The following is a 57,671-nucleotide window of genomic DNA, read 5'->3' on the forward strand; positions in this document are numbered from 1 at the left end:
ACGGGTTTTACCGGTGGTAATACCCGGCTGGAATCCGAAGTTTGAGCTTGGGTATGATAGGCAAAAAGGATAGCGAAGAAGGTCAGTAGCTTTTTCATGGCTTTGTCGATTATACCGCCAAAGCTCAGACCCGTTTCTGGAACGAATCTGGAATAAATTCTAGAATTGAATACTGATCATAAATTCTTCATGATCTGAAGAAATTTTGGGCTGATAGCCGTACGCATCACAGATGGATTTGACGATGGATAAACCCAACCCCAACGATTGTCGATGCGTGCTTTGCTTGGTAAAGCGGTTAAATAAATCTTCTGTTTTACCTGCAATGGCCCTGGCAGAATTCCGAATTTCCAGTTTATTAGGACTCAACTGAACTTTAATAAAACCACTTTCCGGCGTATGCAAATAGGCATTACGAATAAGATTTCGAACCAGAATTTCAATCAGATATTCGTTAGCCTGAACAATGATTGATTCCTCATCCGTTACCTGAATATCCAGTTGTTTATCTTCCGCCAGAAATTCATATTCATTAATCAGACGAATCACCATGGGGTTAACTTCTACGGATTCCTGCTCTCCAAACTGCTGATTATTAATCTTCGTTATCAATAACAAAGCCTTATTTAAAGCTGACAAACGTTCGAGTTGTTCCGTTAATAACCCAATTGTTAAGGCATCTTCTTCTTTTAAATCCGGGTTTTGGATTAACTGTTCCGTTTGATTCAGAGCTATCGCCAGAGGCGTCTGAATCTCATGAGAAGCATTCTCAACAAACTGTTTCTGTTGCTGGTAAGATTTCCGGTTTACCTCAGCCAGTGTGCTTACGGTTTGCGTTAATTCCTGAAATTCATAGATTGAGCTTTGGGGTAATAGTAGATGATCCTGATGATCCACGCGAAAGTTTTTCAGTTGCTCAAGCGTCTGGTAAAACGATCGCCAAAGCCTTTTTTGCAGGAGAAGATTCACTATGAACGCTAACAGAACCAGTCCTAAACAAACCCAGGCTGTGCTACGGGTAATCACCTCACCCATGTCCTCCAAGTCCAGCAATGACGTTTCAATCTGTAATTGGTAATACTTCCCCTGATGCTCAAATTTGGTTACGAGCTGCCGATGGGGCTCAATTTCGGTCTCAACCAGTTCATAGACTTCAATATCTTCGTAATGCTCTTTTAGCTTTTTGTATTCTGAAGGACTAATCGGATTAATGCGAAAATCAGCTTTCAAAGTTGAATTTTCAGGGTAACCCGAAGCAGGTAAGCTTGCCAGAATTTCCAGCTTTCGGTTCTGTAGCTCTTCATCAATTTCATCCCGTACTTCTTCGCTTACCTGATCGTAAATATATAGCCCACTAATAACCAAAGCCATTAGCAAAACAAGGGTACTAATCAGATTACTACGGGTTAATAGTCGCATATTAAATCTCTGTAGTGACGCGATTGATCGCGTTCGGGTAGCTATTGGAACTCGTTTACAGGTAATCGTAGGGGATCAGACGCGATCCATTGCGTCTCTATGTTTTTACTGGGGCGAAAATTTATAACCAATCCCATATACCGTTTGAATATTTAACTCATAACCCATCTGACTAAAACGCTTACGCAGATTTTTGATTTGTGAATAAATAAAATCATACGAATCGGCCTGGTCGATGTTATCGCCCCAAACGTGTTCGGCTAGTGCTGATTTTTTAATAACCCGGTTCTGGTTCGTCACGAAGAAGAGTAATAGGTCGAATTCCTTACGATTGAGAATCACTTCTTTTCCCTCATAAAAAACGGTTCGGGCAGTAGTATCAATCGTTAAACTGCCGACCTGCATTTCATCCGACCCTTCAAATTTTAAACGACGTAACACCGAACGCAAACGAGCATTCAACTCCGATAGATGAAAGGGTTTAGGCAAGTAATCGTCTGCTCCCAAATCCAGTCCCTTTAGTTTATCATCGAGTGAATCTTTAGCCGAAATGACGATGGCTCCCGTGGTTTTGTGTAACTTCTTTAGCTCTTCGAGTAAGTCCAACCCACTACCGCCGGGAAGCATAATATCAATCAAAACGCAATCATAGGCGTAGACACCGATTTTCTCTTCGGCTTCCTCATAGGTCGTGGCAAGCTCACAGACGTGACCTTCGTTGATTAAAAAACTGGAAATCGTCTGATACAGTCCGGGCTCGTCTTCGATCAATAATAGTTTCATTGGATTGGAATTAAAGCTTAAAATTGGGTTCAAATTCTGGAAACAATCTGAAATTAATTTAGACGCCTGCTTTCAGACAAGTAAATCGCCGCTGCCTGAGTAACTGGCACGGACTTATACAGTTTTTATGTACACCTTTGCCCGGAAAACATTAATCCATTCCGTCATCTGAACCTATGAAATCTATTATTCGGAAATTTCTGAAGATGGTCGACGTGTTCGGATTTTTCGAACGTGATCCTTTCGGAAACCTCTTTTTCACCAAACGTCTGCTCATCGCCAGCCTGGGTTCCCTAACCTGGAGTCGGCTGATGTGGGTAAATAAAACCAAAATTCAAGGAACAGAATACCTCGAAAAATTACCTGAAAACGGCGTTCTGTTTTTGTCCAACCATCAAACCTACTTTGCCGATGCAACCTGCCTCTATCACATCTTTTGCAGTGTAAAATGGGGCTTTCGAAACTGGATTGGCCTCCCCATTTACCTACTCGCTCCACGGGCCCGGATGTATTACGTGGCGGCATCAGAAACGATGAAAGACAGCGGCCTGATCCCAAAGATCTTTGCTCAGGCCGGGGCTATTACCATTAACCGTTCCTGGCGGGCCAAAGGACAGGATGTCAAACGAGAGGTAGATCATTCGGCCACTGACAAAATCGGCTTAGCTCTTTCGGATGGCTGGGTTATTAGCTTTCCCCAGGGTACCACCAGCCCTTACGCCCCAATCCGAAAAGGTACGGGTCATTTGATTAAAGATCACAATCCCATCGTGGTTCCGGTGGTGATTAATGGTTTCCGCCGGGCATTCGATAAAAAGGGATTATTGCTCAAAAAACGGGGCACTCAGCTTTCGGTTACTTTTAAAGAACCTATTCGTTTTGATTCGAACCTAAGTGTGGAAGAAATTGTCAGTAAGGTAGAGGAGTTTCTGGAACAGGACTATCCCGAAGGTAAACAGTGGTACGTGAAAAAACAGGCCGAAAAGGCGTCGTCATAGGGTCATTAGAGTAACGTTTGAGTTGGTTAGAAGGGTTTGAAGTTTGATTTTGTTTGAGGCGTTTGAAAGTAGAAAAAGAATTTAACGAATGTTGAACCCTTTTCTAACTAAATCAAACCCAATAAAACGTTACTGCTTTCTGGGATTTTTTCGGCCTGATTCCGGGCTTTCCTTCTAATTTTGAAGAATCCTGTATTGACCTTCCCGTTATGTCATCTATCCAATACGAATACAAACCAGACAATCACCTTCGCTCTGATCCCAACAAGTACAAACTGGAGGATTTGCGATCGGAAGAAATGATTTTGAGTCTGGGGCCTCAGCACCCTTCTACTCACGGGGTACTGCGTCTTGAAGTCATCAGTGATGGCGAAGTAATCGTCGATGTGGTTCCTCACCTGGGTTACCTACATCGCTGCTTTGAAAAACACGCGGAAAACCTGCCCTTTAACCAGACCATTCCCTTTGTGGATCGGATGGATTACCTGGCGGCAATGAATTCCGAACACGTCTACGTGATGGGTATCGAAAAAATGCTGGGCATTGAAAACGATATTCCGAAGCGGGTGGAATACATCCGGGTTTTGGTGGCGGAAATGAACCGTCTGGCTTCGCATTTTGTCGCCATCGGTACGTATGCTCTGGATATTGGGGCCTATACGCCTTTTCTCTGGCTCATGCGGGACCGCGAACACATTCAGCGAATGCTGGAATGGACGACGGGTGCCCGCATGCTTTACAACTACATTTGGATTGGAGGCTTGTTTTATGACTTACCCGTGGGTTTTGAAGATCGCTGCCGCGAGTTTATTACCTACGTGAAGCCTAAACTGATTGAGCTACAGCAACTGGTAATTGAAAACGAAATCTTCGTTCGCCGGACGGCTAAGGTAGGGGTATTGCCTCTGCCGTTAGCGATTGATTATGGTTGTACCGGGCCCGTTCTTCGCGGTTCGGGCTTACGCTGGGATTTACGGAAAGTGGATAACTATTCAGTATATCCAGAATTGGACTTCAATATTCCCATTGGTGAGGGAAAAATGGGTACCGTCGGTGATTGCTGGGATCGGAATTACGTTCGGGTGCTGGAATGCTGGGAATCCGTTAAAATCATTGACCAATGTCTGGAACAGCTAACGGGCAAGTATACTCGTACCAAAGACTTTGATCCTCAAGCGGTTGTTCCAAAGAAGATTCGTCCGAAAGCTATGGATTTCTACGCTCGCGGCGAAGGAGCCAAAGGTGAACTAGGTTTTTATATTCGTACGGACGGAAAATCGGACGTTCCCATTCGTATGAAGTCACGCGGGCCTTCGTATCATAATCTTTCGGTTATTTCAGAAATCAGTCGCGGAGCTTTAATGGCTGATTTAATAGCCATCATTGGTTCGCTGGATTTGGTAATGGGCGAGGTAGATCGGTAGCGTTCTGTGTTTAGGGTTTAGAGTTTTGTGTTATTATTGTTCTTCATTTACCGTGGCTGGTGTAAACACCAGCCACAATTATTTATAGTTCTTGACGATTCCTGCCCTGGTAGGGAATTTTCAGTTATTGCTGGTGGATTCTCCTTTGAAGTTTATAACTTAGTTGGGTTAGCGTTTTGAGTCAAGGCATATACTTAACTCAAAAGAACAGCCTTCGGGGAGTTATAGCATACAAACCAAGCCTAAACCGCAGCGGCGGCCGCTCAAAACCCAAAATATCTCATGTTTCAACTCGACCCCGACCGTAATTACCCTAAAAAAACTGAATCGCATTCCCTTATTCGTTTTCAGGACTGCGACCCAATGCAGCATCTGAATAATGCCAAGTATCTGGATTATTACTTCAACGCCCGCGAAGACCAGCTTTTTTCGATTTACGGTTTCACGATAGATTACCCTTTCCGCAAGTATCAATCTGCCTGGGTAGTGTACAACCATCAGATTGGTTACGTCCGCCCCGCCCGCGTTAGTGAATGGGTGACCATCATTGCCAGTATCATTTATTACGATGATGATACGATGGTAACGGAATACGTGATGACGAATGAGAATAAGACGGAATTGAAAAATGTATTATGGTCCACGATGAAATACGTTTCTGTTCTGAATGGCAAACGCATGACGCATCAGGAGGACATTGCCCATTTTTTGAAAATAGCCACCGTAGAAGGTGTGGATTATCCTAACGTTTCCTTCAACGAACGGATTAAACAGATCAAAACTGCCTTAGCCGAAGGGCGGTATTAACCCATCTTTGTAGAGACGCGACTTTATCGCGTCTGGGGATGAATCGATGTTTCGAGGATATTTTAAAATCCAGAAAATAGTAAGAATAACCGAACGTCCCTTGGAGATACAGTCATTTTTTAGTCCAAGTTTCCAACGCGGATGGGTGAGAGTAGCGTCTGCGACGCTGAAATGTTACCAAGACTTTTCATCCGCCGTGGTTGGTGTCCTCACCAACCACGGCGGGGAGAACTCGTCTGGGGCTTCCATTTCAAAACGTCTTCTCCATTTTACAGAGTTCTTCCCTTTTCAAATTCCTACCTGCGGATCATAGGAAACACAGGATGCCTCGGTTAACACCCGGATTATCATCCGGGGCTATTCATGTTGAACCCCGATGGGGTTATGCCTCCCATTTCAAAAAGTCTTGCCTACCTTTATTGGTTTTCACTTTCCAACTGCCAACTGCCAACTGCCAACTGCCAACTGCCAACTGCCAACTGCCAACTGCCAACTGCCAACTGAAAACTGCCAACTGAAAACTGAAAACTGAAAACTTTATTACCCATTTATTACGAAAAGAGGCTATTTATTAAATAATTATTACCCTTATTCAGAGCCCGAATAAGCAGAGTTCCGTCATCTATTTTTGTTTAATTCTTAACTATAAACGAATATGATACGGAACAAATGGACGCTGGCCTTAGGCGTCCTTGCTATGGCTTTAAACGCCTGTATTAAAGACCACAACCCTCAGCCCGTTCTTTCCGAAAATGCCGCTGCCTTCCGTGAGGTTTCTACCACAACCCTAGGTGGTGAGGCCGCCGCTGAGATTTCGGCTTATGATCCCGCTACGAAGCGTTTGTTTACAGTTAACAACGCTTCCAAAGCTCTTGTAGACGTTCTCGACTTCTCTTCCTTCCCCGCTAAGAAAATTCAATCTATCGATATTTCTACTCTGGGCGGCGTAGCCAATAGCGTAGCCATTTCGGATGGTAAACTGGCCGTTGCTCTGGAAGCAACCAACAAGCAGGCCAATGGTAAGGTGATTGTTATCAATACCAGCACGCTGACTGAACTCAAACAAATTACGGTAGGTGCCCTACCCGACATGGTAACCTTCAGCCCCGATGGGAAATACATCGTTACGGCTAACGAAGGAGAACCAAACGCAGCTTATACGAACGATCCTGAAGGTTCTGTTTCGATCATTGACGTTACGAATAATTACAGCGTAAAGACCGTTAACTTCACAGCTTTCGCCAGCCTTCAGTCACAGTTAGTGGCTGGTGGCTTCCGTACATTTGGCCCCAATGCGGGCGATTTTTCTAAAGATATTGAGCCTGAATACGTAGCCATTTCAGAAGATTCTAAAAAGGCCTGGGTTACGCTTCAGGAAAACAATGCTATTGCTGAGGTTGATCTGATTTCGGGTACAATTCTAAAAATCAATCCCCTGGGAACGAAGGATTATAGCGTAGCGATGAACGCCATTGATGCGTCCAATGCAGATGGCAAAATCGAGCTAAAAACCTGGCCGGTAAAATCTTATTACATGCCCGATGCCATTTCTTACTTCAAAATCGGTGGAACGGGTTACCTGATTACTGCCAATGAAGGCGACGCTCGCGATTACACGGCTTTCAAGGAAGAAGCTCGCGTCAGCACGCTGAAACTTGATCCCTCAAAATTCCCGAATGCGACTGAATTACAGAAAAATGAAAACCTGGGCCGTTTGAATGTTACCACGACTGCGGGAAAAAACAGTGCAGGTCTGTACGAAGAACTGTACGGCTTTGGGGGGCGTGGTTTCAGTATTTTCAACGCTTCAACGGGTCAGCAGGTCTTCGAGATTGGTAAAGCTCTGGAAGAAGAAGTAATCAAAGCAGGTAAATACGACGATTCTCGTTCAGACGATAAAGGTGTTGAACCTGAAGGCGTTACAATAGGTATCGTAAATGGGAAGACGATTGCTTTCGTTGGTCTGGAACGTGCGGATGCCATCGCGGTGTACGACGTAACCAATCCTACAGCTCCGAAATTCCTGCAACTCATTGCCACGGGTGATGCTCCCGAAGGTGTTTTATTCATTTCAGCAGATAAGAGCCCGAATGGCCGTAGCATGCTGGTTGTAAGCAGCGAAGGCGACGGAACCGTTAAGATTTATCAGCCTGATTTATTATAGGTTTATTGTTCCTTCTGGTTTATTTAACGTCCCGAAAGCATCTTATTTTCGGGACGTTTTTTTCATTAGAACCTTCTTGCCTCAACAAAATGCGTCTCTCAGCATTAGTCTCTCTCACTAATGAATCTTTTTGAAATTAGGCTTTAAAATACCTTTCTAATTTACCTTCTACTTTAGCTTTTTATATCTATCCATACTCTTTTAAAAGGCTATTAAGTGATTTTTACTACTTGTAAAACATACATTCCCATTATATTATTTTACTTTATTAAAAGAATATTATAGATCTATAATAGTACAAATCATAGACAATATCGACTTATACACGACATATATAATCAAAAATCAAGAACAAATTATCAGTAAATAATTTAGTTTTAAAAACATAATTTATTATTTGTATAATTATTAGGCAATAAATGATATGCAAACCTATTATTTATATAAATAATACTATTAAATATTATATATAACAAAAATTAAAACACTCAATATTAACCAATGATATTTTTTATTTATATATAAATATTTAAATAAAAGTCAACCCCCATTTATGGGTATTTATATATTTATACGAGACTTATACCTTGCATTATAAACAGCTTAATAACAGCACATTACACTATAATTAATTTAGTATAAAAGCACTATTAATTCCAGCAGTAGCATGGCATAAAACTTAATATTTTGAAAGCTAATTATCATTCATATAAAACAACAATAGTTAACGTATCTATGCAGATACAGTAACATATTTGTCATCTTAATAGTGTTTTTTAATTATCAAACACAGATAATATTTAATAAAAATCTACTCATTTAATAAATCAATAAGTATACATAAAACCCTCGCCATTACTTACGTAATTATATATTTTCATTTATCATTTTTAATAAAAATCAAAAATTCACTATATGATTTAACCGCCAGCATTTATTTTAATTTATTTCTAACTATCACCCCATTAAACCTAATCATTGTCCATGAGAAAAATTTTATTTCCTGTTATGCTAATTACAGCATTTCAAAGCTGGGGGCAGACCGTAGACCAACCGGAGCCCGAACGTCCTTTGCCTAAATATACCAATGGCTTCGCTGTGGGCTTAAAGGTAGGAACTAGCGGTGTGGGATTGGATATTTATCGATCCATCAATCGACGCTTTGATGCACGGCTGGGAGTAAGTGCATTCAATTATAATGCTCGTTTTGTATCAGGTTCTGCTACGGATGATATCCAGATTGGATTGAATGGTAAAATCAAATTAAATACGATCAACGCATTACTTGACTACTATCCATTTAAACGAGTGGGGTTACGCCTTACCGGGGGATTAATGGTAAACTTAAATCAAGTAAACTTCGATGGTGCTCCCACCAGAGATGTCAAATTTAAAGACTTATCGTTTACAGCAGAGGAAGTTGGCTCGCTGTCTGGTAAAGCTGAATTCAACAAAGTTGCTCCTTACATAGGCTTTGGATTTGGGCAACCCTTTTTAAGAAAACGCCTGAAGTTCAATGCTGATATAGGCTTCTTTTATCAACAATCACCCATGATTTCGCTGGTTGCTACTAAAATGCTCCAGCCTTCTGAAAATCAGGGTCCTGTCATTGAAAAAAACTTACAGCCTCTGAAGTACTATCCTGTGCTGGTCTTTGGTCTTTCGTACCGTTTAAATAAATAACCCCTTATTAAATAACTACCGCCTAGTTATGAATTTCAAATCTATTTTTCTACAGAATCGTCTTTTACGGGGAAGCTTGGGCATCCTGTTCATCGGAGGTATTGCGATAGCCTGTCAGGATTTAAAAGACATGATGAGTCTTGATCCATTAAAAGACGTAAAATTCACCATCAACGCAGATCCCTTCGTGGCTCCAGTGATGATTAAGTTCGTCAATGCGAATGTGGATGCCGTCAACCAGCCTACCTCGTTCAATGTAAGTATTGAAGGCCCTAACTCCAGCGTAGTATTTATGAGTGATGGCTCCCAAAATTATAAAGTGACGGACGGATTATTACCCCTGGGGATGCGTTCGAAAGTGAAGCCCACCGCCGATGCACCGCTGAAATTTACAATCTCAGCAACTGTTCCGGGATTTAGCCCCGTATCGTACAACGTCACGTTAACCGATGACAATGCAAGTACCATTCAGATTCCATTGGTGGAGTTTGCCAATCCAGCCGAGGGTACCTCTGCCGCAGTTGTTAAAACCAATCTTGATGCCAATGGATCAACGTCATCAACCGTAACCATTACGGCCCCGCAAACCGCAACGAAACCCGACGTAGCAACCATTAGCATTACACCGGGAACCCAAATGCAGGACGCTGCAGGTAAGGCTGTTCCTTCTGGTCAGGTTCAGATGAATATCGTTCATTATACGCCCTCTTCTCAGGAATCGGTCGTTGCTTTTCCTGGGGGCTTTATCGCAGACAACGTAGTTGATGCCAATGGAAAACCAGCTGACCCAGTAACCTTCGTCACGGCTGGTTTTGTAGCCGTTGATATGTTTGCGGGAAGTACCGAAGTTAAAAAATTCTCCAAACCCGTAGACGTTAAAATTGGGTTAGATGAAAGTCTGGTGAATCCAACGACTGGTGAATCCATAAAAGCGGGAGAAGTTGTACCTGTATGGAGCTTGAATGAAGAAACGGGTGAATGGAAAGAAGAAGGTACAGCTACGGTTACTGCTGGCTCAGATGGGAAATTAACCGCTCAGTTTAAAGCAGCTCACTTGTCTTTCTGGAATTTAGATTGGGGATTTAATGGTATTAGAGACTGCCTTCGTAAAAAACTAACTATAAATTTTAAATCAAATACGATTAAGACCCGAGGAAACACTTACGAAGTACAGCTTCAAACCGAATACGGGGCCTATTTAACTGGTTCGCATAGTCAAGAGATATACGATGGCCTTAGTTTTACCCTCCCGCGATCTCCAGCCTATAACAAAGTAAAAATTGTAGTGTACGATATGTGGGGATCTAAGCAGATTGCACAAACGAATGTATTTAATCCTTGCTCAACTGATAACATAACCGTAAATGTAAACCCTCCGGCTCCACCAGCTTTCGTAAACTTGGCTTTCAATTTTTCTGTGTATAGTTCAAGTAGTAAAATATTAACCAAACCTTCAGGATGGGTTTCTATGAATAAAACTACGGGTAACTGGTGGGAACCCGGAACTAATGTGTACATGTACGTTAACGTCGGCAATGGGAATAGTCAGGTAATTAAGAATGGAACCTATAATGTTGGTGCATACTATGATAAAAAGTGGCAGGAAACGCTCATTACCTTCGATCCTAGTAAATTGCCGATGACCATTAATGATAAAGATGTCAAAGGAAATGTAACGTATGATGCAGGCTCAAATACCATTACTGTAGATATGGTCTCCTACGTGAAGTAGTGGAACAAAGAATACATCTTTTAAAAATTTCAACCTATCTTTTCATTAACCCTGTGACTCTATAAAATGAGTCGCAGGGTTAAAATGCCTCCAGGAAGTTAGCTACTACTTGGGGGCATTTTTTATCAAGCGTAGATTACTTCACTTACTACCATAAGCATCAAATCCAATTTAAAACCTTATCAGCCCGATTGACTAAAGCTGTATGACTCTGTCATTCGTTTCTCCGTAAACTTCTTTATTTTCGCAAGAGATAGCTGGCCTAACCTTTCGCTGGTTCTCTCTTTACTATATGCGTGGCATTTATTCCATTTTGCTTTTAATCGTCTCCAACGTCTTCATGACGCTGGCCTGGTACGGTCACCTTCAGGTCAAACAATGGCCTGCGTTAGCCAAACTTTCACTCTTTGGCGTTATTTTTCTAAGCTGGGGCTTGGCTCTGTTTGAGTACGTTTTTCAGGTTCCGGCCAATCGCATCGGCTCCGAAGAAACGGGTGGCCCCTTCACCCTTTTTCAGCTAAAAATCATTCAGGAAGTCGTTTCGCTAACGGTATTTACACTCATGGCCGTGTACCTTTTTAAAACGGATAAACTGGCCTGGAATCACCTTGTAGGCTTTATCTTTCTGGTTATTGCCGTGTTTTTTATCTTCAAAAAATGGTAAACGTCAGACTGTCTCTGAATGGGCTGCTGCTTGCCCTCTTTTTACTGGCGTTAATGTCCTGTTCCCATCAGGCCGTCTCGCCCATTCAGGGAAGCTGGCGGCTAATTTCCTATTGCCAGCCTAAGACTGACTCAACCTGCACGCCCATGGCCGTCCCGAACGATAAAATCGTTCTGCTTAATCTCAATCAAAAGGGAGAATTCAATGAAGAATACAAGAATACCCTTCCTATTCATTATGCCTTTCTGGGTTGCGGAAATGGTACGTTCACGCTGGAAGATTCCTATTTGTTAATCAAAGCTCCCTGCATGTCTTCGCTGAGTGGCAAGTTATTTAAGACAACTTTTCTGGATAATAACCGACTGATTTTAAATCCAGTAACTGATAACCGAACGTTACAAACGGGTGAGTTTATGCTGGAACGGCAGTAAAACAAAAAAGCTCAAACCTAACAGGTGAGAGCTTTTCAACAAAACAGTATTCTTAACCTATTTCTATTTCCAGGCATTCTTCAGGAAACGTAAGAAGTTTCCGTGCATTACCTTCTTAATATCTTCTTCGCTATACCCCCGCTTAGCCAGTAAGCCCGGAATGTTTTGCAAATCGGCAATCGTTTCCAGATCATACGGACACTGCTCCCGACCGAAAGCTCCGTCCAGATCCGTTCCAATGCCAATGTGGTCGGCATTGCCAGCAATCTGACAGATATGATCGAGGTGGTCAATTAATACGTCCAGATTACAGTTCATGCCTTCGGGCGTAGACACGCCACGGACCCAGTTAGGCACCATCATCCAGGCATCCAAAGCACCGCCAATAACCGCTCCGCGACTGATAAGTTCACGAATCTGATCATCGCTGAACTGACGATTATGGTTCACCAGCGTCCGGCACAGGTTATGACTTGCCCAAACCGGCCCGTTGAAGTGATCCATTGCTTCCCAGAAACTGTCGTCACACAGGTGGGTTGCATCCAGAATAATGTTGAGACGCTCCATTTCTTTGAGTAAGTCCTGTCCGGCTTTGCCCATGAAGCCCGTGGCATCGGTTCCCTGAGCGTAACGTCCCGGCCCGTAATGAGCAGGACCAATGGCACGAAGGCCGTAGTTATAGGCTCGCTCCACATGGTCAATGGTAACAATGGAGTCAGCTCCTTCCAGACTCAGGATATACCCTACCGGCTTTTGGTCGTTGGGAGTTCCATCGTTCCAGAGAGCCAGGTGCTTTTCCAGCCCAGCCCAGTCGGTAATCTGCGTCATTTCACCCTCCTCTTCCATGGCTTTATACCACGAAACCTGGCCCTGCGTCTGGGCCCAGGCCTGCTGGGGCGAATGCCAGCCCGGCAGATGGTTATCGGGAGCTACGTAACGACCAATCTGCGTGGCTACGACGATTCCAATGTTTCCCTTCCGAAGTTCGGGTAAGGAAACCGTTGCTTTCGCCCGGTCAGGCTTATCGGTTAAGCCTTTTTCTCTGGCGTTGAGCTGCTCGACGGGTAACCGCAAATCGCGGTTCCACTCCATCGCATTCATACTCAAATCCAGGTGAGCATCAAAAATGAACATTTGAGTTTTGAGTTTTGAGTTTAGGGTTTTGAGTTTAGCACTTGTTATAGGAACAACTTAAAACCACAATGGCAGCTCTTCTTTTTAACTCAAAACTAAAAATTCCCAACCCTAAACCTCTTATACTAATTCAAACAAAGCCTCGATCTCGACGGGGATGTTGTCGGGGAGGGAGCCGAAACCTACGGCGGAGCGAACGCCGATGCCGTTTTCTTCACCCCAAACCTGAGCAAATAACTCACTGCAACCGTTGATGATATAAGGATGACGCTCGAATTCGGAAACGCAGTTGACCATCCCCAATACCTTGATTACCCGCTTGACACGGTCAAGGCTACCAACGTGCGTTTTGATGGTGGATAGAATGGTTAATCCTACCTGACGAGCGGCCATTTTACCCGCTTCAGCATCAATTTCACGACCAATCCGGCCAATGATCAGACTCTTGTCGTCCTGCACGGGTCCGTGACCAGAAACGTAAAGGTATTTACCGTCAATCAGGTAAGGCTTATAAACCCCTAACGGCGTAGGGGCGGGAGGTAACGAAAGTCCTAATTTAGCAAAGGCAGCTTCAGGGCTAAGTAATTCAACAGTTGTTGCGGCTGTGCTCATGAGATTAAAATTTAGTTATTAGTTTTTGATGTTTTGAGTTTAGGGTTGTGAGTTTGGGGTTATTAAAAACGAACTCAAAACTCACAACCCTAAACTCAAAACGGCATTTGCTATATGATTTGATTCAAAAGTAATACCCCCAATAAACCTACAATGGCGACGAGGGTTTCCATCATGGACCAGGAACGAATGGTGTCTTTGACGGATAAATTAAAGTATTCTTTGAACATCCAGAACCCCGGATCATTCACGTGCGAAAACATTAAACTTCCCGCTCCGATGGACAATACCATCAGGTTAGGATTAATCGCCTGCTGAGTCATCAACGGAGCGATAATGCCCGCTGCGGTTAGTCCGGCGACCGTAGCTGAACCAATACAGACTCGAATGATGGCTGCAATAAGCCAGCCTAAAAATAACGGTGGCATTTCCAAACTTTGGAGCTGATTGGCAATTTCGGTGCTCAGTCCGCTGTCAGTTAATACCTGCTTTAAGGCTCCCGCTCCACCACTGATTAGGACAATCATGGCGATGTCCTTAACGGCAGTTTCGTAGGTTTTCATGACTCCGGTCATGCTTTTTCCCCGACTGATTCCAAGCGTAAAAGTGGCTACGATTACAGAAATCAACATCACAATCGTCGGGTCTCCGATGAAGCCTAAGACGCCTTCGAAGGGGTTACCCGGATAAAAATGTGACAACGTGGTCAGGGTTAATAAGCCGACGGGGAGTAACGCTGTAAAAAAGCTGCTAAAGCCGCTGGGTAACTCTTCTTCAGGAATAAAACTGGCCTGAAAAGTTACTAATGGCTCTGAATGAATGCCTTTCAGGGTTAAAGCATAAACCGGACCAGCGAGGATAATCGTGGGTACAGCAATGATTAATCCGTATACTAAGGTCAGTCCCATATCCCCGTGAAACTGGCCAACTAAGGCCGCTGGCGAAGGGTGTGGCGGTAAAAACCCATGAGCCACTGACAGAGACGCCAACATAGGCAACCCAATGGCCACGGCGGGTAAACGGTATTGGTACACTACCGAAAAAATCAGTGGCACCATCAACACGAAGCCAACGCCGTAAAACAGAGGAATCCCGATGATAAACCCCGTACAGACTAGTCCCCAGTGAATATATTTTTCGCCGAACAACCCCATCATCACTGAGGCAATTTTCTGAGCGGCTCCGCTTTCGGCCACCAGTTTTCCCAGCATGGCTCCGAGGGCAATGATTAATACCAGCGAACCCAGGGTATCACCAACTCCTTTCTGTATGGATTGTCCGATTTTTATCAGAGGAATACCTAATAACCAGCCCGCTAAAACCGAAACTAGCAGAAAGGCTAAAAAGGGATTGACTTTGGCCCAGACAATAAGTAACACTAGTAAAACAATACAGGCAGCAACACTAAGCATTCGATCCGTTTTCTGTTTGCGGTTTTCTGTTTTCAGTGAAAACGTAACCTTTGGTTTTTAAGCGACCTCTTTATTATTTAAACGTTGTTCCTACTGGCAACGAATAGATGCTAACAGCACAATCAAGGTTATTGATGCCGCTGCCAGCTTTTTCGCTGGCAGCACTACTCCATTCCTACCAACCAAGCTAAAGTCCCAGCTTTTGCTGCCAGCGAAAAAGCTGGCAGCGGTGATTTCAAGCTTCCATCGTAGCCCGGCCAGCTTTTTTGCTGGCAGCACTACTCTATTCCTAACAACTAAGCCAAAGTCCCGGCTTTTGCTGCCAGCGAAAAGCTGGCAGCGGTGATTTCAAGCTTCCATCGTGGCCCGACCAGCTTTTTCGCTGGCAGCGGTAATCGGCACCTAAAACCCGCCAGTGAAATTTTCACTATTCCAGCCGCAGGGTACTAATTTTCTGAGTATTGCCTTCAATCCGCATGTTGTCCTGATAGACCACCGCCCGGTATTCAATTTCGTTATAAGACTGAATATTACCTTTCACTAATTCCAGCGTCATTTTGCCGGTATTGGTTACGGGATAAATATCCGTTGACTTCCATTTTTCATTGAATTCTTCGTTCAGCGAACTTTGTACGGGACGATACTCGAAGCCAATGCGATACTCTTTTCCTGAACCCATTCTTACGACATCTGCCGTCAATTTCAGGTTACCGTTTTTCAGCTTTTCAGCACTTACCGTACGGAACTGCATGGGCGTCAGAGCCGCTTCTACGTTTTTGAGTTTTACTACGATGGGATTAGGCCATTTGTGATTGTTATAAATCCGCTGAGCCCGAACAACTGAGATTTTCAACCCTTCCGGCGTTTGCTCGAAGCGAGCCCGACCATCCACGTTAGGTTTATATTCCACGACATTACCCGTTTGTCCTAATACTGAAACTTCCGTATTCGCCGTTGCTTTTACCGAACGAATCAGGAATTCCCGACGCTCGCCGCGAGGCCAATCGGGCATGTTCGTTAAGTACGCATAAACGGTATTTTCGTCTTTCTTCTTCGTAAACCAAATGTCATTTTCCGTGCGAACAATCCAGGGGCGAACGTTATGCACCGCTTCCTGATTAATGAAATGCCAGGCTCCAATTTCCATCAAACGACCTTCCTGACCTTCGTTCAGATTGCCCCATTGAGTAGGTCCTACATTGAGTAGATAAGCCCCCCCCTTGGCCCGTGATTCGATCAGAATGTTCAGTAACTCCGTGCCTGATTTATAGTGTTCATTGGTAGGCTTGTAATTCCAGGCTGTTCCCATCGTCATGTTGCTTTCCCAGGCCGTCACTAACGTCTCTCCAGGTAAATACTGCTCAGGTGTAGGTAAGGCTCCGCGAGTAATCAGACAGTTCGGCTGGTATTTCCAGACCGTTTCTTTAACCTCTTCTTTCAACACATCACTGTCAATAAAGAACAAATCTACCGGACCATATTTGGTCATTAATTCCTTCGTCTGTTCCACTACGAATTTCTTGTACTCAGCCTGAAAGGGCTTCGCCTTCTCCCAGTGGTCATCGCGGGTAATGTCTTTCATGCCATTCTTGTAGGCAAAAACAAAATCTTCGGGCGAATAATAAAAACCAACGGCTAGCCCCCACTTCCGACAAGCGTCCACGTATTGCTTTACGATGTCCTTTTTGTAAGGCGTATTCATCACGTTGAAATCCGTGGTTTTGGTGTCCCACATGCAGAATCCGGCGTGGTGTTTGGTCGTGAACATGATGTACTTCATGCCCGCATTTTTTGCCAGCATCACGATCCTTTCAGCATCCCAGTCTTTGGGATTGAAGGTTTGAGGCAGTTCCTTGATGTAACGCTCCACATAATCCGGTGAAGCTCCCACGAGCGAGTGGCTGATGACGACGCCAAGCTGTGTATCCACGTTCCAGTGAATAAACATCCCAAAGCCTACATCTTTCAGCCACTCCTCACGTTCGGGCTTGTTATGGTTGGCACCAAAATTCTCAGTTTCCTGAGCGTAACCAGCCAGGGCAAATAAAAACAGGAAGAGGAAGCAGGATAATCGACGCATTATTAGTTTAGGGTTTAGGGTTTAGAGTTTTGTGTTGGGGATTTGTCAAGGTTACTATTCCGTTTTCTGAATAACTCAAAACTGCACTGGCAGTAACCCTAAACCCAAAACTCTAAACTCAATTCACAATCAGTTCATCCATCAAAAGCCAGGCCTTATTATCGGCTCCATATTCGCCTGCGGGGACAATTCCTTTATTCTCCGCTTTGATTTTAATGAATCGGGCTCTGGTGGGCTGAAACTGTCCTTTGATTTCGTTGATTCCGTTTATTGGGAAGTCTTTGTACTGATACACTTCCCGGTAATTTTTTCCGTCTTCTGAAACCAGCATGTGCAGGGCCGTGGGTTCCCAAAACCGCTGCCAGTGGTATTTTAAAACGTTGATGCGGATTTCGGAAACCGTTTCCGTTTTCTGTAAATCCAGCGTCCACTCAGCATTCTCACCCAAGAATCCTAACCACTCGCCAGTGTTGTAACGAGCCGTTCCCTGAACACCATTGACCGCTACGAGTGAACTGGAGGTAATGAAGTTACCCTTCGGAGCCGTCGCCAGCAAAAGGGGCTTACCTGTGGATTTGGAAATGGTGAATGATTTTTCGAACACCCGGCCCTGCTGAACTTTACCCTGAAAAACCGCCGCTCTGATCGTCTGCGTTTTCGGGATGGGTAATGCTGAAGTATAGATCGAACTCGTCGCTTGTGGCTCACTTCCGTCGGTGGTATACCGAATGGTTGCCTGGGGTAAAGTGGTCTTTAACCGAAGCTGAATTTTCCCCGGTGCCGTCACTAAAACGGTGTCCGTAATTTCGTCGAAAACCTTCGCATAGTTTACCTTCAGTCGTTTAAGTAAAGATTCATTTTTCCGTAAGCGTCTTAAAAAATCGGTATACGTTCGTCCCGTTTTCGGTGACCAGGCTATTTCGGCCACGGCCAGTGCCCGTGGAAAAATCATGTATTCGGCTTTGGCATCTGTCGATAAGTATTCACTCCAGACATTTCCCTGAACGCCCAGTAAATACGAGGCCTCTTCCTGAGTTAATGAATCAGGAACGGGTTCGTAACTATAGACCTTACTTAACGGCGTATACCAGGCAGCGGCTACTTGTTCCTGAGGATATAAAGATTGGTAGAAATCGAAGTAGACAAACATTTCGGGTGTCATAATGGCCTTATGCTTCTGACGCATGGCCTCGATACCTCCTTCGGTTCCCCGCCAGCTCATTACGGTCGCTCCGGGCGACAAGCCCCCTTCCAGAATTTCGTCCCACCCAATGATTTCACGGTTTTTCGTCAACAGGTATTTCTCCATTCGTTGTATGAAATAACTCTGCAACTCGTGCTCATCTTTCAGCCCTTCGTGCTTCATCCGGGCCTGGCATTTCGGACAGCTTTTCCAGCGGGTCTTCGGACATTCGTCACCACCGATGTGGATGTACTTTGAAGGAAATAACTCGACAACTTCGTCCAGAACATGTTGTAAAAAAGTGAACGTGCTGTCGTTTCCTGCACAATACACGTCATCGAAAATCCCCCAGAAGGTAGCAGCCTGATAAGGCCCGCCCGTGCAACCCAGAGCCGGAAAAGCCGACAACGCCGCCAATGCGTGACCGGGCATTTCGATTTCGGGAATGATGGTAATGTGGCGTTGGGCCGCATAACGAACGACCTCGCGGACTTCATCCTGCGTGTAATAGCCGCCGTATTTTTTGCCGTCGAAACGGTGAGGAAGTTCGCGTTTATGACCGATCAGCGTCTGACTGCGGAAGGCCGCCGTTTCCTGCAATTGTGGGTAACGCTTGATCTCGATTCGCCAGCCCTGATCGTCCGTCAGGTGCCAGTGAAAGGTGTTGAACTTATACTGAGCCAGCAGGTCAATATACTTTTTAATAAAAGGCACCCGGAACCAGTGGCGGCTGACATCCAAGTGCATACCCCGGTACGAAAACCGGGGATAATCCTTAATACTACAGGCAGGTAATCGCAGGTCAGAAGACTGACTAATCAACTGAACGAGCGATTGTACGCCATAGAACAGTCCGGCCTGATCGTGCCCGATCAATTCAATGCTTTTGGGTTGAATTCGCAGGTGATAACCTTCCGGCTGGGACACCTTCAGCGAATCAATTTTCAGGGAAATAGAGGCATTTGTAGAGGACACAGGCAAGGTAAATCCGGTCAACGAGTGGATTTGCTCCTGGGTCAGTTTCAGTAAAGCAGCCGGCACACCGGAATCGGACGAAAGTTTCGCTAAGGCCGTAAGCGTGAATTCGCCCGAGTTCCGGTGATAGGCTACCGGTTGAGGAATGAGCCCGCTTTGAGCGAACCCATTTCCAAAACCAATGAAGAAAAGTACTATGGTTACTAGGTATTTCATTCCTGAACTATTCAAATGAGTGAGGCCTCAAGGTAATACGCTGCCTACATTCACTCACTCATTCTATCATTCACTCCTTCAAAATTATTACTGCTTATCTAACCAGATTCGAGTCATAAACTCATTGGTTCCCTGAGCTGCCACTACTTTATAATAGTTTTCAGCGTTCAGGTTTTCTTCCGTTGCGGGGTATAACATTCGTCTGAAAATTTGTCCTCCGGTGATATTACCCGCGTAGTTATTCGGCACCAGAGCGGGGTAACCTGTACGTCTCCAGTTGAGGAATACTTCCTGAGAGTTAGGAAATACGGATACCCAGAACTGCGTATGAATTTGTTCCATCTGAGCCGCCACAGTGCCCGTTTTCAGAGCTTGTGCCGTTACATAAGCATTAATGTTTGCATCAGAGATAACGCCATCGCTACCATACAACGACCACTGACGTAACGCTGCCCGAGTTCCTAAAGCATACAGGTTTGCTGCCGTTTCAGTAGTATACCAACCCCGAAGTGCTGCCTCTGCCAGATAGAAATTTACCTCTGCATTGGTTAATACCAACATAGGAGCACTTAACTTCAGAAGCGTATTCTGGTTAGGCTCTGAGTAGGTCACGAAATCGCTAGGTTTTGTGTTGGCAATGTTGTGAGCCATACCTTTCTGAATGGAGGGGTCATTACTGGCTTTTCCATTCACGTATACCACGGAAATTACGGGTAGACGCGGATCATTCGTTGCTTTCAGGTAATCAATAAAAACCTTATCGTACTTGCCCCCTTCAGGGTTACTATTACCATTAGCCAGGATATAATCACTGTTCAACATCCAGTAGGCCAACGGATTTTGATTAATGATCTGTCCAGAAGCCAGATACGAGATTTTAGCCAGATCCGCATCATCACGAATAACGCCACCTGCAATCGCCTTCTTCACCCAGGTCTCAGCCAGCGTACTATTGGCTTTAGTCATTCGCATACCCATGCGTAACATCAGAGAGTACGCAAACTTTTTCCACTTCGTCAGGTCTCCACCATAAATCATATCGGCGGCACCAAACGTCGTCTTCGTCGCATCAAACATGCCTACTGCTGTTTCTAACTGAGCCAGAAGATCGGTGTAGATGCTTTGTTGTGAATCGTAAACGGGCTTGTAATTACTCGATACGTAACCAAGAGCAGCCTCTTTATAAGGAATATCACCGTATAAGTCGGTAACTTTTGAGAAACAGTACACCTGCCAGATTTTAGCAATAGCCAGTTTATTAACCAGAGCTGGATCTTTCTCAAAAGCTCGTATGATTTCGCCCATTTCATTGAGCTCTTTCGTATAGGCACTACTAAATACCGCATAGGGGGCCGTTCCCTGATTAAAAATGTATTTAGAGCCCCAACCTGCCACGTCATTGTAGCTGGTCGTGTATTGCATGGTGCCTTGTAAACCCGTGATCATGTTTCCTACGGCATCATACTGAGCTTTCGTAAATACATAATCTCCGTTGATCGTACTGGAAGCATCCGGGTTGGTATTCAAGGCCTCAAAGCCTTTGTCGCAGCTTTGCAATGCGGTCAATACCAGTAAACAGGCATATATTTTATAGAATCTTTTTTTCATCGTAGTCGGTAATTAGAATTTCAAGAGAAGATTCAAACCATAACTTCTGGTTCTGGGCAAGCCAATCGATTCAAAACCTTGGTTCGAACTGTTCGTAAAGCTTTGCTCAGGGTCAAAATTGTCCGTGTTTTTATACAGCGTCAGAATATTCCGTGAAACAAATGAGATACTAGCTGACTGAAGTTTCAGGAGTTTGAAGTTTTTTACCGGAATGTTGTAGCTCACCATGGCCTGACGAAGCTTAACAAAGCTGGCATCATGCAGGAAGAGTTCCGTGTAATTTTTATCATTGTCATAATAAGGACGCAGATTTTCCTTAGCAATCGTCTTCGTAAAGGCATCTCCACTTGCCGTCACACCCGTTACCGTCAAGCCATTTTCACGACCGTCAAGGGTTCTTTTCAGTTTACCCATTCGGTTCGCATATACCTCTAATACAGAGAAGATTTTGTTACCGAACTTACCATCAAGGAGGAAGTTAAACGAGAAGTTTTTGTAATGAAATTCGTTAGTTAATCCCATCGTTAACGGAGGTACCCCTTTGCCTAATTCATGCAGATTTGATTTTAAAGCATAACCCGTCGTTGGATCGTAGATAATGTTACCATTCGCATCCCGCTGACGAGTCGTACCCACGATTGTTCCGTACGAACGGCCTTCAATCGAGTTAATATAAGCCCAGTTTCCTACCGAGGTAGCCATTTGTAAAGACGTAATACCATCCGCCAGTTTGATTACTTTACTGTCGTTATAGGCTACGTTATAGCTGATGTCCCAACCGAAATTTTTCCGACGAATAGGGCTATACGTTACTAAGGCTTCAATACCCTTGTTACTCATCTTACCTACGTTCATGTACACCGAATTATAGCCAGATGTTTCGCTAATGCTCGTCTGAACGATGTCGTTGGTAGTAGCACGGTTATAATACGTCAGGTCTAACCCTACCCGGCGGTTCAGGAATTGTAAGTCAACCCCCACTTCATAAGTGGTAGAAGTCAAAGGTTTCAGCCCTGCATTGGTAATAGCCGTACTGGTTACGTTCTGCAAGGGTTGTCCTGAACTAGGTACCATTGAATACGTCAGATTAATGGCATAAGGATCAGGCGTAGCCCCTCCTACCTGAGCCCAGGAAGCCCGAATCTTGGCAAAATCAATGGCTCGGGGTAATGCTATGGCCTGCGACAGAACGAAGCTACCACCAATGGATGGGTAAAAAATGGAGTTGTTTTTAGGACTCAAAGTAGAGAACCAATCCTGACGACCCGTCATGGTTAAGAACGCAATGCCTTTGTAATCTAAATCTAATGATCCAAATACCGAGTTCGTACGTACTCTCTCATTCCGCGGAGTCGTAGTGATCGTTCTTAAATTCGTAGAGCTATAGAAGTAAGGAAGTACGTAGTTACTACCCGCAATATTGATTTGGTTGTAGTTATAATCACGACGGTTTGCTCCAACGAGAGCCGACAGACCAATCGTAGAAGCAATCTTGGTATTATAGTTTGCCGTTACCATTGCATTGGTTTCGCTTACGTCGGTCTTCAGTTCGTTATACTCGCCGTTAGGAACGTATAAAGTGCCAGTCGGAAGGATGTATTTATACTGATAGTTGAAGAAGTCGCGGCTAACCGTTCCCTTCACATACAGGTTATCCAGGATGTTGTAAGTCAAACCAAACTGACCGATAAAACGGTTCTTCGTATCGTTCTGCTTGTATTTATTGATAACGAAGTAGCTATTGGAAGCAATGGAAGCATCATTCCAGGCAATTTCATTATTGTTTGCATCATACCCTGGAGCCAGCCAGCGAATGTCTGAGGTATTACCAATCATATAAGGAGTCCAGTTGGGATTTCCCAAAGCATCCCCCGCTCCCGTTTTGTTGTTGTTAGCTTCGATGGTGTATTGAGCCAAGGCCTCTACCGCAATTTTAGGTCCAAATCGTCCATTCAGGTTCAGGTTACCCGTTTTACGATTATACGTCTGCGTTGGCAATATTCCTTTAGCGTCCAGGTCAGATACGGAGAATCGATAGTTAACATTCTCATTTCCACCATTGACGGCTAATGTATTAGTAAAAGTCTTACCCGTCTGATAGAAGTTTTTCAGGTTATTCCGCTGGGCAACGTAAGGATGAGTTAAGCCATCAGCGGCTACGAAATCAGAACCATCAATTTTAGCACCCCAGGAACGACGACCCCAGGCAATGCCCTGAGCCTGCGTAGTTGGTTTTGCTGCTCCGTCTCCTTGTCCGTATTCGTACTGCCAATCAGGCACAACGGCGATGCTTTCTGTGGTGAACGTTGAATTGAAGTCGACACCAATGCCTTTTTGAGCACGCCCTTTCTTGGTGGTAATCAAGATAACCCCGTTAGCAGCCCGTGAGCCGTATAAAGCAGCCGCAGTACCACCTTTCAAAACACTCATGCTTTCAATATCGTCGGGGTTAATTCCGCCAATCCCATCGCCGCGGTCCACGTTACCCTGCCCACCGTTGGCTGTCGCACTACCCCCAGGAGTAGTGTTATCAATCGGCATCCCGTTAATTACATAAAGGGGCTGGTTCACTCCCGTTAATGAACCATTCCCGCGAATAATGATACGGCTCGACCCGCCAGGTCCTGTCGAAAGACCTGTAGCATTCACCCCGGCAATTTTACCAGAAAGGGCATTGGCTACGTTGTTTTCACGAGCCTGGGTAAACTCAGAGCCTTTCACTTCCGTTACCGAATAAGCCAGAGCTTTTTTATCCCGCTGGATACCTAAGGCCGTTACGACTACTTCGTTCAGGCTTTTGGTATCTTCTTTCATGGCCACTTCCAGATTCGTCCGTCCGCCAACGGCTACTTCTTGTGACAGAAATCCTACATAAGAGAATACTAATGTTGCATTTTCAGCCGCCATCAGGGTAAACTGTCCCTGAGCGTCAGTAACAGTTCCTTTGGTAGAACCTTTCTCGACAACCGTAACGCCGGGTAACGGAGCTCCGTCACCAGCATTGGTTACTTTTCCAGTGATAGTCTGGGCTATCGCAGGAATTCCGATGAGCCAGAAGAAAGCAAAGAGCCTTCCGAAACGGCCAGGAAAACAGGAGGGTAGAATTTTCATAGAAGTACAGGATAAGGATTTTCCAAATGGACTTGCCAGGTTAATCCGCATAACTTGCAAGCTATTTGCATTTTTTGCGAAATATAGGCACTTATTTATCGACTTTGCAAATAAAATTTTACAAAATGACCATTATCATGCATTATCAACCATAAAATATTACTTTTACAGCATTATTAATTGCAAAACATGCATTTTTAGATATATTACAATACTATTAATGTTTTTTAAGATTCAGGAATTTCACTAGTAGCCAGCAAACGGTAGCCACTCCCTGCTGATTTTTTTTACCTTTGTTTATTCAACAGTAATCCACTTAACGAATGTCAGTCGTTTTCTTAAAAGAAGACCGTAAGGATCTGATTATAAACCAAGTGAACCTTCATACCCGTATCACCCTTACGGATTTAGCCAATACCCTTAATGTTTCGGAGGATACCATTCGCCGGGATATTAATGACCTGGCCGACGAGGGAAAATTGATTAAAATACGGGGTGGAGCGATGTCTAAGGCTTATCACTACTCTTCGCAACCCGTGGAGAGTTACGCCCATGACAGCAAAAAACTCATTGCAGAAAAAGCAGTTTCCTTATTAAAAGACGGAATGCTGGTTTTGATGGGCGGTGGTACGACCATTCGGGAGTTTATCAAGATGATCCCGAATGAGCTGAAAGCTACTTTCCTAACGGTCAATCCATTAACAGCCGTAGAATTACTGGATAAGCCAAATCTGGAAATTATAATGATTGGCGGCCCCATTTCCCGCTACAGCCAGATGGCCGTGGGCGGCGACGTATATCAACGATTGTCAGAGATTCGCGTAGACCTGTGTATCATGGGAACCAACGCATTAGACGCTAAAGAAGGGCTAACCGATTCAAACTGGGAAACAGTACAGGCCAAGAAAGCCATGATTCGTGCCTCCGAAAAGATTGCAATTCTTGCAATATCTGAAAAAATGAACAGTGTTATGTCCATGAAAGTGGCAGATCTGCGGGAAATCGATTACCTGGTTACCGAACTTTCGCCTGAATCCAGTCTTTTGGCTCCTTACCAAACGGGCAAGACGCTGGTGATTTAGTTGTTAGTGATTAGTTGTTCGTTTTAGAGATAAAATGACACAGCATCACGTATTTTCTAACAACCAGTAACAAATGACTAACAACTCTCATTACCATTTGCTTTATAACAAAAGTGGCCTGTGAAACCAATCACAGACCACAGTAAAGTTCCTAACAACCCTCAACCCACCACTAACCACGCTATCTACTCCGCCAGTTGATAAATACAGGGCAGGTTCCGGCCAAGACCGTCGTAATCCAGTCCGTAGCCCAGCACAAACTTATTTTCAATCGCAAAGCCTACATACTTCAACGTTACCGGAATGCGGGTCGCTTCGGGCTTGTGAAGCATTGTCGCAATTTCAATGGAACGGGGCTTTCTCGCCGTTACCTGACCCAGTAACTCAGCCATGGTATGACCCGTATCTACGATGTCTTCGATAATAACTACATCACGACCGCTGATTTCTTCGCTTAAACCCAGGATCTGCTTCACTTTTCCCGTCGTGCCTGTACCTTCGTAAGAATTAAGGCGAATGAACGTAATTTCGCAATCGATCCTGATGTTTTTCATCAATTCGGCCACAAACAGAAACGAGCCATTCAGCACGGCAATCAATAAGGGACACCGCCCCGCATAATCGCGATCAATCTGCTCGGCTAGCTTCGCAATTCGTGCTTCCAGCGTTTCCTGATCAATAAAAATGTCAAAATGTTTATCGTGAATCTGTATCACTTGAGTTGGGATTAGGGAAGTACGTTTCAGGTTTGCTTTCGTTTGAAAGTTTGAGTACATAAAGACCGCCTTTCCACGGGGCAAACAAGAATTACTTCAGGGAGAAACCAATAAAACCGTACGCTTTCCTTTACCTGAAGGCTCGCTGATCTTCAAAGGAAAAGTCAATTTTTCATTCATTGAAAACCCAAAATTAGCTTTCCTATCTTTGTAAGTGTCAAAACGAAAAAAATTCAGATTAAATTTAAACGACTTTTTAATAATTGCCGTTGATCTTACCACAGCTACTCTGTAACGTACAATCCCGTGAGAGCTTTTTTCAAAGCCATGAAAATCAATTTAGTAACCTTTTTCTTAGTCCTAATTACCCTTACTTCTTCGGCACAATCCTGGTTTGAAACGGCGGAGAAAAATGAGCAGGCCCGCTCGGGTGGAATGCTGCTGAAACGCACCGAAGTGCAGATCGAAGCGACCGACGCGATTAACGCTATGTATAACTATAACTTTCCGGAAGCCCTGAAGGAGTTTGGTTACTTGCGGGCTCGTTACCCTGAGCATCCGCTCCCCTATTTCCTGTTTGGCTTGGCAGAATGGTGGAAAATCGTTCCGAACACGGATAACGATATGTATGATGCGAAGTGCGAGTTATTCATGGACGAAGCCATTGAAAAAGCCGAAAAATTGTATGATCAGGGTGGGAATCAGGAAATTGAAGCCAGTTTCTTTCTAGCCGCCTCGTATGCCTTCAAATCCCGAATGTACGCTGAGCGGAAAAAATGGCTTAAAGCGAGTAATGCCGGAAAAAACGCATTGAAGTATTTTGAAAAATGTAAAGGTCACGAAGATTTTTCTCCCGAAATGGCCTTCGGTGACGGTCTGTATAATTATTACCGACAATGGGTACCGGAAAATTACTCGGCTTTAAAACCCATTTTCTGGTTTTTCCACGAGGGTGATAAGAAAAAAGGAATCGGTCAGTTGGAATGGGTTTCCCGCAATGCCTTTTACAGCCGAACAGAAGCTCAATACTTTTTACTTCAGATTTATGCTTCTGAAAATCAGCACGAAAAGGGGTATCAGTTGGCTCGTTACCTGCACATCACTTATCCCTGGAATCCCTATTTTCACCGCATGTATGCCCGCGAATGTTTCGTAACGGGGCATATTAACGAAGCCGATGTGGCATCGAAAGCCATCCTGGAACGCTATGACAACCGTCAGTTTGGCTACGAGCCTGTCAGTGGTCGTTACGCCGCGTATATTCTGGCGTATTACAATCACTTTTTTTATCATAATATTCCGGCAGCAAAAGAGTATTACAAACGCACAATTGCTTTTGCGGAAATGAATGGAGCTACCGAATCGGGTTACCATACGTCGGCTCTCTTGAACCTCGGAAAAATTGCTGATGGCGAAGGAAATCTGGAGGAAGCGAAGCAGTATTACGAAAAAGTGCTCCGTTTTGCGGACAAGAAAACGTCTCAGCGAGCCGAGGCAAAAAAATTGCTGGACAATAATCGCAAACGCCAGAAAGAGCAACGCAAAAAGAAGTAGTGGAACATCCTTTTCTACTATGCTTTCATGAATGTATTAGCGATTGGTGATATTCACGGACGAACCAACTGGCAGCAAGCCCCAATAGCCGCAGCGGATAAGGTCATTTTCATGGGCGATTACGTTGATTCCAAAGAGTTTTCGGATGAACAGACGGATGAGGTTTTAAAGCAAATTGTAGCTTTAAAAGAAGCAGAACCGGAGAAGTTTGTGCTGTTACTGGGCAATCACGACGTGGCTTATCTGCATTATCCAGAACATCCCTGCTCGGGTTTTCGGTTTTACATGCAAAAGAAATGGACGGCTTTTTACCGGGAGCATCAGTCGGCTTTTCAGGTCGCTTACCAGCTTGATCATCATTTGTTTACGCACGCGGGGATATCCCGTCTCTGGGCCCGTAAGCATGGTATTAAAGGCGACCATTTAGCAGATACCTTGAATGCCTTACAGGAGACGGCTGCGGGTCGGGAAGCCTTGTTTGAGTGCGGAGCCATTCGCGGCGGAAATCCGGGTGCCACGGGCGGGCTAGTCTGGGCCGACCAGCGGGAGACGGCAGGGCATTATATATCAGGTTTTCACCAGATTGTCGGTCATACACCTTTACCCGAAATTCGGAAATACGGAGACGAAGAAAGTTCGATTACTTATATCGATGTATTAGGCAAAACGGTTGACTTCTGGGAACAAGCGTTTTAAGGGATAAGTAGTTGTTAGCGGCTGCGGTTGTTAGTTATTTATCAAATAAATTTATTCCTCAAAAATAGTCTCTAGTCCACCACTGCCAGCGTGGCCCGACTAGCTTTTTCGCTGATAGTAATTAACCGCCAAACCCGCTGCCAGCTTTTTCGCTGGCAGCAATGACTTAGGCTATGAAGTCTATTTTGGTAAAGTAAGCTGTTGCTGATAGTGGAGCCACGCTGGCAGCGGCATAACCAGACTACCTCTTCAGCAAAACTGGATGTGTTTGGCTGACAGCAGTACAAAAGATATATCTCATCATACCTCATTCAAAAAAAGGAACAAAATCCGATGATTTTGTTCCTTTTAAGTTCTTGTAATAAGAGAATAATATACTTTTTGCTGTAAAATGTTGACTGTCAATCGAACCACTGACAACCGTAGCGGCAGTTGCTAACAACTATCAACTACTTTATTCTGAAAGATTCACTTTGCTTTTGATAGCCTCGGGCAAGGACGCTTTCGGCAGAATAACATTGATGGTATTCAGGTCAAAATAGGGTTCAGAAACGTAGATGTATCCTTTGTAGGGTCCTGTTTTGTCACCCCATGAATTCTTCACCAGATAGAAATTCTTTCCCGTTGCGTTAGTGCCCATTCCGGCAATTTGCATGAGGTGGTCGTCCACGGTAATCTGACTGTCGAATAACTGCTGACGAAACGACTGATCAATTTTTTTCTCGCTCACATCCGGCGAATCAGCTTTGTCACTTTTATCAATTACGGCTACCGCAAAACCTTTGTCTTGTTTGAAGCCCAGATTACTAATATCAGCATCCCACATGATGGTATACCCCTGACTGAGCGACTGTTTTACTGCGGCAGTTAAGTCTTCCAGCGGTACGTTCAGGTAACGTTGGTTAGCCCAGTTATCGGGAATTTCCAGTACGAAAGACTTGTAAAAAGGATGGTGCGTAAAGCTGGTCAGGCTAACGTAATCGTTAGGATTAAACTGCAATACCTGATCCGCGAATTCGCGGGGCGTATAGGTTTTTCCTTTATAGTCAAATGAGGCAGGCACTGTTCCGAATTTTTCATCCAGAATCTTCGTATAGCCCTCTTCCCAGTTCGGGTCAATGGGTGACTTTTTCATGACCTCTGCCAGATAGGCTTTCAAATCTTTTACCAGCTTCCCGTGGCTATGATTCGTCTCGCCATTTTTCAAACCGGAATACACCGATTCGGGAACGGCACCGTATAAAGTAATGGCATTTAGTACATCGTGACCCAGCCCCCCTTCATCAAACTGAGCTTTTCCCTGCCGACGCACGTAATTACGAGCTTTTTCAAGGTAAATATTCCGAACGGTAAACATCTCCGAAATATCAAATTCGCCGAGATTTTTCCGCAGACACTCCGATTCGATCATTGCTGTTGACGAAAAGCACCAGCAAGTACCCGTGCCTCCCTGATTTTTAACAGAAGTTACCTGAGACTGTTGAGTAGTTCTCAGCCCCAACTCAGGTGACTGAGCGAAGGCAGTAAAGGAGGTTAATAATAGAGAGGATATTAGTAGATTTTTCATGGTTTTAATAATTCAAGCTTTAGTGTTTGTAAGGCAGGAATATTACTACTTTCCAGATTTTGGATCAGTAACCTCCATTTATCTAATCTTCGATTAATAATGTCGTGAAATTCTCTAAACGAAGTAGTTCCAACCAATTTTTGCAAATCAATTTTCACTCTTCGACTTAAATCGAAACCCCAGCCTTCGGCATCTGGTTTTAGCATTAGAATTACATTATTCCGTTTGAAGTCTCTGTATTTTCTAATGTTACCATTTAATTCTTCAGCAGACAGCTTCTTCAAATACTCTGGTAATCCTGGTCCTCTAGGGTCCTCATCTACAATACCTATGGCATTTTCTTTTTTTGCTAATAACTTACAGGTCTCCCCTCTACTACCGCCAATAATCACACTTCTATTGGGTATATTCAAAAGCGTAATTATCAACTCCTTATGAGCTTTATCCTCAACTATGTATACTCTCATCTAAATAACGATCAAGATTAAAAAATACAGCCTCATCAAAGTCAAATACTTCAGCAATATCCTCTTTACTCATCGGATGTACATGAGTTTCATAATCCTTCATATACGTTACAAAAATATTTAAATCTTCAATCGGCGTTTTTTCAATAAGCGTATTTAACAAATAAGGGTTATGAGTAACTAAAAAGTATTGATTATCAACATCTAACGCAATTTTTTCAGCTAGCTCTTTCGTATAAAATGGAAAGGTATTTGCCTCAGGTTCTTCAAAGAGTAATACTGCATTCTTATTTGATTCAATGGCAGCCAGGTAAAAAATAATTCTTTGAAAAGTATCTGATATGGTTTTATAAGGATGGCTTATTAATACGCCATCTATTTCCCGTGCTATTTCCAGTTTTCTTTCTCCTATTCTTAAATTAAATTTAAAGCCTATATTACTTAACAAATCAACTACTAATTCCCTAAAATCTTTGTTATTATTTAGCAGAAACAGCAGATTACTTCCATTCGGGGAATTGAGAAACTTATTACTACTTATCTTAAAAGACTCAGGAACAGCGAACTTATAATATCGAAACAATCCTTCAACTTTCGACTCTACCTTAATTTCAACGGTTGAATCTTGAGGATCATATTCTGGATAAGTTTCTCCAATTTCAGCCTCAACTCTATCTCCATTTAACCAGAATTTTGCAACGTATGGAAATGAATCTTCCTCTTTATGAGCTATTATAGTTGAAATTGTAGTCGTATTATTTTCAAAAAAAACATTCTCATCCGATTCTACTCTAACAATATCTCTCCAATCAACTCCCGGAGTAAACACGCCCAAAGCCTCTAAAATATTCGATTTCCCAGCATTGGGTTCTCCTATAAATACATTTACCCGTCTGGCCTCAAAATCCAGATTTTTTATTGACTTGAAATTTTTTATAGAAATATGCTTTACCATCTTCTTATCCTTTTTTATCAAAGTTAAGCGTTTAGAGCCTTTTATGGGCAAATATGCCTTTTTCGTGAAAAAACTTTCACCAGCCGGGCAACCCTTCACGTATATTCCGCATTTCGCCTTGTGTAAATCAACCACCCATGCATCTATCTGATCTGCTGGCCCGGTGCAGGGCTCACGATGTCAAAGCTCAGCGTTTGTTATATGAACGCTACGCAGGTCGGCTGTTTCGGGTCGCTCAGCGATACATGAAGGATCGGATGGAGGCGGAAGATATGCTGGTTTCAGCCTTTCAGAAAATTTTTGAACATCTGAAAAAGTTTGAATACAAAGACGAAGCCGCCACATGGGTATGGATGAAAACCATTCTGGTGAATCAGTGTCTGATGGAACTACGACGCTCGGCCAATTTTACAATGGTGCCTGAAAATGAAGCCGCTGAGCAAACTTTTACCTATAGCATCATCGAAGAAATAGCCGCTGAAACGATTCAGAAGCTCATCACGGAGTTACCCATTGGTTATCGAACGATTTTTAATTTAGTAGCCCTCGAAGGGTATACTCACATGGAAGTGGCCAAGCAGCTTCAGATTTCGGAAGGAACATCGAAATCGCAATTGAATAAAGCCCGTCAGTTATTACAGAAAAAACTTCAAGCCCTTGGTTATGCAACACAAACTCGATGAGCAGATCCGGCGGCGGCTGGAAGATTTATCCGATGATTCTTTTGATCTGGAAGGGGTCTGGAAGCGTATAGAAGAGCCCAAATCTTCTCAGAAATGGTACTGGCCCATTCGCGTAGGCATGGCGGCAGCGTTGGGAATTTGTATGGGCTATTTTATTCATCAACCCATTGAAAAACATCATTCGCAGGAAGTAACCGTTACAATGACTCCAAAAGAGCCAGTTCGTACGACTGAAAAAACGCAAGTTCCCCCCATTCCACCTGTAGATACTACAACTGAAATTATTGAAAAAGCTCCTGTAACCCAACAGGCTCAAGTTACCCAAAAAATCGATTTTGAGATTCCTATTACTTTAGATTCGCTGCCTGTAGTTCAACCTTCAACTTTTATTCCATCCACAGATGTACCCGTTATTGTTCAGAAAAATCAGGCAGAAAGCTTTGAAGCCACCGTTACCCTGACTATTCCCGAGCCTCAGCAGGAAACGCAGCTTCGGAAAAAATCCATTCTGGCCCGCATTTTCGGTTCGGAGAAAAAATCCGATCAACGTCCGCAGTGGAAAGACTTCAAATCTCCGGCTGCTCTCGGAAAAGCTAAAGTCGATTCCTCAAAAATCAAACCTTAACTCACGCCCTTTTTCTATCATGAAACGTCCATTTCTTACAATGGTACTGGGACTGCTATGCTCCTTACCTACTCTCGCTACTCCCGTAGACTCCATTCTGGTTCGGATTGGTCCCAAATCAAAAGTATTATTTTACAGTCCCAGTAGAGAAGAATTAAAAAAGCTGGAAAATTATGACTGGAATACCATTCTTAAAGACCTCAATGCCCGCCTATCTGAAACGACGCGATCCGAACCTCGCCAGCATTACATTGATTTGAGTGGGAAGAGTTTTCTAAGTGACAGTAGTTTACGCGGGGAACGGGCAGTGATTAGAATTACGGACCAGGAAGCTGACAAACCCGTATCCATGGAAAAATTCCGCAGCGACTTTCAGAAATTTCGTGAGCTGTTTCAGCTCAACCTTGTTCTCGGCTGGCCTTCCGTTATTAACCTCAACGAATCAGGGTCAAGCTACCCTACTTATCTGGATGAACTTCATCTCAGACCATCTTCTTCCCGGCGTTACGGAATAAACATTATCCGCCCCATTGTTCTGCAACCGCTTTCATCCCGAGTCAATTTGATTATGGATCTGGGGCTGGAGTTTTCACTGACCCGTTTTAGAACAGCTCAACCTTTTTACTACCGGGAGGTAGGCTCATTAAATAATGGATTGCCCGATGGGACAATTTTTGGTAACAATGAAAAGATAGTCTTTCTTGAAGGTTACGGGCGGTTTATTCATCAGCCTTTACTTAAACGCACATATAATGCCACATACCTGGATTTAATAGCGGTTCCTACCTTCCAGTTTTACAATAAATCCGGACAACGTACTTATCAGGCAGGACTAGGCTTTTTCTTCGGTCCAAATATGGGCAATAACCAACGTACGGTTTTTCTTACCAATGCCAATTTGAGATATCCTAACAAGGGTACTTCTGATTTTCATTTTTATCCTCCTTTTCCACACGGGCTAATCCTCAAGTTAGCATATCGTGATTTTGCCATTGTAACCCGATTTAATGGAAATTTCCATGGTTTAAATAAAATCAATAGTCGGAGAATCTGCTCCATCAATCTTCAAATCCCATTACTTTAAGAGATACTTCCATAGCCCCCAACAATTTATTATCTTTGACTATGCTTTCAGGGAACGGACTTAGTTCGTTCCCTCTTTTTTCCTTATTGCCATGTTCGAAGATATCACGAAAGGCCTTAATGAGCCTCAGGCTCAGGCTGTTTTACATATTGAAGGCCCCCTGATGATTATTGCCGGAGCAGGCTCGGGCAAGACTCGGGTACTTACCCAGCGTACGGCTCATCTCATCAAAAAGGGGGTGGATCCTTTTTCCATTTTACTCCTGACCTTCACCAACAAAGCCGCCGGAGAAATGCGGGCCCGGATTGAAAAGGTAGTCGGAACCGGAGCTCGGGGCATCTGGATGGGTACGTTCCACAGTGTCTTCGCGAAGATTCTGCGTTTTGAAGCGAAGTCGCTGGGTTATACCTCCGACTTTTCAATTTATGATACAGATGACTCCAAGTCCTTGCTCAAATCCATTATTAAGGAACGAGGGCTGGATGATAAAATTTATAAACCTAACGTCGTTTTTAACCGCATTTCCGGGGCCAAAAACCGGCTGGTTTCGGCGGATGCCTACATCGCTGATCCTATTATTCAGGCGGATGACGCGGCAGCCCGCTTGCCCGAAATTGGTCGGTTATATAAGTTATACGTAGATCGTTGCTTCAAGGCCAATGCCATGGACTTTGACGATCTGTTATTTAATACCAATGTTCTCTTCCGGGATTTTCCGGAGGTGCTTAATAAGTATCAGCACCGTTATAAGTACGTAATGGTGGACGAGTTTCAGGATACCAACGTTTCTCAATACCTGATTACCCGGAAGCTAGCGGCCATTCATGAGAATATCTGCGTGGTGGGTGACGATGCCCAGTCAATCTATGCCTTCCGGGGAGCCAACATTCAGAACATTCTCAACTTTGAGAAAGATTACCCGGATCTGACTACGATTCGTCTGGAACAGAACTATCGTTCGACGAAAATTATTGTTGAAGCAGCGAACTCGGTCATTGCCCGTAACAAACGGCAGTTACGCAAGGAAGTTTTCACAGAAAATGAAAACGGTAATCTCATCGAGGTTATTAAAGCCGCTTCCGACGTAGAAGAAGGTCGATTGGTAGCGACTTCCCTGTTCGAAGAAAAACTGAATCACGGCCTCAGTAACAACGATTTCGCGATTCTCTACCGCACTAACTCGCAGTCGCGTTCGTTCGAGGAATCGCTTCGCAAACTGAATATCAAATACCGGATTGTCGGTGGATTATCCTTCTACCAGCGTCGGGAAATCAAGGACTTGCTGGCCTATCTTCGCTTCACGCTCAATCAGAGTGACGAAGAAGCCTTCAAACGAATCATTAATCTGCCCAAACGTGGCATCGGCGATCAGACCATTGCGAAAATTGCCGTTACCGCTGCCGAACAGGCTATTCCAGTTTGGGAAGTTGTCGCTAATATTCAGCAGTATAACACGGGCCGTTCGGGCTCGGCTATTGAAGGCTTCGCCGATCTAATTAAGTCATTTAAGTTGCTCATTGATACCAAGGATGCTTACGAAGTGGCTAGTCACGTCGCGAAAGCATCAGGCGTGTTGAAGGAGTTATATGATGATAAAACCGTCGAAGGACTTAGCCGTTACGAAAACGTACAGGAATTATTGAACTCCATTAAACAGTTTGTAGACAATCCCGAAAACGAAGATAAATCGCTCGGAGCGTTCCTACAGACCGTTTCTTTGTTAACCAATGCTGATCAGGAAGACGAGGACGGTGATAGTGATCGGGTAACGCTGATGACCATTCACCAGGCGAAAGGACTGGAATACAAAGTCGTTTACATTGTTGGTTTAGAGGAAGATTTATTTCCCAGCCAGATGATGTTACAGTCAAGCGAGGATCTGGAAGAAGAGCGGCGTTTGTTTTACGTAGCGATCACCCGGGCCGAAAAACGTCTGTATCTGAGTTATGCTGAAACCCGCTACCAATACGGTCGACTGAAACCCTGTGAGCCTAGCCGGTTCATGGATGAAATTGATGAAAAATACGTTCGCATCAGTCGGCAGGCCGCTCGGCGTATGGCCGAGGCTCAGCGAAATTCCGATCGCCCAACCCCAGCAGCTTTCCTTCGGAATGTAGCCAATCGGGCGGCTCAGAACGGGGGTTCTCAGGCTAAAACACCTCCTACCCGTTCTAATACGCCTATTTCAACGCACGTACCGAGCAGTGATTTTAAAGCTTCAGATCCTAGAAAACTAGCTTCTGGTCAGCGGGTAGAACATCAAAAATTCGGTTTTGGCGTAGTAAAATTAATTTCCAACGATCAGAACGGAGCGAAGGCCGTCATTCAGTTTGATAGTCAGGGAGAAAAAACGTTATTACTCAGCTTCGCTAAACTGCGAATTGTAGAATAAAAAAACACGGGAGGCCGCCACCTCTCGTGTTCAAAAAAGCTTTTCTTTACAAAAAAGCCAGGCACAAAAATGAGCATTTCTTCAGAGTAAATTTCTGATTATTGTCAGAAAAGTGCCAATTTTCAATTTCAGGGAAGCATCGTCCGCTTACGAATTCGACTTAAGCTATCAGGATGAATACCCAGATAAGAAGCCATGTCTTTAATAGGTATTTGTTGAACAATATTGGGTGATTCGTTCAACAAGTTTTCATAATTTTCTTCTGCTGTCATGGTTAACATTTTGATTTCTTTCTGAAGTTTGTCAACCAGACGATTTTCAATCAGTCGACGCACCAGCCGTTCCGCGGAATCGGAACCCTCTAGCCACTGCCGCATTGCTCCAAGGGGTAAACGAATCACCGTGCTAGGTACTAAGGTTTGTATACATAAGGTAGAAGGCTTCTGTGTGGAAAGCGAGATAAAAGAGCTAAATGCCTGCTTTTCAAAAATGAAGTCCAGACAAACTTCACGGTCATTTTTTTCTGTAAATAGGCGAACCAACCCTTTTTCTAGAAAATAAATGTATTGTTCCATCTGCCCGTATTCCAGAATAATTTCCTTCTTTTTGAACGTCACCCTCTGCAAATGGGTAGCTAAAAAAATCCAGTCTTCTTGAGAAAGCTCATACGTGGAATTAAGCATTTCTTCCAGCCAGGCGGGTACAGTAATCATATAATTAGCGGGTATGGATAAGGTTTTCCGTTGGGGTGAACTAGATACCAAGTTATGCGATTAATCGGAATTATTTTCAGCACTAATAAGTTAAGAAATTAGTCTAAAATTATTTTGTGTAACGGCATATATTTAAAAAATAAACAAACCGATTATGGCTCTTCCTATTCGTATTGATATTGTCTCTGATGTTGTTTGTCCTTGGTGTTATATTGGAAAAAGAAGGCTGGAGTCAGCCTTACAAACCCTGGGCGAAGAGGTAAAGGCAGAAATTGTTTATCACCCTTACGAACTTGATCCGAGTGTTCCTAAACAAGGTATTTCTTTTTCAGAACACATGGAAAAGAAATTCGGCCCGGGACGCTCCGAAAGTATGTTTCAACGCGTAGAACAGGTTGCCAATGAAGTAGGTCTTGATTTTGATTTCAGTCAGCTTCCTAAAGCCATTTCAACGTTTGATCTGCACCGTTTATTAACTGTAGCATACGAACACGGCAATCAGGCAGAAACCAAAGAAGCTTTATTGAAAGCCTATTTTGTAGACCGAATTGATTTAACCCAGGAAGCCGTTTTATTACAGGTGCTGGAGTCGGCGGGTTGGGACAAAAAAGAAGCCTTGGAGATTTTAAAATCAGACATCGCCCGTGATTCTGTAGAACAGGAAATGGATTATTTTCGTCAGTTAGGCGTGACAGGGGTTCCTTTTTTTATTCTCAATAATAAATACGCTTTATCAGGGGCTCAGCCCAGCGAAACGTTCGTAAATGCCCTACTGCAGGTAATCGAAGAGTCTAAACCACAAGTTATTGCTCAGGCTGATAGCTGTGATTTAGGTTCAGGTGAATGTTAATCATTTAGTTATTCATTCATAAATACCCTCCTTATAAAAGCACTATTTGTTTTATAAGGAGGGTATTGCTTTTAGAGGATCAGCATTGCCCCTTTCTATACCAACGGAAGTAAACCCTTTCATCGATGGCCTAAAGATTTGGTAGAGCCTATAATCTGCATGAGTAAACCAGCTTTTTCGATCATTCAGCCCAGACGTATAAAGAGCGTAGTCCATTTTTAAATACGTTATCCTACTAGCTATACTCTAGTTGACTGCAATTTAGAAAGTTCACTGCTATCCATTTGTTAACTTTTAAGTAGGGCTAGAAGAATTCCGTTAGCCTTTTATACAATAAGTATAATTTTTCATTTTATAGCACTCAATACTAAGCAATTGTATTCATTTTTAACTACTTAGTAATTTCTATTTTTTATATTATTTTATATTAATAGAAATCAGTATTATTGTATCAATATACCTAACTAATCTGTATTTTTATGAGCGGTCATCCATCTTTCATGAACCTGTGTTGGTTTCGATTACGGCGTAGTAATCAATGGGTTGAATGCTATTTCTTGATTACGCAAGATTACCAGACACACCGGTATTAGCTCTTCTTTATGCATTACTTTGGTGTAATTTTCAGCCTATTAACCTCTGTATATGTTAATTATTCAAGTCTTGTTTAATTGCACATTCTAATCTACTGGTCGTGCAAAATCCTGATTATCCACCTCTAAATCCATATTTGATACATTCCTCTTGTGACCTTCATTAACATCCTCATAAATTATTATTAGGCTTTCCGTCATTAGCCTTATCTAACGCTCTAACATCTGTTATACAGCCAATAACATTATTTTTAAATGGAAGTAGGCTTAAGCTCCTCTCTCATTTAAAAAACCTATTTTATCCGCCTATCCTTATGCTCCAGTCTCCATTTTTATTTACTTTCTACGCTTTACTTACGGCTATTACTACGGCCTGGATCATTCAGCGTTGGTTTCCTTCTTCACAGGAAAGCGGGCGATATCAGTCCATCGATGGGTTAAGAGGCTACCTAGCCTTTTCTGTTTTCTTACATCATACTTATTGTTGGCGAGTTTACCTCCAAAAAGGACAATGGCAAATTCCTGAGTCCAGATTATTCGCTGGCTTAGGAGCCCATAGTGTCATGCTTTTTTTCATGATAACAGGCTTTTTATTTTTTTCTAAACTAAAAGATAGTAAAAAGCAATCTATAAACTGGTTTCATTTTTATCGGGGGCGGCTACTTAGATTAGGTCCTGTGTATCTTTTAGCAATAAGTTTTCTCTTCCTATTAGTTGCATTCCTATCTCAAGGGGAACTTCATGATTCCTTTTTTAGTGTAACTACTCAATGTTTAAACTGGGTTCTCTTTACACTTTATGAAGCTCCGTATATTAATCAGGTTCATGATACTCTGCTCATTTTAGCAGGGGTAACCTGGACTTTAGTTTATGAGTGGTTGTTTTATAGTATGCTACCTTTAATTGGATTTCTATTTTTCAAGGTTAATGTACCACGAGTAGTACTAATTTTAGCAACCTGATTAAGCATTTCAATAGCTGCTACCCACTACGTTGACTATGTTCTGATAGCTGCCTTTCTTATGGGACTTCCAGCAGTATATTTGGTAAAAAAATCTGAATTTAAACTATTCGCTAGGGGTAAGCTAGCCACACTTATAATTCTTGGATGCTACGGAGCAGCTATTTCTCTAAGAAATCCCAACCCATTGACCACCTTACTTTTACTTTCAATAGTATTTACCCTTATTGCTTTGGGAAACGACATCTTTGGGTTATTAACCAGATCTTTTTCGTTATTTTTAGGTCAATGTACATATGTTATCTATTTATTCCATGGCTTTTTTATTTACGTCGTATTTAAATTTTTATTAGGTTTTGATAAAACTAAATATTTATCTGACACTGCTTATGGATTAGTCATTGTAAGTTGTGTTTTGCCATTACTTATTTTGTGTTCATGTATTCATCATTTCATCGAATTACCTTCTATAAGATTACATAAAAAACAAAATATGATGACTAGAAAAAAACGCTTAAACATTAGTACTTTACTGAAAATAAATCGTACACTAACAAAAAAATATAATTAAACGCAAGTCATATACAATCGAATATTATACTTACAAGTACCCATACTTCTTTGCATTCTTAAGCTACTATAATACTTAATTACTGTTGATTGGTAATTAAGTATTATAGTAGCTTAGTTGCTTTAGTTTTACCTATACTCAATATAATAAGTTTATTAGGCAATTTTTGAGGTCTAGCTCATGATGCTAGTTAGTTCTATTGGTAAGATATGGCTTCACTACCGACAACACTGAGAACCTATTTTCTCTCTAAACTATTGATAATAAGCAATTATTTACAAGCGGAGCCTAGGGCAGATACTTTTGCCAACCACTTTTCTCTGAATCGCTCACTGGATGCTTTAATGGGTGCGATATAGGTTACTGAAACGGGATGAATTCCACAAAATTCAAGCGTTCCTTTTTTGAATTGATTAATCGCTGGACGGCCCATAAAAAAACGATCGTACCACGAGGGCGTATCCGCTGTAATGACGATTCGGGCCGTTCTTCCCTTTAGTAATTTTTCAGGAAAAGGTTTTCCTTCTATGAATTTCATCACTATTCCCGGCAGAAATAAGCGATCAACAAAACCTTTCATGACTGCCGGGTAACTGTACCACCACATCGGAAAAAACCACACGATATGCTCAGCTTCTTTTATCTTTTGCAGGGCTTCTACTAAATCTGGCTCTAGTTCCATTCGTTTTCGGTAACCAAACCGTAGATTAGGATCAAATTGTAAGTCAGCAATATTAATTTGCGTAAGTTCGGCTCCCGCACGAATAGCCGCGGTTCGGTAAGCTTCCGAAAGAGCGTAATTATAGCTTTCCCGGTCTGGATGTCCGTTTATAATCAGGATTTTCTTCACTCTTTTTTTATTACAAAGAAAAAGTCAGTGATGAGCCGCTGAAAGGACAAATGTCTATGCGGGATATGATTTTCTTATTCTCGACAAATGACGCTGTGTAATGCCCAAATAAGAGGCTAAGTAGTTCAATGGAATCAGTTTCAGGTAATCGGGGTAATTTTCAAGCAGATCTTTGTATTTATGCTCGGCGGTTTCTTTTTGTAAGAGAAACATTCGTTTTTCTAAGGTCATGTATTCCTGCTGGGCCATCATCTTAGAAAACTTCATCCAGTTCAGACTCGATTCTTCCAGTTGAGTAATATCTTCTCTGGTGAGGATGAATAATTCGACATCCGTTAAAGCCTGGATACTTTCGGCGGCGGTGTTTTGAGTTATAAAAGAGGAATAAGCCGTCACAAAATCATTTGAAAAGGTAAAGCAATAGGTAACTTCTTCACCCGCAGAATTGTAATAAAAAGACCGCAGCAGACCAGAGGTAACGAAGCCTACTTTCTTACACACCTGTCCTTCCTGAATAAAAAACTCATCTTTTTTTAGTACTCTATGCTGTCCCAGTTTTAGAAACTGATCAATTTCTGCTTCCGTTAATACCTGGAATGACTTTAGAAAATTTTCCATCGCACCTCTTTATTAAGGGCTAAAGTAATACGATCGGAGAGCCCCAACAAAAAAGAGGTCGAAACAGCTCGACCTCTTTTTCATCACTCTTGCAAACAGGAAATTAATTCAACTACTCACCATTGGAGATTAACTCCGTTTGGTTTAATCCGGCTCGATGGGGGTATTCGGCCATTACTTTGGTTACTGTTTTCTGAATGAGTTCATCCCGATTTTTACGACGAGCGTTTAATTCTCCTTTTGCCCATCCCTGCCAGACTAACTCATTATTTCGGGCATCCACCAGGTTCACAATCAGTCGGTTTTCTTCGTAATTACGCGAGCTGACGTTATTATTGGGACCGTACCACCACCAACCCCACATGGGAGCCATGTTATTCGACTGAATTTGCTGCAGGTTGCGGGCGTCGGTGTCATACTTCACAATCAGATCTGCATTTTTTTCCACTTTTTTATACCCGCGAGCCTGCATTTCTACGTCCAAAGCCTGGCTAATTCGCTTTTGCATTAACTGGCTACCCATTACTGGGTCATTATTACCGTTGGCTACTGGAGCAATGGCGTACGTACGATATTTTGAAAAATTGGCCGTCCGATCATAATCTGAACGCACCATCACGGAAGGGGCACAGGAAGCCAACATACCTACCAGGGCCACCGCACTCAAAAGTTTGCTTACTGTTTTCATATATCTAAACAACTGGCTTAAAAGGAGTCCTATTCTTAGCGTTTGAATCCAATTTGATTCATAAATAGAACACTAAAAAAACGATGGCTGTTCCCCTGAAATTGTCAGAGAAACAGCCATCGTAGCCTATAATCCAGTATTTTAGGACTTATTAACACTTCTGCATCCTACGCCTGAGCCAGGGCCTGTTCCAGATCGTTGATCAGGTCCTGAGTATGCTCTAACCCTACAGATACCCGTAGTAATCCGTCAGGTGTAGGACTATCAGGGCCTTCATATATTTTCCGGGGCTCAATCAGGCTTTCCACCCCACCCAAACTAGTCGCCTGCGTGAATACCTTCAAAGCTCCCGCTACTTTTTTTGCTCCGGGTAAGCCTCCTTTTACTTCAAAAGACAGCATACCTCCAAAACCATTCTTCATTTGCGATACCGCCAGTTCATGCTGAGCGTGACTTTCCAGACCAGGGTAATACACTCGCTCGACAGCAGGGTGTTGTTCCAGCCACTGAGCTATAGGTAAGGCACTCGCCGACTGCGTTTTTACCCGCAAAGGCATGGTTTGAATTCCCCGGGTAATTAACCAACAATCAAATGGCGAAGGTATCCCACCCGTCAAGTTCTGAATCTGGCGAAGTTTCAGAGATAATTCTCCTTCCTGGGCCAATACCAGAGCTCCCCCCAGAACATCAGAGTGCCCCCCGAAATATTTGGTGGTGGAGTGCATTACTACATCCGCCCCCAGGGCAATCGGGTTTTGTAGCACGGGCGTAGCCCAGGTATTATCCACTGCACACATTGCTCCCACGGAATGAGCCAGTCTCGCTAAAGCTGCTACATCCGTCAGGTGTAATAAAGGGTTACTTGGCGTTTCCAGCCAGAATAGCTTTGTATTGGGGCGAATGGCTTTTTCAACTTCTTCAATGCTAGAAGTATCAACCAGCGTGAATTCCAGCCCCCAGGGTTCAAACACGTCTACTAATAATCGCTGAGCTGCGTAATAGGCAAAAGGCGTGGTAATGACGTGGTCGCCGGGTTTCAGAGCCTGAAACAAAGCTGCGATAGCAGCCATACCGGAACCAAAAGCGAAACCCACGGCCCCACCTTCAAGCACGGCAATGCTTTTTTCGAGTAAATCACGATTGGGGTTATTCCCACGAGCATATAAGAATCCTTTGGGCAAGTTTCCTTCCGAGTCTCGTTCGTAGGTAGTGCTGAGGTAAATCGGCGTGGTAACGGCGGAAGCATTGGCGTCGTGAAAGCGGGTGACTTGTATAGCTAGGGTTTCGAGATTCATGGATGCAGTTTATTTCTTCGGATGGTTCATACAAAAAGCAGTATTAACATCGTCGATGCTGACGGAAGTTAATACTGCTGAACAAAGCTAAAGTGTTTTAAAAACCTTTGCTTATCAAATTAATTTTTTAAGATCACGAACTCCACGCGACGGTTTTGCTGCTTGCCCTCGGGCGTATCATTCATAGCAATGGGCCGGCTTTCACCGAAGCCTTTCGCAACGACGCGATTTTCGGGAATACCTTTGGAAATCAGGTACGTCCGCACGGACTCGGCCCGATCCTGAGACAGCTTCTGGTTAGCCTCCTCGGTTCCGTCGCTGTCGGTATGACCATCAATTTCAACGATCATCGCTTTTTGCTTATTCATTAACTCTACTACCCGGTTGAGTTCCGGGAAAGACTCGGTTTGCAGGGTTGCTTTGGCCGTCTCGAAGAATACGTTATTCAGAGCCACTTTCGCTCCCTGCTCGATTTTAGTCACCATTAAATCCCGATCTTTCAGTTCCAGATATCCCCCATTCCCCAGCTTGCTTAAATCCAGGTTTTGAGCTTTACCTACGTATCCATCAATCTCAGGCCGGATTCCGTATTTTTTACCGTAGGGTAATACAATCTTGTATTCTCCCGTATTTGGGTCCGGTGTGGCCGTTCCCAGTTCTGTTCCATCGGGTAAACTTTCGTAGATAATACGAGCGTTTTCGGGCACTTTCCCAGTTTTGGCATCCAGCAGTTTTCCCTGTAATAACACCACCGAGTTTGACTTAGCCGTGGGCTGTGGAGGCGAAACCTGAGCCGTTTGGGGAGGCGTGGGCTGACCAGTAGTTTCCGCAATCGTAGGAGGAACCTGCGTTGGCGGTGGGGTTTGGGACTGGAATTTCACCCGCACAATATCCGCTTTCCCTTTTCCACCCGTAGCCGTCACCAGATACGCCCATTCGCCGGAAGCGGGGATGGTGAAGTACGCATCAAATTCAGGAGTGTTGATTGACTCTCCCAGGTTTTGGGGCTTGCTCCATTTCTTCCAGGTTTTGTCCAGCCGACGCGACATCCAGATGTCATTTGAGCCTAAACCACCTTCGCGGTTACTTGAAAAATAAAGCGTTTCACCATCCGCGGCCAGAAAGGGCGTTGTTTCGTCACCGCTGGTGTTTACGTCGTTACCCAGCGAAGCAGGCCGCGTCCACTTTCCGCTGCGATCCTGGAGACTGACATAAAGATCGGATTCTCGGCTATTTTTTTTCTCTGAAAAGGCCAGCAATAAGGTTTTACCGTCATTGGCAAGGTACCCATACTGATAATAACCTTTGTTCATCCCTTCCAACCCGGGAATATCCAGTTTTTTGGGACGGTCCCAGCCCGTGGCATTCTTTTTCATGGTCGCAAAACCACGGATTCTTAAATCCTCTCCCTCCTTTTCCACCCAATGCGTCAGGATCGTATTCCCATCCGGCGTGATGCTGTAAATAACATTATGCTCTTCCCCATTTACCGGGCTAGGCATACGACTGGCGTTTGTCCAGAGCGTAGGTGATAAGGAAACCGCCATCCAGACATCCTGACTGCCTTTTTTTTGTGAAGCGTTCTGAGGATGGTTAACCCGGCTGAAATATAGCGTACGACCATCTGGAGAAATAACCGGCTGTATTTCTGCAACCTCTGAATTAATTCGATCGCCCAGATTTTCCGGAGCCTGAGCCCAGACGGAGTTATGAAGAATAAAAAGTATAAAAGCAGGGAAAAGACGTTTCATTAGGTATGATTGGGGCTGGCTCGGTAGACTTAGGTAAATGAACGAAAGACAAGCCGCGAAAGTATCATCAATGAGGCTTAGATTTTCTTCCGATCTACCCACTTTTCGGCTACGATGGGTTCGTGCGTTTGCATCAAGGCTATCAATTCTTCGATGGAATCAGCAATTACTAATAAATCCCGATTCGAATCCCGAAGGAATCCTGCTTCCACCATGCGATCCATCTGAGCAATAAGCAGATCATAGAATCCATTAATATTCAGTAATCCCACCGGTTTTTTATGGATTTGTAATTGCTTCCAGGTCAGAATTTCAAACAACTCATCCATCGAACCAAAACCACCCGGAAGGGTAATAAATCCGTCCGAAAGTTCAGCCATGCGTGCTTTGCGTTCATGCATGTTTTCGGTAACAATCAGCTCAGTTACTCCTTCGTGACCTACTTCCCATTTTTTGAGGAAATCAGGAATAACCCCAATCACTTCGCCTCCGGCAGCCAGAGCGGCATCTGCCACTATACCCATTAATCCCACGTTTCCTCCTCCGTACACTAAAGTAAGTTGACGATTTGCCAAATAAGTGCCCAACGCTGCTGCTACCTCCCGATAAATCAGATCGGAGCCGGAACTGGCTCCACAAAACACCGCTACTTTCTTCATTTCATCCTGCTTATTAAAACTATCTTCTGGGCTTAACGAACTTCTTTTTTGATCCAGCATTCTTCTTGAGGTCCGTCGTTCGAAAGCCTTCAAATTTGGAAATCAGACCTTTGGCTCCTACCGCCCAGCCATCTTTTCCTGCAAAACTAACGGCATGAAAGGGAGAATCGTCCAGCTTTCGCCAGCTTTTTCCGCCATTCATGGAATATCCCGTGCCAGAAGGCCCAACGGCAATGAGCCGTTCTACAAGGGCATTACCCGTTGCTTCACCACCTATGCCGCGGTATTCCTGCCGAAAAACTGTGACGGCTTCTTTTAGGCCGGGGGGCGTCGTTGAGTTTAATAACTGCCAGGTTTTACCGCCGTCCTGAGTGGTCATTACATTTTGAGTAGAATCACTCACATGCAGATAGTCACCACCAACGGCGATGCCCCGCAGCCGATTGTAAAAATGAAGGCCAAAAATACCCGAGGTTTTCCCGGCGTTCAAAGGGGTTTCTGTGACTTCCCAGGAAAGGCCATAGTCCTTCGAGCGAAAGACACGGGCATGGTGAGAACCGCCAGTACCGATCCAGGCCCAGCCTTTGCCAGCAATGACCATTGACGTACCGCTGGCCGCAAAAGCCGCTTCGCCGTCCTGAATGGCAGGAAAATGATCCCGAGCAACTTCATGCCAGATTTTGCCGCCGTCGGTAGTGGTTAATACAAAGAATTTTTTGTCAATGGGATCGCCGAAGCAAATCCCCCGATCCTTATCCCAGAATTCGATTCCATCCAGAAAAGCCCCTTTCTGATTGGTTTGATAAACCATTTTCCAGCTTTTTCCGGCATCTTCCGTTCGGTAAATCCGGGCCGCTCCTTTATCAGCGTCTCCAGCACTCATCGCAACAGCTACCTCCGAATCGAAAGCGTGTATGTCCCGAAAATCCAGAGATTCTGCTCCAGGAACGTGATGTATTTCCCAACTCTGACCTCCATCCTGGGTTCGCAACACCTGCCCTTTGGTACCTCCTACCCAGCATACTTGGGCAGAAATGGCACAGACAGCCCTAAAGCTGGCGTCAGTTCCCGAGGGTTGAACCTGCCACTGCCCCCAAACACGGGAGGAGAACAGAAGAAGTATAAAGAGTTTTTTAATACACATGGATTTCCCTAAAAAATGAAACGTTGGGAGTAAAAATAAAGATTTCCCTTTCAAAATGCATTTTGAAAGGGAAAACGATTCACTACCCTACGTAATTAAACGTCGGTTTTCTTATTTCCAAAAAAATAACGACTAACGAAAGAAATAACTTATACCCTTATTCTTCCTGATATACGATTTAAGAAGGGTCTACTGACTCAGACTGGACTCCCGCTTAGAAGTTTTATTGTTCACTTTCACGAAATAACGTCGGCACCGCTCACATTGGTAATAGCGAGCATCGGTGAAACAGAATAAGAAACGGATAAGTGCGGGTCGTGATTGACGTTCAATGGACGTCGAGCGACAGTAAGGACACTGACGCTTCTGAGTTATGGGAAACATAGAGCCGTAAAATATAAAGTTCTGGGGAGAAAAGTAAGTGCCGTAAAACTATAGAAAATTACTCAAATTTTTCAGCCCCAAACATTAAATTACATGCTACAATCCCTTAAATTAATCTTTATTAAAATTAAGTATAAAAACCTATTTATCCTACTTCTACTTCAATTCGTCCAATTCAATAAAACCACCCGTGAGAATCGTTAACTGAAGACGTTCCTCCAGACTTTCATCCGTAACCAACGCAATTTTAAATAACTCGGCTTTTCTACCAATTAGTTGCGTTAATGCCTGAACAATGCTTCGGGTTTCCAACATGGTCACGGGCTTTTTCGAGCTGCTTTTGATCAGGAGAAGAATACGACGAATGGGCTGTGAACGACTTCCTTCAAAGGTCTGGTTTAGCTGTAACAGACATGCGTCCAGACGCGTGGGCGAATCAATGACTACTTGCGTAAAGAAAGCAGGGCCGCTTTTGCTTAATACGGCCCGAACATCGTTCAAATCGGTATTGATTTCTTCAGAAGTAACGACAATATCGGGAATCATCCGGGCGGCCTGCAAGACTAAATCATCAGCAGCGGCGTAGAATTCAGTAATACTTAAGTCATCCGCAAAGGTTTTCTCCAGATTATCGAGCGAAAACGCAACGACCGAATCGCAGTAAAGCACCAGATGTTTTAGGCCAATTTCGGCAGCCTGAATGGTTTCGTACCCCTCCGAAGAAAAGGGCATGGTAACGCAGGCTACCGTCAACAAATCCTGCTGACGAGCAATTTCGGCAATAATCGGAGCCGCCCCCGAACCCGTACCACCCCCTAAACCCGTCACGAGTATCACTGCCCCAGTGGAGCTATCCAGTAACTCCCGAATGGCGGGTTTCTGAGTAGAAGCCCATTGACGTACCTGCTGATCGTTCAGGCCCGATCCGGCTCCGATGGTACCGAGCGGTAAGGTTCGGTCGAAACCCTTCAGCATTGAAAAATCAGTATGACAGGGAATGAGCTCCACGCCGGGCAAATTCAGCGTAGCCAGTTTTTTTAAAACCGAGCATCCCGCTCCACCAATACCAATGATTTTGACTCCCCTAGTGGTCTGATTTTTAGATACGGTATTCTGTTGAGCTACAACCGTCTGATTCACTTCCACGAATGTTTATTTGCCGTAAATAACCTAATTTTTCTTAAAAATCCCTATTCTTTTACCGGACGTGGCGGTAAGCCGCGTTCTTCCCGCCAGGCTTCTACATCCATCCGAACGCCTTCCCCGGCAATGAGAAAGGCCAGACGTAACTGCCAGGATTGATAGGTATCGCCAAAGTTTTCAAGTAAGGGCCCAATGGGAGCATTTTCAGCAATGGGAATCCCTAGCTGACGAGCCGCTTCCAGAATGGTTTCTTTCGTCCGCTCGGAGATAAACTTCGTTAAATCAATGGTTTCACCTTCCGCTTTTAGTTTTTGTAAGTGACTAAAAATGGTAGATATGGCCAGGCTTCGTTGCTCAGCCATTTCTTCAATGGATAAATTCCGCTTGTATAACTCCAGGGTTAAAGCATAGGTTTGCCCTTTCTCGGTTCGAACGGCCTGCGGATTTTCCTGAATAAACGCCAGAATTTCGTTAATAAAAACCTCGCCAAACTGCCGATCTTTCTGCTCACCTACCCCCGAAATCTGCAAAAACTGAGCGTGGTTCAAGGGACGCTTCTGAGCCATGTCGGATAAAGTAGCATCACTGAAAACCACGAAAGGCGGCATTCCCAGTGAATCGGCAATTTGTTTACGGAGTGTACGTAAGCGTTCAAACAGGGCATCCCGAACCACTTCGCGTTTGGTTTTAGAAGCTTTTTCTTCGGCTTCTATTTCCTGACTTTTACGTTTTTCAAAGGGCACAAACTGCACCAGAGAAACGGGCCGGTTCCCACGTAATACCTGCGTACTCATCTCATTCAGTTTAAAGGCATGGCCTTCGTCGTAGGCAATGTCAATGATCCCCGAATTGAGTAACTGTCCGATGTATTCCACCCACTCCTCCGTCTTCAAATCCCGTCCGACTCCATAGGTTTTCAACTGATCATACCCATGACGAAGAATATTCTGATTGTGACTGCCTCGCAGAATATCAATGAGCATTCCCATTGCAATTTTCTGATCCGTTCGGGCAATGGCTGAAAGTGCTTTCTGGGCAATAACGGTTCCGTCAATGAGCGTTCTCGGATTCCGACATACATCGCAATTGCCACAGTCTTTTTCAACAGTTTCGTTAAAGTAACTAATCAGAATCCGGCGTCGGCAAATGTCCGCCTGAGCGTACTGCTTCATGCGATCCAGCTTTGCTTTGAGCAAGTCTTTCTGCTCCGTACTCTGTTCCGATTTGATAATCATTTCGGTCAGTTGGGCAACGTCCTGGTAGCTATAAAAAAGTACGGTATCGGCAGGTAACCCATCCCGCCCCGCCCGGCCAATTTCCTGATAGAAACTTTCGACATTTTTGGGCAGGTTGTAATGAATGATCCAGCGTACGTTCGATTTATCAATGCCCATGCCGAAGGCAATCGTCGCTACGATAATCTGAATGTCATCTTTCAGAAACTCTGCCTGGGTTTGCGTTCGGTAAGCTGCGTCGCAACCCGCATGGTAATATTTTACCTGATACCCCTCCTTCTGCAAGCTCGCCGCCACGGTTTCGGTTGACTTCCGGCTCAGGCAATAAATAATTCCGGGCTGATTGGGGTGTTCGTCCAGAAAATCCTGAATTTGTTGCAGGCGTTTACGTCCTGGCAATACGGTCAAACTCAAATTCGGACGGTCAAAACTAGCCAGAAACGTAGGAGCGTCGGGAATACCCAATTGATGAAGAATATCCTTCCGGGTAACCTTATCGGCAGTGGCTGTCAGAGCAATAATGGGTACTTCGGGAAAACTTTCTTTAATGCGATGTAACTGCGTATATTCTGGCCGGAAGTCGTGCCCCCAGAAGGAAATACAGTGTGATTCATCCACCGCAAACAGGCTTATTTTCTGCTCTTTCAGCCAGTTGAGAAAATTACCGGCGAACAAACGCTCGGGAGAAACGTATAATAATTTCAACTCGCCAAGCTTTACTTTCCAGATGACCGATTCCTGCTCGGAGTTACTCAAAGTAGAATTCAGAAAAGCCGCCGGAATGCCATTCGCCACCAGCCCCTGCACCTGATCCTGCATGAGAGCAATGAGCGGAGAAATGACAATCGTCAGACCGTCCAGCACCATTGCCGGCACCTGGTAACAAACCGACTTTCCACCACCCGTGGGCATCAGTACCAGACAATCTTTTCCCGCCAGAACCGTGTCGATAATATCAGCCTGAAGGGGTCTGAACTGATCGTAACCAAAATATTGTTTGAGAACCTGCTCTTTCGTTGAAATCATTAATGACATAAAAGCTATGTTTACAAATAGGACTAGGTGGAATTTATTATCAGTGAATCAGGTATTTATATTTTTACCCTCAAAAGTAATGAAGGGATCAAATCAGACTTTACCAATGAATAAATACGAAGGATAATCATCGTTTGTTACCATTACATAAAGCGTATGTTATGGAATTATTAATCTTACCTTAAAGTAATTTTCATGAAAGGATAACACTCTTTTAAAGCCATAAATTTCATTTAACTTTGTATGGAGCTAAAAATACTTCCCCATGAGCACTACGCCCGCCTACAAAATCCTTTTGGTGGACGATGATCCCGACATTATTGAATTACTTCAATATAATCTTGAAAAAGAGGGATACGACATTGAATCGGCCTACGATGGCAAAAAAGCCGTTGAAATTGCCCGAAATTTTTCTCCAGACCTTGTATTGTTAGATATCATGATGCCCCAGCAGGATGGCATCGAAACCGCTCGCCAGTTGCGTGAGCTGGCCGAAATGAAGGGCAGTTACATTCTTTTCCTGACGGCCCGTTCGGAGGAGTATTCAGAAATTGCGGCCTTCGAAATTGGAGCCGACGACTACATCACCAAGCCCATCAAACCCCGGGCTCTGATGAGCCGGATTAAGGCCCTGTTCCGCCGGGAAGCTCAGAAAACCGATCCCGGTGATCGCATCGAAACGGCTGGTTTGTCCATTAACCGACAAAACTATACGGTGACGGGTAACTTTGGTTCGGTGGTTCTGCCTAAAAAAGAATTTGAACTGCTGTTTTTCCTGGCTCAGCACCCAGACAAAGTTTTCAATCGGGAAGAGTTACTGCAACGCATCTGGGGTGCCGACATCTATGTGCTGGAACGTACCGTAGACGTACACATTCGAAAGCTCCGCGAAAAAATTGGTGAAACCTACATTAAAACCCTAAAAGGCGTAGGCTACATGTTCAACGCCGAGGGCGAATAAGGCGGTTTATGTTTAGGGTTTAGAGTTTTGAGTTCTTTTTAACCCAAAACTCTAAACCGCAGCGGCGGCCACCCTAAACTTTAAAACCCTAAACTCTACGCATGTCCCCCCTAAATCCTAAGGTAATTTCTTTGCTGCTGGCCGTTTTGATTTCGGCGATTACCAGCGGGTTTCTCTGGTTCGTTCCCGGTACGCCCGGCGGCACGATCTTCATTGCCGGAGCCACTTCTTTCTTTGCTACACTCATTCTGGTTTTTTACGTGCTGGATTATCTGATTTTCGAAGAAATCAATAAAATCTATGACACGATTCAGCGATTGAAACTCAGTGATTTTAGCTTTTCGAAAAAGAAAGTAGCCAAGAGCGTCAATCCGTTGAAAAAGCTTAACAACGACATCTTCGTTTACGTCGCTAAGAAGCAGCGGGAAATTGACGAGCTCCGTCGAATGGAACAATTTCGCCGGGAGTTTCTGGCCGATGTTTCACACGAATTAAAAACGCCCATTTTTGCCGCTCAAGGCTTCATTCATACGTTAATTGACGGAGCTAAAGACGACGAACGCGTTCGGGATAAATTCCTGCAAAAAGCCGCGAAAAGTCTTGATGGCCTGGATGTACTGGTAGCTGACCTGTTAACCCTTTCTCAAATTGAAGCGGGTGAAATTAAAATGCACCGTGAACGCGTAGATGTGATTAAGGTTACGCAGGAGGTAATTGAACAGCTGGAACCGCGAGCCAATCAGCGAAACATCAAGGTAAAGCTTCATACGTTTCATAATCAGATCTTTGTCAAGGCCGATGCCTACCGCATTTCACAAGCGTTGACCAACCTGATTGACAATGCCATTAAGTATGGTCGCGATGGAGGAAAGGTGGATGTAACGTTTACCGAAGATAAAAAGGACTGGACCATCGAGGTGAAAGATGACGGCCCGGGCATTCCTCCCGAACACCTGAATCGCATTTTCGAACGTTTTTACCGCGTAGAAAAGTCACGTTCCAAAGAAAAAGGCGGCACCGGACTGGGGCTAGCCATTGTAAAGCACATTGTCAATGCTCATAAATCGAAAATTACCGTGATGAGTCGCGTTGACAAAGGAACTACGTTCAGTTTCAAGCTTGATAAAATTGATGAAAAGATGGCGTATTCATTGCAATTGTAAGTTACGTACCGTCTAAAGAACACCCCGTACGATCCTTTCATTACCTAGGTTTTAATCAATCCTCTATAGCGGTTAATTTACTCATTACCAATACGCTACCTAAAAACGGGTCTCAGCCACTGAACTGAGGCCCGTTTTTTTATTGATTTATACGCATACTCACTCTTATCAACGCTAGTATGGAAAAAGAAAAATTAACAACAGCAGCTCGATTACTTCTGGGAGGTTCCCTCGTTTTCGCCGGAATCAGTCACTTAACCTTTGCCAGAAAAGATTTTAAAGCTCAGGTGCCTAACTGGGTTCCTCTCAAAAAAGACGATACGGTAGTGTATTCGGGTTACGCCGAAATTGCTTTAGGGGCCAGCCTTCTTTTAACGAATAAGAAAAATAAAAAGGCCGTTGGTAAAATTGCTGCGTCCTTCTTTACGGCTGTTTTCCCGGGTAATATCGCTCAATACACTCACTCTCGTGATGCCTTCGGACTCGATACTGACAATAAACGATTGGTCCGTTTGTTATTCCAACCTTTACTGGTGTATTGGGCTTTGAAGAGTACGGATAATGTGTAAGTTATACCAACTATCCAAACACTTATGCTGTTTAGGTAGTTGGTATTTTTCATCATTCACAAGTAAAATGAAGTAAGAGAAAATCTCTCTAACCTTAGTCAAGCATAAAACTAAGTGGAAGATTATATCTTGACTTAACCGCCTGCCCTCTTTGCTTGCCCGGCTCCCACTTGCCAGCCATATACTCAATGACGCGTATGGCTTCATAGGACAAAGGGTTACCCGGGCTTTTTAATACTTTAATGTCTGAAATACCGCCTTTCGAATCAATAATAAATGAAGTAAATACTTTGCCCTGCATACGCGACCGTTGAGCTTCAACAGGATACCTCATAGCTTTAGCTAGGAATGAATACATCGCTTTAACACCACCTTTAAACTCGGCCGATTCTTCTATGACTTTATACGCATATGCTTTTCCTAGCGAATCATAACTTACACCAGAATCAAGAATGCCTTTCGTATACTGCTCTTCGTATAAGGGGTGTCTGCTCTTTCTGAACGCTTTCCATACACCTACTTTCTCACCTGATTCGTAACGCCCTATTTCTTTTACTTCTCCATTTTCAAAGAAAGTTCTAAAATCTCCCGTACCATTTTCTACCAGTGTATTACCCGTTGAATCTTTATAGGTATCTACTATAAATTCCTGATACTGATTTGTATATTCTTTATGTTTAACTACCCGAGTTACATAGTTACCTTCTTCTTTTAGCTGGCCATTAGAATAGTATCTTTTCCAGAGACCTTTTTGGCGGCCATTCTCATAAAATCCCTCAGATTCAATCTGTTGATTATCGTAATAACTTACATATCTCCCATGAAAAACGAAGGGTAATATATTTCTTACATAGGCTTCTGACTGTAGCACATTAGTTTTTGAATATTGAATAACCCGATACGTAGTGTCATTTATTTTAGTAATATCCCGATAATACTGAGCTACGTTTTCGGTTTGAACTTCTTCTCCGTCTTTCGTATAAAAAATTCTATAAACAGACTGGGCCTGAACCTGATTCCAAACGAGTAAGGCAAAAAGTAAAATGTATTTCATAACTAGAGAAATTAGGTAAACACGTATTAATGAACAATTATGCAAGCAAATGTATAAATTAAGTATTTGTCTTGAATAGTCCTAACCATTACTAATAGGACTGTCGGCAAAAAATAACCCTCGATTCGTTTCATCATGTCCCTATACTCACAAAATCATTTTTCTTATTTACTAGAATAACAGCCCTTGGAAAATCCATTCATACCAAGCTCATTACTACTCTACCTAACATCTTCATCAATTCTTTACCTACCCTTATTATGGCTATAGATACAAATTCTATAAAACCAATAGATAGCGTATTCCCAAAACTAAAAAAGCTGTCGATTTGCATCAACAGCTTTTTATTAATTGATCTCTAAGACTTATAAAAGGTAGATTAACCTACTCGTTTGGCTTTATATCCTTTTTCGAGTAACCATTTCAAGGCTTTGTCCCGCTGGTCTCCCTGCACGATAATTTCGCCATCTTTAGCCGAACCGCCTACGCCACAAAGCGTTTTTAGTTTCTTACCTAAATCCGCTAAATCATCTTCCGTTCCAACGAAACCCGTTACTAAAGTTACCTGTTTACCCCCGCGTAATTTCTTATCCAGTTGCACTTTCAGGTTCTGCTGCTGGGGTGGCAAGGTAGCCGCCTCCGAAGCTTCATCAGACTGATACTGAAAATCAGGATCTGTTGAATACACTACGCCGGTATAGTTCTTCTTTGCCATCTTTTTTTAGTTGTTAGTTGGTTGTTGTTAGTTGATAGTCTTTTGTTTTACTAACAACTATTAACCAACAACAACCAACCCCAAAATTATACTTTCTCGCCGTAGAGGGCTTCGCGTTGTTCTTTGATGCGGTTATCGGTTAAGTACTCATCGAAGGTCATGAGTTTATCCAGACAACCTTTAGGCGTTAACTCGATGATCCGGGTGGCTACAGTTTGCGTCAACTGGTGATCATGGCAGGCAAACAACATCACACTTGGGAAGTCTTCCATTCCCTTGTTCAGGGCCTGAATAGATTCCAGGTCCAAGTGGTTGGTAGGTTCATCGAGTAAGAGTACGTTCGCTCCCGAGAGCATCATTTTCGAGAACATGCAACGTTGTTTTTCACCCCCGGATAATACGGTAGACTTCTTCAGGGCTTCTTCACCCGAGAAGAGCATCCGGCCCAGGAAGCTACGCACAAACGTCTCGTCTTTTTCTGCCGAATACTGACGTAACCAGTCCACGAGGTTCAGGCTTCCGTCTGAGAAGTACTTCGTGTTATCGTTAGGCAGGTAACTTTGCGTGGTAGTTACTCCCCAGTTGAACGTTCCGGTGGTGGGTTTACGCTCGCCCATCAGAATGTCGAACAGAGCCGAAACGGCCAGACCATCTTTACTCAGGAAAGCGATTTTCTGATCGTTCAGGGTATTAAAGGACAGATTTTTGAACAGGGTAGTACCGTCCTCCAAGACGTAACTCAGGTTCTCTACGCTTAATACCTGATCGCCAATTTCACGTTCGGGTTTGAAACCGATGTAAGGATACCGACGGCTGGAAGGCTTGATTTCATCCACCTGAAGTTTATCCAACATCTTCTGACGAGCCGTTGCCTGACGGGATTTCGCCACGTTGGCCGAGAAACGACGGATGAACTCTTCCAATTCTTTACGCTTTTCATCAGCCTTTTTATTCTGATCGGCTTTCTGACGAGCGGCCAACTGACTTGATTCGTACCAGAAGGTGTAGTTACCCCCATAAATCTGGATTTTACCAAAGTCAAGGTCAGCAATATACGTACAAACGTTATCCAGGAAGTGACGGTCGTGGCTGACTACGATTACCGTATTCTTGAAGTTCATTAAAAACTCTTCGAGCCACAGGATGGAATCAATGTCCAAGTTGTTCGTAGGCTCATCGAGTAACAGAATATCAGGGTTACCAAACAGGGCTTGAGCTAACAGCACCTTCACTTTTTCGGAAGGGTTCATGTCAGCCATCAGCGTGTAGTGAGTGTCTTCTTTGATACCCAGACCGGATAATAAAGCTGCTGCATCGGACTCAGCTTCCCAACCGTTCATTTCGGCAAATTCTGCTTCCAGATCAGCCGCCCGGTTACCGTCCTCTTCGGTGAAATCTGCTTTTGCGTAGATTTCATCCTTTTCAATCATTACTTTATACAGCCTGTCGTTACCCATGATTACCGTGTTCAGAACGGTCTGATCATCATAGGCATTCTGGTTTTGATTCAGAAACGACATCCGCTCACCGGGATCCAGCGTTACCGAGCCCGTGGTGGGTTCAATTTCTCCCGAAAGGATTTTTACAAAGGTAGATTTTCCGGCTCCGTTGGCACCAATCAAGCCATACACGTTACCCGGAACAAATTTTAAGTTTACGTCTTCAAATAAAACCCGCTTTCCGAAGCGGAGCGAAATATTACTTACTGATAGCATCTAGTATCTGGTTTTCAAAGTGCAAAGGTACGGATTTTCAGGCGGTTTTTAGAAAGCTTCCCTGAGGTTTTCGGGTGAATATCCTCTCTACTGAATCGCTGCCAGCATGGCCTGGCCAGCGACATTCTAGGCTTTCTTTCCGAAATCCTGCTGGCAACCTCCTGAGCTTTCCTTTATACTATTCAAACACGTATATTGTCCAAAAAGTTGAGCTAGGTATCATGAGTACAGAAGTATTAGAAAAATTCGGCGGTTACGTGCGGGTGCGAGTGTGTGGCATTGCCGTGCAGGAAGATCGAGTATTGGTCATCAAACATAAAGCCTTATTTCATGACGGTTCATTCTGGTCGCCGCCGGGTGGTAGTCTGGAATTTGGGGAGTCCATTCCAGAAGCGTTAATCCGTGAATTTCAGGAAGAAACGCAGTTAACCGTTGAAGCAGGCGAGCTACTTTTCGTGAATGAGTTTATCCGTTCGCCTTTGCATACGCTGGAATTATTTTTCCGCGTTTCTGTTATCTCGGGAAACTTATTACTGGGCCATGATCCAGAGTTTACCCAACAGATTATGGAAGAAGCTGCCTGGTTATCCTGGTCAGAACTGAAAGCCCTGCCTGCTGATCATGTGCATTCCATTTTCCATAAATACCAGTCGCTGGAAGCCTTACTTCAACCCGGTGGTTACGGCCTCCAGTAGAGAGGCTGGTTGATTGCGTCTGGGTAAAAGACATTTTGATTGATTTGAAAGT

Annotated in this window: 48 protein-coding genes (1 of these 48 only partly in view); 21 read left to right on the forward strand and 27 right to left on the reverse strand. The window is 43.8% G+C overall.

Going from position 1 to position 57,671, the window contains the following annotated elements; all coding sequences use genetic code 11:
- The 3 genes from QE390_RS02890 to QE390_RS02900 all read right to left on the reverse strand — a co-directional run.
- On the reverse strand, window positions 1-98 hold the 5' end (the start) of the coding sequence (locus QE390_RS02890; protein WP_307141017.1) for an HAEPLYID family protein. 712 nt of this gene lie to the left of the window's left edge; 98 of the gene's 810 nt are visible here — the first part of the coding sequence; the start codon lies at window positions 96-98; its stop codon lies beyond the left edge, outside the window.
- Window positions 99-159: 61 nt separating this feature from the next.
- Complete coding sequence (locus tag QE390_RS02895; protein WP_307141019.1) at window positions 160-1,419, reverse strand: HAMP domain-containing sensor histidine kinase; 1,260 nt, start codon at window positions 1,417-1,419, stop codon at window positions 160-162.
- 105 nt (window positions 1,420-1,524) lie between these two features.
- The gene (locus tag QE390_RS02900; RefSeq protein ID WP_307141020.1) at window positions 1,525-2,202 is read right to left on the reverse strand and encodes a response regulator transcription factor; all 678 of its coding nucleotides are present in this window, start codon (window positions 2,200-2,202) and stop codon (window positions 1,525-1,527) included.
- A 176-nt stretch (window positions 2,203-2,378) separates the two neighbouring features.
- Here QE390_RS02900 and QE390_RS02905 point away from each other — a divergent pair, with 176 nt between their 5' ends.
- From QE390_RS02905 to QE390_RS02940, 8 genes are all read left to right on the forward strand, one after another.
- On the forward strand, window positions 2,379-3,200 hold the full coding sequence (locus QE390_RS02905) for a 1-acyl-sn-glycerol-3-phosphate acyltransferase (protein WP_307141021.1): 822 nt from the start codon (window positions 2,379-2,381) through the stop codon (window positions 3,198-3,200).
- A 209-nt stretch (window positions 3,201-3,409) separates the two neighbouring features.
- Window positions 3,410-4,624 (forward strand): NADH-quinone oxidoreductase subunit D, encoded by a 1,215-nt coding sequence (locus QE390_RS02910; RefSeq protein ID WP_307141022.1) that lies wholly within the window; start codon window positions 3,410-3,412, stop codon window positions 4,622-4,624.
- A gap of 282 nt (window positions 4,625-4,906) precedes the next feature.
- Window positions 4,907-5,431, forward strand: coding sequence for a thioesterase family protein (locus QE390_RS02915; protein ID WP_307141023.1), 525 nt, complete (start codon window positions 4,907-4,909; stop codon window positions 5,429-5,431).
- Window positions 5,432-6,086: 655 nt separating this feature from the next.
- Window positions 6,087-7,595, forward strand: a complete 1,509-nt coding sequence (locus QE390_RS02920; protein WP_307141024.1) for a choice-of-anchor I family protein — start codon at window positions 6,087-6,089, stop codon at window positions 7,593-7,595.
- Between the two features lie 984 nt (window positions 7,596-8,579).
- Entirely contained in the window at window positions 8,580-9,278 is a 699-nt protein-coding gene (locus tag QE390_RS02925; RefSeq protein ID WP_307141025.1) for a hypothetical protein, read from the forward strand.
- A 28-nt stretch (window positions 9,279-9,306) separates the two neighbouring features.
- Window positions 9,307-11,010: a hypothetical protein gene (locus QE390_RS02930; RefSeq protein ID WP_307141026.1), complete on the forward strand. Its 1,704-nt coding sequence runs from the start codon at window positions 9,307-9,309 to the stop codon at window positions 11,008-11,010.
- A gap of 292 nt (window positions 11,011-11,302) precedes the next feature.
- Complete coding sequence (locus tag QE390_RS02935; protein WP_307141027.1) at window positions 11,303-11,674, forward strand: DMT family protein; 372 nt, start codon at window positions 11,303-11,305, stop codon at window positions 11,672-11,674.
- Window positions 11,668-12,105, forward strand: coding sequence for a hypothetical protein (locus tag QE390_RS02940; protein ID WP_307141028.1), 438 nt, complete (start codon window positions 11,668-11,670; stop codon window positions 12,103-12,105). The genes QE390_RS02935 and QE390_RS02940 overlap by 7 nt, the downstream gene beginning before the upstream one ends.
- A 63-nt stretch (window positions 12,106-12,168) precedes the next feature.
- Here QE390_RS02940 and QE390_RS02945 read toward each other — a convergent pair whose 3' ends face one another.
- The 7 genes from QE390_RS02945 to QE390_RS02975 form a co-directional block, all read right to left on the reverse strand.
- Window positions 12,169-13,239 carry a dipeptidase gene (locus tag QE390_RS02945; RefSeq protein ID WP_307141029.1) on the reverse strand — a complete coding sequence of 357 codons (1,071 nt, stop codon included), beginning with the start codon at window positions 13,237-13,239 and terminating at the stop codon, window positions 12,169-12,171.
- A gap of 120 nt (window positions 13,240-13,359) precedes the next feature.
- Window positions 13,360-13,851, reverse strand: coding sequence for a RidA family protein (locus QE390_RS02950; RefSeq protein ID WP_106637938.1), 492 nt, complete (start codon window positions 13,849-13,851; stop codon window positions 13,360-13,362).
- A 110-nt stretch (window positions 13,852-13,961) separates the two neighbouring features.
- Window positions 13,962-15,263, reverse strand: coding sequence for a gluconate:H+ symporter (locus tag QE390_RS02955; RefSeq protein WP_307141030.1), 1,302 nt, complete (start codon window positions 15,261-15,263; stop codon window positions 13,962-13,964).
- Window positions 15,264-15,690: 427 nt separating this feature from the next.
- Complete coding sequence (locus QE390_RS02960) at window positions 15,691-17,343, reverse strand: alpha-L-fucosidase (protein ID WP_307141031.1); 1,653 nt, start codon at window positions 17,341-17,343, stop codon at window positions 15,691-15,693.
- Between the two features lie 118 nt (window positions 17,344-17,461).
- Complete coding sequence (locus tag QE390_RS02965; RefSeq protein ID WP_307141032.1) at window positions 17,462-19,717, reverse strand: family 20 glycosylhydrolase; 2,256 nt, start codon at window positions 19,715-19,717, stop codon at window positions 17,462-17,464.
- An 87-nt stretch (window positions 19,718-19,804) separates the two neighbouring features.
- Window positions 19,805-21,325, reverse strand: coding sequence for a SusD/RagB family nutrient-binding outer membrane lipoprotein (locus QE390_RS02970; protein ID WP_307141033.1), 1,521 nt, complete (start codon window positions 21,323-21,325; stop codon window positions 19,805-19,807).
- A gap of 12 nt (window positions 21,326-21,337) precedes the next feature.
- Window positions 21,338-24,436, reverse strand: coding sequence for a SusC/RagA family TonB-linked outer membrane protein (locus QE390_RS02975; protein WP_307141034.1), 3,099 nt, complete (start codon window positions 24,434-24,436; stop codon window positions 21,338-21,340).
- Between the two features lie 323 nt (window positions 24,437-24,759).
- Here QE390_RS02975 and QE390_RS02980 point away from each other — a divergent pair, with 323 nt between their 5' ends.
- Entirely contained in the window at window positions 24,760-25,518 is a 759-nt protein-coding gene (locus QE390_RS02980; protein WP_106637933.1) for a DeoR/GlpR family DNA-binding transcription regulator, read from the forward strand.
- 185 nt (window positions 25,519-25,703) lie between these two features.
- Here QE390_RS02980 and hpt read toward each other — a convergent pair whose 3' ends face one another.
- Complete coding sequence (gene hpt, locus QE390_RS02985; RefSeq protein ID WP_307143529.1) at window positions 25,704-26,234, reverse strand: hypoxanthine phosphoribosyltransferase; 531 nt, start codon at window positions 26,232-26,234, stop codon at window positions 25,704-25,706.
- Window positions 26,235-26,561: 327 nt separating this feature from the next.
- On the opposite strand from hpt, the gene QE390_RS02990 reads away from it, so the two are divergent.
- Both QE390_RS02990 and QE390_RS02995 read left to right on the forward strand, forming a co-directional pair.
- On the forward strand, window positions 26,562-27,788 hold the full coding sequence (locus QE390_RS02990) for a tetratricopeptide repeat protein (protein ID WP_307141035.1): 1,227 nt from the start codon (window positions 26,562-26,564) through the stop codon (window positions 27,786-27,788).
- A gap of 27 nt (window positions 27,789-27,815) precedes the next feature.
- Complete coding sequence (locus QE390_RS02995; protein ID WP_307141036.1) at window positions 27,816-28,484, forward strand: metallophosphoesterase; 669 nt, start codon at window positions 27,816-27,818, stop codon at window positions 28,482-28,484.
- Window positions 28,485-28,938: 454 nt separating this feature from the next.
- Here QE390_RS02995 and QE390_RS03000 read toward each other — a convergent pair whose 3' ends face one another.
- From QE390_RS03000 to QE390_RS03010, 3 genes are read right to left on the reverse strand one after another with little or no spacing between them, the layout of a single operon-like run.
- Window positions 28,939-30,051 carry a C1 family peptidase gene (locus tag QE390_RS03000; RefSeq protein ID WP_307141037.1) on the reverse strand — a complete coding sequence of 371 codons (1,113 nt, stop codon included), beginning with the start codon at window positions 30,049-30,051 and terminating at the stop codon, window positions 28,939-28,941.
- Window positions 30,048-30,518, reverse strand: coding sequence for a hypothetical protein (locus QE390_RS03005; RefSeq protein WP_307141038.1), 471 nt, complete (start codon window positions 30,516-30,518; stop codon window positions 30,048-30,050). The genes QE390_RS03000 and QE390_RS03005 overlap by 4 nt, the downstream gene beginning before the upstream one ends.
- Window positions 30,499-31,473, reverse strand: a complete 975-nt coding sequence (locus tag QE390_RS03010; RefSeq protein WP_307141039.1) for an ATP/GTP-binding protein — start codon at window positions 31,471-31,473, stop codon at window positions 30,499-30,501. Before QE390_RS03010 ends, QE390_RS03005 begins: the two co-directional genes overlap by 20 nt.
- Before the next feature lie 137 nt (window positions 31,474-31,610).
- Between QE390_RS03010 and QE390_RS03015 the strand changes: the two genes are divergently transcribed.
- The 4 genes from QE390_RS03015 (at window position 31,611) to QE390_RS03030 (ending at window position 36,257) form a co-directional block, all read left to right on the forward strand.
- A complete protein-coding gene (locus tag QE390_RS03015) occupies window positions 31,611-32,156 on the forward strand; it encodes an RNA polymerase sigma factor (RefSeq protein ID WP_307141040.1) in 546 nt (181 codons plus the stop codon).
- Window positions 32,137-32,781, forward strand: coding sequence for a hypothetical protein (locus tag QE390_RS03020; protein WP_307141041.1), 645 nt, complete (start codon window positions 32,137-32,139; stop codon window positions 32,779-32,781). Before QE390_RS03015 ends, QE390_RS03020 begins: the two co-directional genes overlap by 20 nt.
- A 19-nt stretch (window positions 32,782-32,800) precedes the next feature.
- A complete protein-coding gene (locus tag QE390_RS03025) occupies window positions 32,801-33,865 on the forward strand; it encodes a hypothetical protein (protein ID WP_307141042.1) in 1,065 nt (354 codons plus the stop codon).
- A 91-nt stretch (window positions 33,866-33,956) separates the two neighbouring features.
- Window positions 33,957-36,257, forward strand: a complete 2,301-nt coding sequence (locus QE390_RS03030; protein WP_307141043.1) for an ATP-dependent helicase — start codon at window positions 33,957-33,959, stop codon at window positions 36,255-36,257.
- A 128-nt stretch (window positions 36,258-36,385) separates the two neighbouring features.
- Here QE390_RS03030 and QE390_RS03035 read toward each other — a convergent pair whose 3' ends face one another.
- Complete coding sequence (locus QE390_RS03035; RefSeq protein ID WP_307141044.1) at window positions 36,386-36,970, reverse strand: Crp/Fnr family transcriptional regulator; 585 nt, start codon at window positions 36,968-36,970, stop codon at window positions 36,386-36,388.
- A 154-nt stretch (window positions 36,971-37,124) separates the two neighbouring features.
- Here QE390_RS03035 and QE390_RS03040 point away from each other — a divergent pair, with 154 nt between their 5' ends.
- Together QE390_RS03040 and QE390_RS03045 are read left to right on the forward strand one after the other, a co-directional pair.
- Complete coding sequence (locus QE390_RS03040; RefSeq protein WP_307141045.1) at window positions 37,125-37,820, forward strand: DsbA family protein; 696 nt, start codon at window positions 37,125-37,127, stop codon at window positions 37,818-37,820.
- Window positions 37,821-38,727: 907 nt separating this feature from the next.
- Window positions 38,728-39,375 (forward strand): acyltransferase, encoded by a 648-nt coding sequence (locus QE390_RS03045; protein ID WP_307141046.1) that lies wholly within the window; start codon window positions 38,728-38,730, stop codon window positions 39,373-39,375.
- 841 nt (window positions 39,376-40,216) lie between these two features.
- Here the strand turns inward: QE390_RS03045 and QE390_RS03050 are convergent.
- The 9 genes from QE390_RS03050 to recQ form a co-directional block, all read right to left on the reverse strand.
- Window positions 40,217-40,795: an NAD(P)H-dependent oxidoreductase gene (locus QE390_RS03050; RefSeq protein WP_307141047.1), complete on the reverse strand. Its 579-nt coding sequence runs from the start codon at window positions 40,793-40,795 to the stop codon at window positions 40,217-40,219.
- A 54-nt stretch (window positions 40,796-40,849) separates the two neighbouring features.
- Complete coding sequence (locus tag QE390_RS03055; RefSeq protein ID WP_307141048.1) at window positions 40,850-41,413, reverse strand: Crp/Fnr family transcriptional regulator; 564 nt, start codon at window positions 41,411-41,413, stop codon at window positions 40,850-40,852.
- Between the two features lie 112 nt (window positions 41,414-41,525).
- Window positions 41,526-42,101 carry a DUF4136 domain-containing protein gene (locus QE390_RS03060; RefSeq protein WP_307141049.1) on the reverse strand — a complete coding sequence of 192 codons (576 nt, stop codon included), beginning with the start codon at window positions 42,099-42,101 and terminating at the stop codon, window positions 41,526-41,528.
- A gap of 167 nt (window positions 42,102-42,268) precedes the next feature.
- Entirely contained in the window at window positions 42,269-43,396 is a 1,128-nt protein-coding gene (locus tag QE390_RS03065; RefSeq protein WP_307141050.1) for a PLP-dependent aspartate aminotransferase family protein, read from the reverse strand.
- Window positions 43,397-43,515: 119 nt separating this feature from the next.
- On the reverse strand, window positions 43,516-45,147 hold the full coding sequence (locus QE390_RS03070) for an OmpA family protein (RefSeq protein ID WP_307141051.1): 1,632 nt from the start codon (window positions 45,145-45,147) through the stop codon (window positions 43,516-43,518).
- Between the two features lie 77 nt (window positions 45,148-45,224).
- On the reverse strand, window positions 45,225-45,806 hold the full coding sequence (locus QE390_RS03075; protein WP_106637950.1) for a TIGR00730 family Rossman fold protein: 582 nt from the start codon (window positions 45,804-45,806) through the stop codon (window positions 45,225-45,227).
- Window positions 45,807-45,825: 19 nt separating this feature from the next.
- Window positions 45,826-46,950 (reverse strand): oxidoreductase, encoded by a 1,125-nt coding sequence (locus tag QE390_RS03080; protein ID WP_307141052.1) that lies wholly within the window; start codon window positions 46,948-46,950, stop codon window positions 45,826-45,828.
- A 540-nt stretch (window positions 46,951-47,490) separates the two neighbouring features.
- Entirely contained in the window at window positions 47,491-48,474 is a 984-nt protein-coding gene (locus QE390_RS03085; RefSeq protein ID WP_307141053.1) for a hypothetical protein, read from the reverse strand.
- Between the two features lie 50 nt (window positions 48,475-48,524).
- Window positions 48,525-50,747, reverse strand: coding sequence for a DNA helicase RecQ (gene recQ / locus QE390_RS03090; protein ID WP_307141054.1), 2,223 nt, complete (start codon window positions 50,745-50,747; stop codon window positions 48,525-48,527).
- Between the two features lie 265 nt (window positions 50,748-51,012).
- On the opposite strand from recQ, the gene QE390_RS03095 reads away from it, so the two are divergent.
- The 3 genes from QE390_RS03095 to QE390_RS03105 all read left to right on the forward strand — a co-directional run bounded on the left by QE390_RS03095 (window position 51,013) and on the right by QE390_RS03105 (window position 53,440).
- Window positions 51,013-51,708 carry a response regulator transcription factor gene (locus QE390_RS03095; protein ID WP_106637917.1) on the forward strand — a complete coding sequence of 232 codons (696 nt, stop codon included), beginning with the start codon at window positions 51,013-51,015 and terminating at the stop codon, window positions 51,706-51,708.
- Between the two features lie 101 nt (window positions 51,709-51,809).
- Window positions 51,810-52,871, forward strand: coding sequence for a cell wall metabolism sensor histidine kinase WalK (locus QE390_RS03100; RefSeq protein WP_106637916.1), 1,062 nt, complete (start codon window positions 51,810-51,812; stop codon window positions 52,869-52,871).
- Window positions 52,872-53,050: 179 nt separating this feature from the next.
- A complete protein-coding gene (locus tag QE390_RS03105; RefSeq protein ID WP_106637915.1) occupies window positions 53,051-53,440 on the forward strand; it encodes a hypothetical protein in 390 nt (129 codons plus the stop codon).
- Between the two features lie 94 nt (window positions 53,441-53,534).
- Here the strand turns inward: QE390_RS03105 and QE390_RS03110 are convergent, their stop codons facing one another.
- The 3 genes from QE390_RS03110 to QE390_RS03120 all read right to left on the reverse strand — a co-directional run bounded on the left by QE390_RS03110 (window position 53,535) and on the right by QE390_RS03120 (window position 56,924).
- Window positions 53,535-54,494 carry an energy transducer TonB gene (locus QE390_RS03110; RefSeq protein WP_307141055.1) on the reverse strand — a complete coding sequence of 320 codons (960 nt, stop codon included), beginning with the start codon at window positions 54,492-54,494 and terminating at the stop codon, window positions 53,535-53,537.
- Window positions 54,495-54,873: 379 nt separating this feature from the next.
- Window positions 54,874-55,209: a translation initiation factor gene (locus QE390_RS03115; RefSeq protein ID WP_307141056.1), complete on the reverse strand. Its 336-nt coding sequence runs from the start codon at window positions 55,207-55,209 to the stop codon at window positions 54,874-54,876.
- An 86-nt stretch (window positions 55,210-55,295) separates the two neighbouring features.
- Window positions 55,296-56,924 carry an ABC-F family ATP-binding cassette domain-containing protein gene (locus QE390_RS03120; protein ID WP_106637912.1) on the reverse strand — a complete coding sequence of 543 codons (1,629 nt, stop codon included), beginning with the start codon at window positions 56,922-56,924 and terminating at the stop codon, window positions 55,296-55,298.
- Window positions 56,925-57,145: 221 nt separating this feature from the next.
- On the opposite strand from QE390_RS03120, the gene QE390_RS03125 reads away from it, so the two are divergent.
- Window positions 57,146-57,619 (forward strand): NUDIX hydrolase, encoded by a 474-nt coding sequence (locus QE390_RS03125; protein WP_307141057.1) that lies wholly within the window; start codon window positions 57,146-57,148, stop codon window positions 57,617-57,619.
- Window positions 57,620-57,671 lie beyond the last annotated feature (52 nt).

Source organism: Siphonobacter sp. SORGH_AS_1065 (genome assembly GCF_030818595.1).
Classification (GTDB): Bacteria; Bacteroidota; Bacteroidia; order Cytophagales; family Spirosomataceae; genus Siphonobacter.

Excerpts from the sequence above, each read along its gene's own strand:
- QE390_RS02895 (WP_307141019.1), bottom strand. The coding sequence starts at position 1,419 with ATGCGACTATTAACCCGTAGTAATCTGATTAGTACCCTTGTTTTGCTA.
- QE390_RS02900 (WP_307141020.1), bottom strand. The coding sequence starts at position 2,202 with ATGAAACTATTATTGATCGAAGACGAGCCCGGACTGTATCAGACGATT.
- QE390_RS02905 (WP_307141021.1), top strand. The coding sequence starts at position 2,379 with ATGAAATCTATTATTCGGAAATTTCTGAAGATGGTCGACGTGTTCGGA.
- QE390_RS02910 (WP_307141022.1), top strand. The coding sequence starts at position 3,410 with ATGTCATCTATCCAATACGAATACAAACCAGACAATCACCTTCGCTCT.
- QE390_RS02915 (WP_307141023.1), top strand. The coding sequence starts at position 4,907 with ATGTTTCAACTCGACCCCGACCGTAATTACCCTAAAAAAACTGAATCG.
- QE390_RS02920 (WP_307141024.1), top strand. The coding sequence starts at position 6,087 with ATGATACGGAACAAATGGACGCTGGCCTTAGGCGTCCTTGCTATGGCT.
- QE390_RS02925 (WP_307141025.1), top strand. The coding sequence starts at position 8,580 with ATGAGAAAAATTTTATTTCCTGTTATGCTAATTACAGCATTTCAAAGC.
- QE390_RS02930 (WP_307141026.1), top strand. The coding sequence starts at position 9,307 with ATGAATTTCAAATCTATTTTTCTACAGAATCGTCTTTTACGGGGAAGC.
- QE390_RS02935 (WP_307141027.1), top strand. The coding sequence starts at position 11,303 with ATGCGTGGCATTTATTCCATTTTGCTTTTAATCGTCTCCAACGTCTTC.
- QE390_RS02940 (WP_307141028.1), top strand. The coding sequence starts at position 11,668 with ATGGTAAACGTCAGACTGTCTCTGAATGGGCTGCTGCTTGCCCTCTTT.
- QE390_RS02945 (WP_307141029.1), bottom strand. The coding sequence starts at position 13,239 with ATGTTCATTTTTGATGCTCACCTGGATTTGAGTATGAATGCGATGGAG.
- QE390_RS02950 (WP_106637938.1), bottom strand. The coding sequence starts at position 13,851 with ATGAGCACAGCCGCAACAACTGTTGAATTACTTAGCCCTGAAGCTGCC.
- QE390_RS02955 (WP_307141030.1), bottom strand. The coding sequence starts at position 15,263 with ATGCTTAGTGTTGCTGCCTGTATTGTTTTACTAGTGTTACTTATTGTC.
- QE390_RS02960 (WP_307141031.1), bottom strand. The coding sequence starts at position 17,343 with ATGCGTCGATTATCCTGCTTCCTCTTCCTGTTTTTATTTGCCCTGGCT.
- QE390_RS02965 (WP_307141032.1), bottom strand. The coding sequence starts at position 19,717 with ATGAAATACCTAGTAACCATAGTACTTTTCTTCATTGGTTTTGGAAAT.
- QE390_RS02970 (WP_307141033.1), bottom strand. The coding sequence starts at position 21,325 with ATGAAAAAAAGATTCTATAAAATATATGCCTGTTTACTGGTATTGACC.
- QE390_RS02975 (WP_307141034.1), bottom strand. The coding sequence starts at position 24,436 with ATGAAAATTCTACCCTCCTGTTTTCCTGGCCGTTTCGGAAGGCTCTTT.
- QE390_RS02980 (WP_106637933.1), top strand. The coding sequence starts at position 24,760 with ATGTCAGTCGTTTTCTTAAAAGAAGACCGTAAGGATCTGATTATAAAC.
- QE390_RS02990 (WP_307141035.1), top strand. The coding sequence starts at position 26,562 with ATGAAAATCAATTTAGTAACCTTTTTCTTAGTCCTAATTACCCTTACT.
- QE390_RS02995 (WP_307141036.1), top strand. The coding sequence starts at position 27,816 with ATGAATGTATTAGCGATTGGTGATATTCACGGACGAACCAACTGGCAG.
- QE390_RS03000 (WP_307141037.1), bottom strand. The coding sequence starts at position 30,051 with ATGAAAAATCTACTAATATCCTCTCTATTATTAACCTCCTTTACTGCC.
- QE390_RS03005 (WP_307141038.1), bottom strand. The coding sequence starts at position 30,518 with ATGAGAGTATACATAGTTGAGGATAAAGCTCATAAGGAGTTGATAATT.
- QE390_RS03010 (WP_307141039.1), bottom strand. The coding sequence starts at position 31,473 with ATGGTAAAGCATATTTCTATAAAAAATTTCAAGTCAATAAAAAATCTG.
- QE390_RS03015 (WP_307141040.1), top strand. The coding sequence starts at position 31,611 with ATGCATCTATCTGATCTGCTGGCCCGGTGCAGGGCTCACGATGTCAAA.
- QE390_RS03020 (WP_307141041.1), top strand. The coding sequence starts at position 32,137 with ATGCAACACAAACTCGATGAGCAGATCCGGCGGCGGCTGGAAGATTTA.
- QE390_RS03025 (WP_307141042.1), top strand. The coding sequence starts at position 32,801 with ATGAAACGTCCATTTCTTACAATGGTACTGGGACTGCTATGCTCCTTA.
- QE390_RS03030 (WP_307141043.1), top strand. The coding sequence starts at position 33,957 with ATGTTCGAAGATATCACGAAAGGCCTTAATGAGCCTCAGGCTCAGGCT.
- QE390_RS03035 (WP_307141044.1), bottom strand. The coding sequence starts at position 36,970 with ATGATTACTGTACCCGCCTGGCTGGAAGAAATGCTTAATTCCACGTAT.
- QE390_RS03040 (WP_307141045.1), top strand. The coding sequence starts at position 37,125 with ATGGCTCTTCCTATTCGTATTGATATTGTCTCTGATGTTGTTTGTCCT.
- QE390_RS03045 (WP_307141046.1), top strand. The coding sequence starts at position 38,728 with ATGCTCCAGTCTCCATTTTTATTTACTTTCTACGCTTTACTTACGGCT.
- QE390_RS03055 (WP_307141048.1), bottom strand. The coding sequence starts at position 41,413 with ATGGAAAATTTTCTAAAGTCATTCCAGGTATTAACGGAAGCAGAAATT.
- QE390_RS03060 (WP_307141049.1), bottom strand. The coding sequence starts at position 42,101 with ATGAAAACAGTAAGCAAACTTTTGAGTGCGGTGGCCCTGGTAGGTATG.
- QE390_RS03065 (WP_307141050.1), bottom strand. The coding sequence starts at position 43,396 with ATGAATCTCGAAACCCTAGCTATACAAGTCACCCGCTTTCACGACGCC.
- QE390_RS03070 (WP_307141051.1), bottom strand. The coding sequence starts at position 45,147 with ATGAAACGTCTTTTCCCTGCTTTTATACTTTTTATTCTTCATAACTCC.
- QE390_RS03075 (WP_106637950.1), bottom strand. The coding sequence starts at position 45,806 with ATGAAGAAAGTAGCGGTGTTTTGTGGAGCCAGTTCCGGCTCCGATCTG.
- QE390_RS03080 (WP_307141052.1), bottom strand. The coding sequence starts at position 46,950 with ATGTGTATTAAAAAACTCTTTATACTTCTTCTGTTCTCCTCCCGTGTT.
- recQ (WP_307141054.1), bottom strand. The coding sequence starts at position 50,747 with ATGTCATTAATGATTTCAACGAAAGAGCAGGTTCTCAAACAATATTTT.
- QE390_RS03095 (WP_106637917.1), top strand. The coding sequence starts at position 51,013 with ATGAGCACTACGCCCGCCTACAAAATCCTTTTGGTGGACGATGATCCC.
- QE390_RS03100 (WP_106637916.1), top strand. The coding sequence starts at position 51,810 with ATGTCCCCCCTAAATCCTAAGGTAATTTCTTTGCTGCTGGCCGTTTTG.
- QE390_RS03105 (WP_106637915.1), top strand. The coding sequence starts at position 53,051 with ATGGAAAAAGAAAAATTAACAACAGCAGCTCGATTACTTCTGGGAGGT.
- QE390_RS03110 (WP_307141055.1), bottom strand. The coding sequence starts at position 54,494 with ATGAAATACATTTTACTTTTTGCCTTACTCGTTTGGAATCAGGTTCAG.
- QE390_RS03115 (WP_307141056.1), bottom strand. The coding sequence starts at position 55,209 with ATGGCAAAGAAGAACTATACCGGCGTAGTGTATTCAACAGATCCTGAT.
- QE390_RS03120 (WP_106637912.1), bottom strand. The coding sequence starts at position 56,924 with ATGCTATCAGTAAGTAATATTTCGCTCCGCTTCGGAAAGCGGGTTTTA.
- QE390_RS03125 (WP_307141057.1), top strand. The coding sequence starts at position 57,146 with ATGAGTACAGAAGTATTAGAAAAATTCGGCGGTTACGTGCGGGTGCGA.